Origin of the sequence: Allobosea sp., from assembly GCF_017308015.1 — a bacterium.
Lineage (GTDB): Bacteria > Pseudomonadota > Alphaproteobacteria > Rhizobiales > Beijerinckiaceae > Allobosea.
In genome coordinates this window covers 112,200-169,870 of the sequence record NZ_JAFKFW010000004.1, presented here as the reverse complement: position 1 = coordinate 169,870, position 57,671 = coordinate 112,200, and the positions used below count along the sequence as shown (strand labels likewise).

Below are 57,671 nucleotides of genomic sequence, written 5' to 3'. Positions count from 1 at the left end.
TCGACGGTGAAGCCCTCGGCCCGCAGACGTTCGACATACCAGGCTGCGGACTTGTACTCGCGCCAGGACGGCTCGTGCAGATTCCAGATGGTCATATGATTGGCGGACAACTGATCGGCGTTCTGTTCGAGCCAGCCGAGCGCAGTGGTTTTCTGGGCGCCGTGAGCGCGTTCGTCAGACATTGGATTTACCTCACAAGTTCCGATTAGGCTCGTCGCGAGCGTGTATAGGCGTCGGTACAGAGAAGACTGACAGTGATCGCGATCAGAACCGCCGCAACGGCAGCCATGGTCGGATCCAGCGATTCGTTGATGCCGTCCCACATGCGTCGCGGCAGGGTGAAGACAGCGCGGCCGGCGATGAAGAGAGCCAGGACGAGTTCATCCCAGCTGTGAATGAAGGCGAAGATCGCCCCCGAGATCACCCCCGGCTTGATGTTGGGAATGATCACCAGTCTCAGCGTCTGGCCAATGCTGGCGCCGAGGCTGAGCGAAGCCTGCTCCAGGCGCGGGTCAAACCCCGCAAGCGCCGTGGAGACGGTGATCACCACATAGGGCAGCCCCGTCACGATGTGCGCGATGATCAGCCCGGTATAGCTGTCGAGCAGACGCAGATCGATCCAGAACTGATAGATTCCAAGCGCATAGACGATGGTGGGAACCATGATCGGCACCAGCATCAGCATCCGGACGAAATCGCTTGCACGGTTGCCCAGGCGCCAGCAGCCGATGGCGCACAACGTGCCGAGCAGGACCGCCGCGACCGTGGATGCGCATGCAATGACAAAGCTCTGCAGAATGCTCGTCATCCAGGGGCCGGAAGTGAACAGCTTCTCGTAATACTGGAACGAAATTCCCTGCTCGGGCAGCGACAGATAGTGCTTGTCCGTCACCGACACTGCGAAGACGATGGTGATGGGCAGCACGAGGAAGCAGACGATCAACCACGCCATCGACCGCGTCATGATCGAGATATTGCCAAAGCCGTTCGTGCTCATCAGCCAGCTCCGAAGAGTTTACGCAGGTTCACCAGCCTGCTCAGCGCCGCCAGCAACCCGCCGATCAGCAGAAGCAGGGTTGCGGCGAGCATCGTGCCCAGTCCCCAACGGACGACTTCGAGAATCTGAACCTTGATGTACTCGGCGATCATCAGCGTCTTGCCGCCACCCAGCAGCGCCGGAGTCACGAAGAAACCAAGCGAGAAGATGAAGACGAGGATGCCTGCGCCCACCACGCCCGGAAGGGACAACGGCAGGAAGACCCTCCGGAAAGCCTCAAACCGCTTCGCGCCCAGTCCACGAGCCGCGGCGATGCAGCGTTGATCGATATCGCGCATGTTGGCGTAGATCGGCAGCACGCCCAGCGGCAGCATGTAGTGAATCATGCCGATCATCACGCCCGTCTCGTTCCAGATCAGGCTCAGCGGCGTATCGATGATGCCGCTCGACATCAGAACGGAATTGATCAGCCCATCCCGACGCAGCAGGACGAACCAGGCGAATGCCCGCACGAGGACCGAGATCCACAATGGGATCAGGATGCCGAGAAACATCCATCGCTGCGTTCGCGGCGACGAATGCACCAGTGTATAAGCCAGAATATAGGCCAAGATCAGCGTAACGACGGTGGTCACCATGGTGATCCGCGCCGTCGTCAGCAGCATCTTGTGGATCGATGCGCTGGTCGCAAGGAGTTCGTAATTCCCCAAGCCGGGCGCCGGGACGGTTACACTCATCCAGAGCACGCGGCCGATCGGGTATATGTAGAACACGCACAGCATGAACAAGGCCGGCGCGATCAGGAGCCAATACCGCGTATGGGTACCGGCGAGCAGGCTTAATCCTGCTCGCCGCTCTCTGGCCGAGGCATGAACACTCATCTATTCAATCCTGTTTGAAGCCCTGCAGCTCTCGGCCGCATCATCATCGATGATGCTAAGTCTTCCTACCGACTGGCACCAAGATCACGACGAGATAAGATCAAGAAATTCTTGATATGTTTTGGTGTGGTTCGCCGTATACCATTCGGCGTTTACTTTTACCTGAACGGCTGCGTTCTGTGGCGAAGACGGATTCCGCGCGGCCAGCTCAGCGGGAACCTGGGCGTTTGCAAGCGGATTGGCCGGGCCGTTCCCCATTGCCGCCAGCAAACGGATCTGACCTTCCGGCTTCTGCATGGACGCGATGGCGCGCATGGCCTCCTTGCCGGCCGGGTTGCCCTTGGGCACGACCCAGATGCCGGGCTGCAGCAATCCGTCCTTGAACGTATACTGGATGCGGCCGCCGGTCTCCTCGATCAGGACGTTGGCCCGCGTGTGCCAAAGCATGCCCATGACGCACTCGCCATCACGCAGCAGGCTCTGGCTGTCCGACCCGCTCGACCAGAACAGGAGGTCCTTTTTGATCGTCGCGATCTTCGCGAAAGCCCGCTTCACGTCCAGCGGATAGAGCTTGTCCTTCGGCACACCGTCCGCCAGGAGCGCCATCTCGAGCATGGCCTGCGAATTCTTCCGCATCATGCGGCGGCCGGGATATTTCTTGGTATCGAAGAAATCCGCGAGTGTCGGCTCGGTTTTGATCTTGCTGGTATCCCAGGCCATGACCGTGCTGAACATGTAGTTCACCACGCCCTTTTCATAGGCGAATTCAGGGAAAACCTTGCTCTTGTCGACGATGGAGTAATCGATGTCCTCAAGAACGTCATGGGGGCCCAGTTCGCCGAGCGACGTCACGCCGGAATCGCAGATGTCCCAGGTGACGTTCTTGGACCGCACCATGGTCAGGATCTTGCCGCTTAACGCGCCGCTTCCGTCCAGCACGATCTTACCGCCCTCGGCCGCGAACGGCTTGACGAACGCTTCTTCGAACGCAGGCATGGCCACACCGCCGAAATTGACGAGAACGACCTCCTTGCGGGCCTGCGCGAGAGCCGCGCCGTTGCCGGCGAGCGTCAGCGCCGCAGGGGCGATGCCCATGGCGAGCGCATTGCGGATCAGATCGCGGCGAGAGGGATCGGCCCCTCGCTCGATTGCCAGATTGACGCAATCTTCTGCGAAATCATGCTTATCCATGTTTCATCCCTCTTTTTGTTGGAATTCAGAGATCGGGTGGTCGCGTGATCAGTCTTGAGCGACGACCATGCCGGCTGCGGCACTCCAGCCCAGCTTCATCGCCGCGCCGATCTCCGGCGCGAGGTCGGATTGCCAGGTCGGCACGGAAACGCTGAACGATCCGAAGGGGCCGGCATCGACGACGAGGCGGAACTCCGAACCGAGATAGTTCCATTCCGTAAGGGTCCCAGCCAGTTCGTTCTCGGCTGTCTCGCCCGAGCGAAGAACTCCGATCTTCTCCGGGCGAAGAGCGATGCTGACGCCCGCCCCGATCGCAGGAGCAGGCCCTTTCGTCCGCTGGACGAAGCGGACCCCTCCACCGGAAAACACGAATCCCCCGTCGCGATGCTCGACGACCGACCCGCTCACGAAATTGCTTTTCCCGATGAAGTCCGCGACGAAGGCGGTATTGGGACGCTCATAGAGATCTGTCGGCGTACCATGCTCGACGATCTTGCCGCTGCGCATAACCGCGATGCGGTCTGACATGGAAAGCGCTTCTTCCTGGTCGTGCGTCACATAAATGAAGCCCAGGCCGACTTTCCGGTGCAACCGCTTGAGTTCGTCCTGAAGCTCGGCCCGCAGCTTTTTATCGAGCGCGCTGAGCGGCTCGTCGAGAAGGAGAAGATGGGGCTGGAACACAAGGGCCCTGGCAAGAGCCACGCGCTGCTGCTGCCCACCCGAAAGCTGGCGCGGCAAACGATCAGCCAGCGCGGTCAATTGCACGAGATCGAGCGCCGCCCTGACTTTCGTTGCAATTTCCTCTCGCGATTGCTTTCGCACCTTGAGAGGAAAGGCGACGTTGTCGAAGACCGAGAGATGCGGAAAGAGCGCATAACCTTGAAAAACCATCCCAAGGTTGCGGGCCTCCGGCGGTAAATGAGTAATGGTCTGACCGTTGAGTGTCAGGTCTCCCCGATCGGCCTGAACAAAACCCGCGATCATCATCAGCAGAGTTGTTTTGCCGGAACCGGACGGCCCGAGCAATGTCAGAAACTCACCCCGCTTGATGCTGATTGAAACATCGTCAACAGCGCGAAAATTCGCGTACTTCTTCGTTACGTTAGAGATTTCCAGACCGGCCATTTTTCTGCCTTGTTTCCCTTTTGTGGGCGATTTCCGCCCCCGAACACGGGTTCAACCTACCCGGCCTGCAGCCCTGCCATCCGCACACTTGCCGCCCAGTCCCGGCGACTGGCGCGATGAGCAAGACCCGGCGGCCCGGAGCCTCAGCCGGCAGTTGAGCGCCGGCCCTGAGCCATCCTCGCCGCCAGATCGCCGCGCTCCGCATCGCGGCACCGAAATGACAGGAGCGCCGATTGCGCCACGCCGACCATCCAGGCGCCGCCACGAGGCCAGCGGGCCCGCACGCTTGCTGACACCCCTTGGAGCGCTATGGTCATCATTATCTCCTGAATACCGAAATGCATTCTTGTATTTTTTCGGTAGCAAATCAAGATGGTTTATCTTGAATGCGCATCTTATTTTCGGCCGCGCCGCTTGGCGGCAGCGCCCGACATGGACATGAATGTGAAGTCAAACCATTTTCGGATTGCGGAAGCCGCTCGGATTGCCGGAGTATCGACTTCGACATTGCGTCTCTGGGAGGCGCACGGACTGATCACCCCCGTGCGAACGCAGGCTGGCCAGCGGTTGTTCACCGTCGAGCAACTGGCCCGGCTTAAGGAAATTGCCCGGCTCAGGAGCGATAAAGGCCTGAATCCGGCGGCGATCGCGACGCGCATGGGGCAGGACAAAGCCGGCAATCCGTCTCCCGGGAAAAGCGGAGCTGCGCCGGTCGACGGAGCGGGGCTGCCAGTCGGGTTGCGAATTCGTCGGCTCCGGCAAGCCTCTCATCAGACCCTTGAAGCGATTTCCCAGGCAACCGGGATTCCGGTCTCCACGCTATCGACATTCGAACGAACGTCGGTCGGCGTCTCATTCAAGTCGCTTCATGAATTGGCCCAACACTTCAACACAACAGTCGCAGCCTTGAACGGGCAGGCCGATCATCACGACAACGAATATCTGGTGAGGGCCGGAGAGTGGGCGACCTGGCCCCCTACGTCACCGGGTGTTACGGTGCAGGCCCTGTCGCGCGGGCCGAGCTTGATGGAATGCCATCGCTTTGAGCTGGCGCCGGGAGCTTCGAGCGAAGGCACCTACTCCCATGCCGGCGAGGAATTTTTGCACATACTCGCCGGAAGTATCGAAATCTCGCTCGACAGCTCCCGGTTTTTCTTACTGGCCGCCGGGGATTCGTTCTATTTCGAAAGCGTGCGGCCGCATGCCTGGCGCAATACGGCCGATGTCCCGGCAGTCGTCATCTGGATCAACACACCGGCGACGTTCTGAGAGAGGCCTCGGCGCCCCCCCCGCCGCTCTTCGCCAAAAGACCCGGGAGAAAGCGGAAATACCGCAAACCGCGCGGGCCGCAATTGCCGATGGAGCAGCATGCGACGAGGTGGCGCCGAGCCTCGGGGCGCCCGTCGAGAAGAGATCTGCACGCCAGCGTACCGGGAATGACGGCGATGGCGCCCTTCTCGCAACCATCTGGCGGAGGAGATCGGCGTTGTAAGCGGCGGCGGCCGTGTGGGGCGTCAGCACTCGAGCCGCGACGGCGGCGGCCAAAGGCACAACCTTCTGGCACCTTTCCGGGTACCCGCTGCATAGCAGTGAGCGCGGATGACCCTGGAAACGACGATCAGATAGCCGAAGCTGGATAGTTCGGCACCGTTGCGACGATGTGCAACAGATATGCCTCCGGCTTCAGCGGCTGAAACTACGAAAGGCGCAGCTCTCCTGACAAAGGCGCCAGGCAGATTGCACCGGGCGAGCCGGTCCGCACAAACCATAAAAAGGGCCGTCGAACGACGCGTCCGCCTATCATCGACGAGGCTGGCCGAAACCCGCTCACACTGATCGTCCTGAAAATGCCGGTGGCTCAGAACGCTCCTCGCTGCGCTCCAAAGACAGCAATCGGTCAGGCAGCGGCCAGCTCGGAACCCCCGGGTGTCGACGACGTCTCAGCATGTCCGAGCGACAAGGAGAACCAGCCTAAATTCCCCGAAGCTTCATGTTTCACGGCGCATGCGGGCGCTTCGCGAGCATGTAGATTTGGGCATAGCCCTCCTTGATAGCTGCCGTGATCTGATCGAGACGGCGGTCGATATGCTTTTCGAGCAGCTCGATGCAGGTCGCCTCGTCGCGGGCCTTGAGGCTTTGAAGAACCGCGCGATGCTCGGCCTGGGTCTTGGATCGGTTGATGCGATCCATATCGATCCAACGCACGAACCGGATGCGCGCATTGACGTTGCGCAGCACGCGCAGCATCTCGGCATTGCCGGACATCGCCATCAGCCCCTCGTGGAAGACCTCGTCCAGCTCGACGAGTTCGACCGTGCTGCGCTCGCCGGGATCGGGACCTGTCCGGTCGAGGAAAGCGGCCAGCGCATCAATGTCGGCGTCCTTGGCGCGGCCGATGGCGAGCCGCGCCGCCGACACTTCGAGTGTCTTGCGCAACTCGTAGAGGTCGAAGATCTCCTGCGCGTCGAGTTCCCGACAAAAGAAACCCTTTCCCGGAACGAAACGCAGGAAACCCTCGGTATTCAGGCGGTTCAGCGCCTCGCGCAACGGCGTCCGGCTGACGCCGAGGCGCTTGGCGATACCGCCCTCGTTGAGGCGTTCGCCGGGCTTGAGCTCGTAGCTCACGGCCATCGCCTTGAGCTGCTCGTAGACGCGGTCGACAACGCTATCGGAATTGCTTTCCACTACTCCTCCTGCTGTTGCATGCAAGCTGCAACATATCTCCCTATACGGTCAGCGAAACCCGTCTTGCAACGTGCCGATTAGTCGAAACGGTATGGGTGCAGCCGCATGAAACCAAGTGATCGAGGAATGGATGTAGTGCATCGACGTCTCCGCAGCGCCTGCGGCGGGACGATTACTGTGGCGCAATGGCTGTCGGGCGGGACTTCGAGCAAGCAAGCGATGCGAAAAGCGGCGGCGCCGGTGACCGCGACTTGGAGGGCACGCCGGGCAGACCGATCAGCCTGCATAAGCCTCGGCCATCATGGCCGCGGATTCCCCCGTACGCAGATAACGACGTCCACCGCCGCATCATGCAGGAAATCGAGCGCCGCGAGATAGCTTTCGCCGGGTACCCAGGTGATGCGCTCGATCCCCTGGCGCCGGAGGAGGTCGACGAGGCGCCGGCTGCCGCTGCTCGGGAAGGTCATGACAATGCCACGCAAGCGCGGGCGATCCGCGCGCAAGCCTCGCGCAGGCTTTCCTCGGAAGCTGCATAGGAAATCCGGAAATAGGGTGCGAGACCGAAGCAACTGCCCGGAACGACAGCGACGTCGTGCTGTTCCAGCAGATAGCGACAGAAGGTGGCGTCGCTGTCGATCACCGTTCCATCGGGCGCCCTGCGGCCGATGAGCCCTGCGCAACTCGCGAAGGTGTAGAAGGCTCCTTCCGGCTTGCGGCAGGCGATGCCGTCGATCGCGTTCAGAGCATCGACGACGAGATCGCGACGGCGCTGAAAGGCGAGGCGGCGCTCGGTCAGGATTTCCTGAGGCCCGTTGAGGGCTTCGACGGCCGCGGCCTGGCTGACGGAGCAGGCCATGGAAATCTGGCTCTGGACCACAGCCATCGCCGCGATCAGCGGTTTCGGTCCTGCGGCATAGCCGATGCGCCAGCCGGTCATCGCGTAGGCCTTGGAGACGCCGTTGACCGTGAGGGTGCGTGGCTTGAGCGCTGGCTCGATCTGCGCGGCCGTGACGAAATCCAGGCCGTCATAGACGAGGTGTTCGTAGATGTCGTCCGACATCAGCCAGACATGCGGATGACGCAGCAGAACCTCGGTGATCGGTCGCAGGTTTGCCTCCGTATAGGCGGCGCCGGACGGGTTCGACGGCGAATTCAGCAAAAGCCAGCGCGTACGCGGCGTAATGGCACGCTCCAGATCTTCTGCTGTGAGACGGAAACCGTTCTCCTCGCGGCAGACCACGTCCACGGGAGTGCCGCCGGCGATCCGGACGATGTCGGCATAGGTCGTCCAATAGGGCGCGGCGAGGATGACCTCGTCGCCCGGGTCGAGGCTGGCCATGAAGGCGTTGTAGAGAATGGCTTTCGCGCCGGAGCTGACCGTCACCTCGTCCGGCGCGTAGGAGAGCCCGTTTTCGCGGCGGAATTTCTCGACGATCGCCGCCTTCAGCTCCGGCGTGCCCTCGAGCGGCGGATATTTCGTCTTGCCGGTGCGGATCGCATGCTCGCCCGCCTGCTTGACGTTGTCGGGCGTATCGAAGTCCGGTTCACCGGCTCCGAGCACGATGACGGGCCGGCCTTCGCGCTTTAGCCGCGCCGCAGCGGCTCCGATCTTCAGGATCTCGGAAACGCCGATCGAACCAAGCCGCCCGGCGGGACGAAAATCGCTGCACTGCGTGGATTTGTCCATGAAAGCCTCCCCTGCGGCTGCACCGACTCCTAGGCCAGCGCGACCGCGATCACCTCGATGCGGTACGCCGGATCGGCGAGTTCGACCTTGCCGCAGGCGCGGGCCGGCGTCTGGCCCCGGACGACCCAGGCGTCGTAGACGCGGTTCATCGCCTCGAAATCCTCCATGGATCTCAGCCAGATCTGGACACTGACGAGCCGGGATTTGTCGGTCCCGGCCCGCGCCAGCATGTCGTCGACCTTCGCCAGAGTCTCACGGGTCTGCTGGGCGATGTCGCCAGCCTTGTCGTCGGCCACCTGGCCGGCAAGGAAGACCAATCCACCGGCGGCGACGGCGCGGCTGCGGCGGGCGTTCTGATCGATGCGGATAATGTCGGCCATGGCAGTCTCGTCTCCAGGGCGGCTCATCGACCTGTCGCGGCGATGCGGCGGCAATGGTCGAGGGCTGCGCCGATCAGGTTGTCGCTCGCTTCGGGTGTCCGGAACGCGGAGTGGGCGGAAAGCGTGACGTTCTCCATCGTGGTCAGCACATGGCCTTCCGGCATGGGCTCGATCGTATAGACGTCGAGACCGGCGTGCCGGATATGACCCGACCGGAGCGCCTCGACCATGGCATCCTCGTCGACGAGAGCGCCGCGTGCGGTGTTGACGAGGATTGCCCCCGGCTTCATCGCCGCGATCCGTTCGCGAGTGACCAGACCGCGAGTCTCGTCCGTCAGCAGGAGATGCAGCGAGACGACGTCGCTCTCTGCCAGCACGGTGTCGAGCGACACGAACGAGACGCCGTCATGGCTGCGCGGCGTCCGGTTCCAGGCGATGACCTTCATCCCGGCGCCGCGCGCCAGCCGCGCCATCTCGGCCGCAATGCCGCCGAAACCGATGAGGCCGAGCGTTTTGCCGGTGAGCTGCACGCCGTCGGTGCGCAGCCACTGGCCGGCACGCATGCCCCGGTCCATCCGCGCAAATCCCTTTGCGGCGGCCCACATCAGAGCGAAGGCGCATTCGGCAACAGCCGTGTCGCCATACCCCTTGACGATATGCACGGTGATGCCGTGCTCCGCGAGCTCGTCGGGATTCATGTAGCTGCGCGGGCCCGTGCCCAGGAAGACGACATGCTTGAGCCCGCGGCACTGCTTCGCAATATCCGTCGACAGATGCGTGTGGTCGATGATCGCAACCTCGGCGTCACCCAACAGGCTGGGTAGCTCCTGAGAGGAGACGGAGGGGTTGCGGTTGATCGTGAGGCCGGGGTCACCGGCCCGGCTGAGCTTCTCGGCGACGGCGCTCAGGGTCTCGTTCGCATCGACAAAAACCGCACGCAAAATCGCTCTCCCTTGAAAAAGGCTGCTGCGCGGCCATGTGCGCAGTTCAGAGTTTTAACTTGTATTCAGATTTGAATACGAAAACAAGCAGAAGCGGACGCAGGCCGGCCACGCCTGCGCGCCCGCAGCGCCCGTGCATCGCAATAGCCGTCGCGGACACAGGTCTCGCAGATCGCTTCGATCCAGGCGACGGCGGGGCCGTCGCGGCGTGCCCTGACAACGTGACATGCCGCGCGCAGCCCGGCCGGACCGACATCCGCCACTCACCGCATGCCATGATGACGGATTCGCGCTCGCGGCCGAACCTCAGCGCTTTCGCCGGGTCACAACCGGCAGAAGCCCCTTCCATTCCCCCAATTGAAGAGATCGCCTGGCCGGCCCAGACCCGAAGGCAGATCGCCGCCACCTGAACCCCGACCGCACCTTGTTTCAGGACCACCGCAGCAACATCTCGCGGGCCAGCCCCATGCCTCGCCAAGTTTGATTTCGGCCATCAGGGTCTTTGAAGCTGCAGCTCGTTCCGCAGATCATTCGCCCGAAAGCTGCGATCTTCGTTCCCGCATCGGGCGCCAGGACTGCATCGGCGGAGAGCGACGACGCCAGCAAAGGACTGTATTCATCGACAAGGGCGGTCCATGAACCCCACGAATTCGCGAACTGCCCCCGCCGCCAGATCACCGCAATGGCAGCTTGCTCTTCGTGTGCGTACCGGCGGCTCGGGCGGCCCGCACGATAGTTTCCACGCGCGCCGTCACATCCGTGACCGAGGCGCAAAACGGCGCTCAGTTGCCGGAATTTCTCGTCTATCGCAGCAAAACGGGCCGAAGGCAGCGCATCAGCGCCGCCTCAGATATCAGATCCGGCACCGATCCGCGGTGGAGCCGGCTCTCGGCAACCTCAAGAACGAGCACGGCATGGTCGGCCGTCGCTCCAACGGCTCCGGAGGCGGCGCCGCAAACGCCGCCCCCGTCTCGATATCCGGTGCCCATCCGCTCGAAACGAGTCTCTTCGCGACCTGAATCTAACGAGGTTTCTTGGAACGGATTTCCCGGTCAGATTCCATCATGACGCCTGATCACCGCTGTTCGCGGACGACTACAGAACATAGTTCTTGAAGCGCGTGATATAGTCTCGAGCGCTTCGGTTCAGTTCGCGCACGCGACGCTCGGCCTCCTCGCCATCCCCTCGTACGATCGCCTCGAGAACGGATCGGTACTGTTTCATACCGAGCTCGGCCCGACCAGGCAGAAGGGCCACCCGACGCATGGTCACGCGAGACCGATCGTAAACCCGGTCGAGCATGTCACTGAGAACGTTGCTGTCAGCGACGATGCGTATCCGGTTCCGGAATTTTTCGATGATCCCGATATGCGTATCGAGATCTCCCGCGCGCAGGCTGCTCTCGAAGAGGTCACCGAATAGCTCCTGGATATCAGCCCAGTCTTCCGGGCGCGAGCGTTCAGCCGCCAGGCGAACCGTAAGACCGTCCAGGACTTCGCGAACCTCATAGAGCCGATAGGTCGTCTCCATATCGACGGGAGACACGATGGCGCCCTTGTTGGGCTCGCGCTCGATCAACCCTCGATCTTCCAATGCCGCAAGGACTTCCCGAGCCTTGGCGCGGGGAATCTTGTAGCTCTTCGCGACCTCCTGCTCCAGGACTCGGCTACCCGGAATGAGCTGTTGCGTGGAGATTTTTTCGCGAAGGTCGCGGATCGCCTCCGTGATGCTTGCGGGCTTTCTCGGCTTTGGCGCCTTCTTATCAGTCAAGCGTGTCCTCGGTTCAGCTCGGGGGTCCATCAAAACTCCAAAATATCGGGTCCGCCCATTGAAGGCAATCGCGGATGCGACGCTGTCTCTCAAAGTGTGTACAATCCATTGTACGATTGAGTTGACAACAGAATGCACACTTGCCATCCTTCGACCCCAAGGAAGGCGCTCCAGCCTTCTTGACGACGCGCCGCGGCCTGGCCTACCCGGAGTTAAATTGTTGAATACGCTGTTGAAATTAGCGAATGCGCGCAAGGTCGTGAGGAAGCTCGGCGCCGCCGACGCATCGACCAAGGTTCTCGTCATCTACGACCTCTACACCCAGCACAATGTCGAGCCGCTGGCGATCGCACTGAACGAAATTGGCGCGCCGTTGCATCTGCTTCAGGTGACGGGTTCCGCGGTGCATGGAGTGCAGCTTTCCGACATCACCGCGGCCGCGATGAAGGAGGCCGACCTGATCGTTGGCATGACCCGTGCGAACATCGCCCATACTGCCGCCCGGCAGGAAGCGACGCGTGCCGGGGCGCGCGTGATCGTCCTGCCCGAATCTGACGGCGCAGGCTTTTTCGGAGCGTCCGGCTGGGATGCCGATTTCGACGCGCTGCGGCCCGAGATTGACGGGCTGGCGGAGGCATTCACGAACGCCAGTGTGGCGCGCGTGACCAGTGCACTCGGCACGGATGTGACCCTCAGCATCGCTGGCCGGCGTGGGCGCTCGCTGAACGGCTTCGCCAACACGATCGACATTTCGGCTGGCTACGGCCTGGAGTCGAGCGTGGCCCCCGTGGAGGGCACGGCTAACGGCATGATCGTGGTCAACGGCAGCATCCCGGGCGTCGCCGTGATCCAGGACGAGCCCGTGCGGATCGAGATGCGCGACGGGATGGCCGTTTCGATCGAGGGCGGCCGCGAAGCCGATGCATTCCGCACACTGCTCGAGAGCTTCAATGATCCTCTGGTCTACAATCTCGGCGAGCTCGGCGTCGGCATGAACCCGAAATGCACGCTCGACGGCACGATGCTGTCGGACGAGAGCGTCTACGGGTCGATCCAGCTCGCGCTCGGGACGAGTGCTTATATCGGCGGCCTCACCAAGGCAGCGGCGCATTACGACACCGTGCTCATCGACAGCACGCTCGAGCTCGACGGCAAGGTCGTGCTGCGCAACGGCCAGGTCTTCCCGGAGGGGCGGGCATGACCATCCGGCTGAATCGGGACGAGCGCGGGCTTGCCACGGTCACGCTGGACCGGCCGGAAAAGCGTAATGCGCTCACGCTGGAGATGTTCCGGCGGTTCGGCGAGATCATGGTCGATCTCGATGCCGACGATGACGTGAGATGCGTGCTCGTGCGCGGCGCAGGCGGGCATTTCTGTGCCGGCAGCGACATCGGCGACTTCGGCGAGAACCGGGAAGGCAAGGCGAAAGTCCGCGAGTATGCGGAATTCACGGTCCGCATGACCGATACGCTGAAGCATTGCCGCCACCCGACGGTTGCGCAGATCGAGGGTGTCTGCGTCGGCGGCGGGTTGGAGATCGCGGCTCTTTGCGATGTACGGATCGCTTCCGCGAGCAGCCGCTACGGAATCCCTGTCAACCGCATCGGCCTCACCGTCGACTACCGCGAGCTCGAGGATCTGATTTCCCTGGTCGGGCATTCGGTCGCGCTCGAGATTCTCATCGAGGGCAACATCTTCGATGCAGGCGAGGCACTCTCCAAGGGCCTGCTGACGCGTGTCGTCAGCGACGACCGGCTCGCCGCGAGCGTCGAGGAGACCGTCGGCCGCATCGTCAACGGCGCTCCACTCGTCAACCGACGGCACAAGGCCTTCGTCCGAAGACTCCGGTCGAGCGAGCCGGTCTCCGCTGTCGAGTTCGACGAGGCCTACGCCTGCTTCGATAGCGAAGATTATCGCATCGGCAGGGCGGCGTTCGCGAACAAATCCAAACCCGTATTCGTCGGAAGATGAGAAACAGCTCAGTCATGAACAAGGTTGCGACATTGCCGCTTCAAGGCCTCAAGATTCTGGATCTTTCCCAGATCATGGCCGGCCCGTTCTGCACGATGGTGCTGGCGGATTACGGCGCCGAGGTCATCAAGATCGAAAAGCCCGGCACGGGCGACGATTCCCGGGAAATGGGCCCGTTCGTCGATGGGGAATCGCTCTGCTTCGCGCATATCAACCGCAATAAGAAGGGTATCGTCCTCAACCTGAAAGATGCGCGTTGCCGCGATATCTTCGACAAGCTCGTCAAATGGGCCGATGTCGTCGTCGAGAATTATCGCGTCGGGGTGACCAAGAAACTGGGCGTCGACTTCGAATCGCTCAAGAAGATCAATCCTCGCCTGATCTATTGCTCGATCTCCGGCTATGGCCAGACGGGGCCTTACGCGACGCGCGGCGGCTTCGACCTCGTGGCGCAGGGGATGACCGGCATCATGAGCATGACCGGCGAGCCCGGCGGGCGGCCACTCAAGTCCGGCATCGCGATCTACGACATCGGTGCCGGCCTGACCGCGACCTACTCGATCCTCGCCGCCTACGTCCATCAACTGAAGACGGGCGAAGGACAGCACATCGACGTCTCGCTGGCCGAGTGCGGTTTGCCATGGTTCACATGGGAGGCTGCAGCCTACTTCACCGACGGCACCATCCCGGAAGCGACGGGAAGCCGGCATCGGGTCTCTGCCCCCTATCAGGCCCTGCGAACCGGAAACGGCTACATCATCATCGGCGCCGCCAATCAGCGGACCTGGGAGAAGATGTGCGCGGCGGTCATCGACCGGCCGGATCTTCTCGAAGACCCGCGCTTTGCCACCAACATGGACCGCATGCGCAACGTCGATGCTCTGGAGGCAATTCTGGAGCGAGAGCTGGCGTCGGCGGACGCGCAGACCTGGATCGAGCGCTGCGACAAGGCCGGCGTCCCCTGCGGTCCGATCAACGATTTCGGCGCCGCCATGAAGGACAGGCACTACATCGAACGCGGGATGATCGAGGAGGTTGACCACCCGACCATCGGCCGCATGAAGATGATCGGCATCCCCGGAAAGCTTTCGCTTACGCCGGGTAGCGTGCGGACCTCGGCCCCCACGATGGGGCGCGATACCGACGATGTCCTGCGCCTCTTCGGTGTTCCTCAGGCCGAGATTGAAACTCTCAGGAGCGAGAGGGTGATTCAATAACTCCCGGCAACAGGAGAACATAAAGCAATCAAGGAACAAATCTTGCAGTAATTTTACGTCCTGCCGATCAATAAACAAAATCTAGGGAGAAAATAATGGTACATTTCCGCAAGCTATCGCGTCGCGATTTCGGGCTGTCTTCATTGGCTCTTGCCTCCGGGGCAGCGCTGCCGCTCGCGGCCGGTGCTCAGGCGCTGCAGCCGTTCAGAATCGGCTCCTTGAACTCGATGACGGGGGTCGGCGGCCCCTACGGCCCATACATGCTCGAAGCTGCACGGATCGCGGTCGACGAGGTAAACGCGCTGGGCGGGGCGGCTGGCCGGCAGTTGGTCATGTTCAGCGAGGACGATCAGACCAGAACGGACGCCGGCCTTCTGGCAACCAAGAAAATGATCGAAATCAACAAGGTCGAGGCGATCATCAGCGTCTGGTCCTCTGCGGTTTGCCTCGCGATCATGCCGACAACGGACGAATCCAATGTCATCATGATGAATACCTGCGGATCGCCGGATATTCCCAAGGAAAATCACAAAGGGCTTTCCTGGATTTACTTCGCCTCCAACGCCGTCTTCGCCAGGGCCTATGCGGAGATCGCCAGGCGCAGGGGCTTCAAGCGCCCCGCCGTGATGGCCTTCAACAATTCCACCTTCGTCGGCCAGGCCCACAACTTCCGGGATGCATGGGAGCAGGGCGGAGGGAAGCTCAGCTCCCTGGTCATCTACGAACCCAACCAAAGCTCCTATCGGACCGAGCTCAACAGCGTTCTCGCGACGAAGCCGGATGTCATCGTGCTCGGCAGCTATCGGCCGGACGCCTCCATCCTGCTCAAGGAATGGTATCAGTCCGGATATGACTGCAAGTTCATCATGCCCGGCTGGACCGCGAACGAGGGTTTGATCAAGGCGCTCGGGAAAGAGGTGCTCGAGGGCGTGCTCTCCGTGCACCATGTGCCCAAGGAGAAGCATCCGGCGTTTCAGCATCTCGCCTCCGAATTCCGCAGGAAAACCGGGAAGGAGGCCGATATGTATGCTTCGCAGGCATACGATATGGTCATCACCCTCGCGCTCGCGGTCGAGGCCGCCGGGCCGAGCGCGACGACGCTGGATGTCAATCGCAAGATCCGGGAAGTGACCACCCCGCCGGGGCAGAAGGTCACGTCGTTCGCCGAAGGGCGGGACGCCCTGCGTGCGGGAAAGAAAATCGACTACGACGGCGCCTCGTCCGACGTCAATTTCGGCGAACGCGGTGATGCAATTCCGGATTTCGGCGTGTTCGAGATCGTGAACGGAAACCTTGAGCTGAGAGAAACCATTCTCGGAAGCTCCATTTCGCAAAAGATCTGAATATGACTTGGCTATCAATAGCTGACGCGACTATTAACGGTACTGTTCTCGGGCTGTTGATAGCGCTTCCAGCCTTGGCGATTACGCTGGTATTCGGCGTCGCTCGATTCCCGAACGCTGCCGTGGGTGATTATATGACCCTCGGCGCGTACACGGCGGTGGCATCCCAGGCATTCTTTAGCGGTTCGGTGCTGATCGCGGCACTCAACGCCATGGTCGTCACGGTCGCCGTATCGCTGTTCTTCTACTTCTGGGTGTTCCGACGGCTGACCGGGCGTTCGCATATCTCCCTGCTCATCTCGTCGATCGGCATCGCATTCGTCGTCCGGTGCACGATCACGTTCTTCGCGGGCTACGATCAATACATGATCCAGACCCCGATCACGCGGGCATGGAATTTCGGCGGCGTGCGCATCCTGCCCACGGATCTCTATGTGGTTGCGGCGGCTCTTGTCGCACTGATCGGGGCGTTCTCGCTTCTTCACCTCACGCCGACCGGCCGGAAGATGCGGGCGCTAGCCGACAATGGGGATCTCGCGGCAACCAGCGGCATCCGCGAGAAATCGGTCATGCTGGTACTGTGGATGCTGACTGGTGCCTTCTGCGGTCTGGCCGGCGTCCTGCTGGGTCTGAAGGCGGTGGTGGTTCCTGAACTCGGCTTCGAGTTGCTGATCCTGATGTTCGCCGCGGTCATTCTCGGCGGGATCGGAAGCCCGGTTGGCGCAGTGATCGGGGCGCTCATCTTCGGCATCGCCCAGGAATGGGCCAGCCTCCTGGTCGGCCCGCCCTACAAGATCGTCCTGGCGTTCATTGTCTTGCTCACGGTGCTGTTGCTTAGGCCACAGGGCATTCTGGGCCGCATCGTAGCTGTGAGGTGAAATCATGGAAGGCTATGTCATCACGATCGGTATCACGATACTGATCTACATGCTCATGGCTGGCGGGCTTGCCCTTCAGTACGGCTTCACCGGGCTCAGCAATTTCGGCCTCGTCGGTTTCGTCGCCATCGGCGCCTACACGTCTTCGATTCTGGCTATCAAGGGAGTTCCGATACCGCTCTCCCTGATCGCAGCGACCGGGCTGGCGACCTTGTGCGCCTACCCGATCGGCATCATCGCGCTGCGCCTCGGCGGCAACTACCTGGCCATCGTCACGCTCGGCTTTTCCGAAGCGGTCCGCATGACCCTGCAAACCGAGGAGTGGCTGACGCGCGGCATGCATGGGCTCACGAAGATTCCTCGCCTGTTCTCGGGCTGGGTCGAGCCGAGCCGGATCGACCTGTGCATCCTGCTCCTCCTTCTGGCGATCAACATCATCGCGTTCCTGGCATTCCGAAAGCTCGTCAAGAGCCCCTTCGGCCGCGCGATCGAGGCGATCAGGGACAACGAGACGGCCGCCCGCGCGCTGGGCAAGGATACGGCCCAGTTCAAGACACGGTCGCTGATGCTGGGGGCCGCCTGCGCCGGCCTGGCCGGAGGCCTTCAGGCACATTACCTGACCTTCATCAGCCCCGAGCAATACGTGCCGCTGGTCACCTTCTACGTCTGGATTGCCCTGGTTCTCGGCGGTGCGGACACGATGAAGGGCGTCATCGTCGGCACCTGCATCCTCGTCGGGTTCCTGGAAGGCTCGCGCTTCATCGGCGACTTCGTCGGCGGCATCAGCGAGGTGAAGCTGGCCAGCGTTCGTATCTGGATGATCGGCATGGCGCTGATCTGCGTCGTCCTCTACCGGCCGCAAGGTCTGTTCGGTCGCTCGATCGTGAGGAACTGAGATGGAGCTCCTGTCGATCAAGAACATCACGGCCGGCTTCGGCTCCTTCAAGGCGCTGGACGATGTCAGCCTCACCGTGAACAAGGGCGAACTCGTCGGGATCATCGGCACCAACGGCGCAGGAAAGAGCACGCTGTTTTCGGTGATCACCGGCTATGTCTCGCGACTTTCCGGGCATATCACGTTCGCCGGCGAGACCTTTGATCATCTGCCGATCCATCAGCGCGTCCGCCGTGGCCTCGGGCGCACCTTCCAGGTACCGCGCGAATTCGGCAACCTCACGGTCCGGGAAAACCTGCTGGCCGCAGCGCCGAACCAGCTCGGGGAAAAGCTCCTCCCGCTCATGTTCATGGGGCGACGGATCGCGGCGGAAGAAGAGAGGCTCGAGGCCCGTGCACGGGAGATCATCTCCTTTCTCAACCTGAGCCGGGTCGAGAACGAAATGGCGAGCAAGCTCTCCGGAGGCCAGAAGAAACTGCTCGAGCTCGGCCGGCTTCTGATGCTCGGACCGCAATGCATTCTCCTCGACGAGCCCTTTGCCGGCGTCAATCCGGTCCTGATCGGGGAGTTATCGGAGCGTATCGCCGAGCTGAACAAGCGCGGACTGACGGTGGTGATCATCGAGCACAACCTCGCGGAACTGTCGCGGCTTGTACCCAGAATGTACGCGATGGACCGTGGAAAGATCATCACAGAAGGAACGGCTCAAGAAGTTCTGGCGAATGAACAGGTGCGCGAAGCGTATATGGGTGGTGTCATATGAGCATCCTGACAATCAAGAACCTGTCTGCCGGGTATAGCGAAACGTATATCGTCTCGAACATCGACATGGTCGTGCACGAGAACGAGATCGTCACGATCGCAGGAACCAACGGAGCCGGAAAGTCGACCGTGCTCAAGGCCGTCATGGGGTTGCTCCCGCGTGTCGAAGGGTCGGCGGTCTTCCTCGGGACGGAGCTCCTGCGGCAACCCACCGAAGATCGTATCCGGTCGGGGATTACATATGTTCCGCAGGTAGCAAACGTCTTCGGTTCAATGACGGTTTATGAGAACCTGCAACTCACCGGCGAAATCTGCGGCCGCCCGCAGGGCGTCCGGGAAATGTTCGAGCTCTTCCCGGTGCTGGCCGAACGGCGCGGGACTTATGCGGAGAGCCTGTCGGGCGGTGAACGTCAGCAGCTCGCCTTTGCACGGGCGCTGCTGCCGCGCCCCAAACTCATCCTGCTGGACGAGCCATCCGCCGCGCTGTCGCCGGCGCTGACGGGACAGGTCTTCGAGGAGGTCAAGCGCCTCAAGACGATGGGTGTCGCCGTATTGATGGTCGAGCAAAGGGCGCGGCAGGCGCTCGCCTTCAGTGATCGTGGCTACATCCTCGATGCAGGAAAAATCGTCCTCAGTGGAACCGGGGCCGATCTTCTGGGCAACGAGGAAATGGCCGAACTCTATCTCGGACGTCATCCGCAGCCGCAGACAGCGGATGCTTAGCATCCATCGATCGAGACTGAATATCGGAAGGTATAGCATGACGGGTACGAACAGTCACAGCGCTTCACCGAAGAAGCGCCCGCCTGCATCGGAGATCGCCGGGCTGACGATGAGCGCCGGCCTTGCCGCGCTGGCCGAGGGAAGCCTGACCTGCGAGCGCTGGACGGAAGCCTGTCTGGAGCGGATCGAGCAGCGCAATGCCGACGTGAAGGCATGGATCCATGTCGCCGCCGACGCCGCGTTGGCACGCGCCAGGAATTTCGACAAGCACGGCCGGGCGCGTGAGCTGGACGGTGTCCCGCTCGGGATCAAGGACACGATCGACACCGCGGACATGCCGACGGAACGGGGCGATCCGGAGATCTTCCCGAACCGTCGCCCGGGTGTGGATGCTCCTGTCGTCGCGCAGTGTCGCGATCTGGGAATGAACATTCTCGGCAAGAACACCGTGTCGCTGCACGCAACCGTTCTCCCCGGTCCGTGTCGAAACCCTCACGACATCGAGCGCACGCCATCTGCGTCGTCGGCCGGCTCGGGGGCATCGGTCGCCGATTTTCAGGTGCCGATCTCACTGGGAACGCAGACGGCCGGATCGATCATCCGTCCCTCGGCCTATAACGGCGCCGTCGGCTTCAAGCCGACGCTCGACGTCATTCCCTATGTCGGTATCCGCACCTATGGCCGGCCGCTGGACGTGGTCGGCCCGATTTGCCGGTCGGTCGAAGACGTGACCAGGTTCATGAACGTCTATACCGGCGACCCGCGCTTCGGTACGGACATCCCCGACATCGCTTCGTTGCGCGTCAGCGTCTGGCGCACGAAGGATGTCGCCAGCATGGAGCCGGAGAGCCGGGCGATCTTCGAGGAGAATCTCGAGAAGCTGCGCTCGGCGGGGGCGAAGGTTTCGGACATCACGATGCCGGAGATCTTCGACGATATCGGCGACGTCCAGGACCTGGTCGGGGACTACGATATTGCGCGGCACTACGCCGACATCAAAAAATACCACAGCCACCGGATCGACCAGCGATTGATCGATCAGATCAACACCGGCGAGGGCTATACCAGCGCCCAATATGCGGAAGCTCTCGACACCGCCGATCGCTGCCGCAGAGAATTCGTACGGCTGGCGGATGATTTCGATGTGCTCGTGATGCCCTCGACGCTGGGCGAGGCACCATTGGCGACGAGCACCGGAAGCAATGCGTTCATCCGGATCTGGTCGCTGCTGCACAACCCTGCGATCAATCTGCCGGTATCGCGCAGCCGTAGCGGCTTGCCGATCGGCCTGCAGGTCATCGGCGTCGTCAAGGAAGATCCCAAACTGCTCTACTGGGCCCGCGCGATCGAACAGGCCCTCGGGAACACCGCGCACGACCTCTAGTCCACAGGTCCGGAGAGCGATCCGCTTCTCCGGCCTGCCCGACGCCGAAGCAGAGAGCCGGATCGACACGGCGCGCCCTCACGGCGCGCATCGGTTCGGCACGCCCGACATCCCAGACAAGCGCGACCTGGACCGATGAAGCCATGACTGAGAAAATTGGTCTGCGGACCAAAGTGAAGTCCGAGTGGACAGATTATAACGGCCACATGAACGTCGCGTACTACCCGCTCGTCTTCGACGGCGCGACCGACGCCCTGCTCGACGCGCTCGACCTCGGCGAGAGCTATGCGAAGCGCTCCGGGCACGGAACGTTCGCCGCCGAGGCGCATATCATCTTCAAGAGCGAAGCGCGTGACGGCGACGAGCTGACCGTCGAGAGCCAGGTCATCGCTTCCAGCGACAAGGCCATCCACTACTTCCATCAGATGTATCGCGGCGAGGAGCGTGAGCTTCTGGCGAGCTATGAGCAGCTCTCGCTGCATGTCTCTCACGCCACACGCAAGGTGGTGGCGATGCCCGAGCACGCCCAGGAGCGGCTTCGGCTGCTCGCCGGCCAAGCTGCGGACATGCCGGACGGCCTCGGTTCGGTCATTGCCGTGCGCCGCAAACAGCCGCCGCCAGTTTCCGGATCGCGGCAGAACGATATGCGAGATTCATGATGACGACTGCCGACCTGCTGCAAGATCTGTCCCGGCCGGATGAACAGGTCATCGGCGACGGGCTCGCCGATGACCTGATCCTGAAGCATTATGGAATCGCCGGAGAAAAGCTCAGGCTGCCGAGCGAGCGGGATCAGAACATCCGTGTCAGAACCGGCGACGGCGACGAATATTTGGTCAAGATCGCCAATCCGAACGAGACGCGCGAGATCACGGATTTCCAGACGCAGGCGCTTCTGCATGTCGAAGCGGTCGATGCCGGCGTCCCCGTTCCGCGTGTCATCCGCACGCTTTCGGGCGGGACCGAGATCGAGTTCGTCGGCCCCGATACCCGGCGGCGAACCATGCGTGTGCTGTCCTATCTGAAGGGGAAGCCTCTCCACACCGTACGCCGCACCGCGCGTCAGGCACACAGCCTCGGCGCGTGCCTCGGGCGACTGGACAACGCGCTGAAGGGGTTCTTCCATCCGGGCGCCGGGCAGCCCTTGCTCTGGGACATCCGGCAGGCCGCGAAGCTTCGGGGTCTGCTCGTGCATAGTCGGCGCGAATACCGCATGGTTGCCGATCCGGTACTGGAGCGCTTCGAGTACGAGCTGTCGCAAAAGGTCCGGTGCCTGAGAGGGCAGGTCATCCACAACGATGCGAATGCCCATAACGTCCTCGTCCACGGTGACAACGAGTCCGAAATCTCAGGGATCATCGACTTCGGCGATATGATCCACAGCCAGCTCGTGATCAACGTGGCGGTCGCCGCAACCTACCAGCTCGACATCGCCGAGGACCCTCTAGAGGGTTCCGCTGCGTTGATCGCGGCCTATCACAAGGCGATGCCGCTCGAGCGCGACGAGTTCGATCTGCTGCCGGACCTGATCAGGACCCGCCTCGCAGTCGTGATCGCGATTACCGGGTGGCGCTCCACGATCCATCCGGAGAACATCGCCTACATCCAGCGCTATACGGATTTGGCTGCGCGCATGCTGGATCACCTGTCGACGCGTCCGCAGCGCGAAATCCTCGAATATTTCCGAGACTACAAGGTGTCAGGCCAATGACGATGTCGGGGACGATGAGAAACCATTCCGCGCAGGGCGCTCATGAAACCGACGAACAGATCATGGCCCGCCGGGCCAGGCTGCTCGGCCCGGCCTACAGGCTGTTCTACGAGAGGCCTGTCCATCTCGTGCGGGGGAAAGGCATCTGGCTGTATGATGCGCAGGGCCGGCAATATCTCGATATGTACAACAATGTCGCCTGTGTGGGACACGCTCACCCTCATGTCGTGAAGGCACTGCACGAGCAGGCCCTGACGCTTAATACCCACACCCGCTATCTCCACAGCGGAATTCTCGACTATGCCGAGAAGCTTCTCGGCTATTTCCCGCCCGAGCTCAGCCAGGTCATGTTCGCCTGCACGGGCAGCGAGGCCAATGATCTGGCGCTCCGCATCGCCCACCTGCACAGCGGCGGCAAAGGGCTGATCATCACCGAGACCGCGTATCACGGGACCACGGTCACGCTGGCACAGGCATCGCCCTCTCTCGGTGCTGCCGTCACCCTGGGGGATTTCGTCAGAACCGTCCCGCCGCCCGATACCTATCGGGGAGACCCGGACCAGGCCCGTGCGCGGTTCGCCGCCGATGTCCGCAGCGCCATCGCCAGCCTCGAAGCCGCGAACATCAAGCCGGCCGCGCTTCTGATCGACGGCATCTTTTCGAGCGACGGCGTGTTCGCCCATCCCATCGGAGTCATCAACGACGCGGTCGATGAGATCCGTAGAGCTGGCGGACTCTATATCGCCGACGAGGTCCAGCCCGGCTTCGGACGGACCGGCGATGGCATGTGGGGGTTCTCGCGCCATGGCGTGGTGCCCGACCTCGTCACGTTGGGGAAACCGATGGGCAACGGTCACCCGGTCGCAGGCGTGGTTGCGCGGCCGGAACTGCTGACCGAATTCGGAGCGAGAAGCCGGTACTTCAACACGTTCGGCGGCAACCCGGTATCGGCCGCCGTCGGCAATGCCGTGCTGGAAGTCATCGAGGACGAGACGCTCATCGCGAACGCACGCAGCCGGGGGCTGGAACTGCGAGCGGGCCTCGAGGAGCTCGCGAAGCGCTGCGAACTCATCGGAGATATCCGCGGCGCCGGCTTGTTCATCGGCCTGGAGCTGGTAAAGGATCGCAAGACCCGCGAGCCCGCGTCAGCGGAAACGGCGAAACTGGTCAACGTATTGCGCGAAAAGCAGATTTTGATCGGCGCGGCCGGTCCGAGAGGCAACTGCCTGAAGATCCGTCCGCCCCTCTGCTTTTCGAAGGAGAACGGCGAGATGTTTCTGGCACGCTTTGAGGAAGCCCTTTCCGAGGTCGCAGCGACCTCCGCCTGAAGGAATGCCGAAATCGGGCCATGCGGAGCGATCGCGTTCCGCATGGTCTGCGTCGAAACGAGGGGCGGCCGGGACTGATTTTCCGCGGAAAATGACGGCCGCCCAGTGCTGCAGCACGATCCCGCGGAGCCGTGTTCATGATACCCGCACTGAAACCGATGAAGCCGGCCGACGAGCAGCGGGACGCCTTTCTGTCCGCGCTGAAGGCGGCCGGGTTCGAGGGAGATTGCAGCGGCGACGAGGCGAGCACCACCGTATACGCGACTGATAACTCGATCTACCAGGTCGCTCCGCAGGCGATCCTGTTTCCCCACGGGAAGGCCGATCTGGTGCGGATCGCGCGCCTTGCGGCCGAGCCGCGGTTTTCCTCGGTCAAGCTGGCCGCGCGCGGCGGCGGGACCGGGACCAACGGTCAGTCGCTGTCGGATGGCATCGTCATTGACATGTCGCGCCACATGAACCGAATTCTCTCGATCGACCCGGCAGGGCGGCGGGCGGTCGTCGAAGCAGGCGTCGTCAAGGATCAATTGAACAGGGCCCTGGCTCCCCATGGGCTCTTCTTCGCCCCGGAGCTTTCGACCTCCAATCGTGCCACGATCGGCGGGATGATCAATACGGATGCCTGCGGCCAGGGCTCCTGCCTTTACGGGAAGACGAGCAATCATGTCCTCGCGCTGCACGCGGTGCTGGTGGATGGCACCGAATTGGATGCGCGACTACTCGGCCCGGAAGCCCTCAAAGCCGAGCAGCTCAGGGATGATCGCATCGGGCGGCTCTATCGCCAGGTCGATGCGATCGAGCGTGAGAGCCGTCCCCATGTCGCAGCGCATTTTCCGAAGCTGAATCGCTTCCTGACCGGCTACGACCTCGACCATCTGCGCAGCGAGGATGACGGGCTGAACCTCGCCGCCCTCCTCTGCGGTGCAGAGGGAACGCTGGCGCTGATCGCCGAGGCCGAACTCAACCTGATGCCGATCCCGCGACATACGGCGCTGATCAACCTCCGATATGACGATTTCGGCTCGGCCCTGACCGACGCGCGTCTGCTCGCGGGGCTGGGTGTCGCATCCGTCGAGACCGTCGATGGCCGGGTTCTCGGGCTCGCGCGCGGCGACATGATCTGGCCGCGCGTCTCGGCCTTCTTTCCCGATGATGCCTCAGGGCCGGCACAGGGCATCAATATCGTAGAGGTCCTGGCCGACGAGCCCGAGGCGCTGCGCGGGAAGATCATGCGTATCGAGGCGAGACTGACCGCCGAACCTGGAGTCGGGCGCCGTGCGCATACCATCGCGATGGATCGCGACGCCATCGAAGGCATCTGGGCCATGCGGAAGCGAGCCGTGGGCCTTCTCGGCAATGTGAATGGCGCGAGGCGTCCGCTGCCGTTCGTCGAGGACACCGCCGTACCGCCGGAGCATCTCGCCGACTACATCGCGGAGTTCCGCGCGCTGCTGGATGCGGAGGGTCTCGACTACGGCATGTTTGGCCACGTCGATGCCGGCGTGCTCCATGTCCGGCCGGCGCTCGACCTTTCCGACCCATCGCAGGAGCCGCTGATCCGCAAGATCAGCGACGCGGTCTTCGCTCTCACCCGCAAATATGGCGGCGTGCTCTGGGGCGAACATGGCAAGGGTGTTCGATCCGAATATGTGCCGGAGATGTTCGGACCACTCTATCCGGCCCTGCAGAGCCTCAAGGCGGCGTTCGACCCGAATAACCAGTTGAATCCGGGCAAGATCGCAACGCCCGGCCGTGGTGAGCTTGCGCGGATCGACGAGGTCGCGCTGCGGGGATCGTTCGACCGCCAGATCGATCGACCGACGCGGGAAGCCTTCGACAATGCGACTCACTGCAACGGCAACGGCGCCTGTTTCGATTTCGACGCGGACTCGGCGATGTGCCCCTCGTTCAAGGCCACGGGCGACCGGCGCTTCTCGCCGAAGGGACGTGCCTCGCTCATCCGCGAATGGTTGCGCCGATTGGCCGAGCTCGGCGTCGATCCTCGCAAGGAGGCCTTGAACCTTCGCAGCGCATCGAAACTGCGAACGCTGCCCGCTCGCCTGCGCAACAGCCTGCGTTCGGCAAGCGACGGCGATTTCTCCCACCGGGTCCGGGAGGCGCTGGACACCTGCCTGGCGTGCAAGGCCTGCGCCGGACAGTGTCCGATCAAGGTCAACGTTCCGGCCTTCCGGGCAAAGTTTCTCGAACTCTACTACGGCCGTTATCTGAGGCCGTTGAAAGATCCGCTGGTCGCCTCCATCGAGCATCTCCTGCCGTTGCTCCGGCCGGTCGGTGCAATCTACAATCTGCTCGTCGGCAGCAGTCTCGGTCGTTCGGCGCTCTCACGCCTCGGCCTGACAGCCCTGCCTGTCCTTCCCGGATTGTCACTGGAACGGGAGCTGCACCGACGTGGAATGAAGATCGCCCGGGCGGAGCACCTTGCCGCGTTGTCCGCGGCTGACAAGGCTCGCAGCGTCGTGATTGTTCAGGACGCGTTTACGAGCTCCTTCGAACCGCAACTCGTTCTCGATCTCGTCGATCTGCTTCTCGCTTTTGGGTTCCGACCCTACGTCGCTCCGCTGAGGCCGAACGGCAAAGCGCTCCACGTTCATGGCTATCTCGGCGCCTTCGAGCGGAATGCGACAAGGCGGGCCCGGGAGCTGAGGGCTTTGGCGGCGAGCGGCGTGGCCCTCGTCGGCATCGATCCGTCGATGACGCTTTGCTACCGCCAGGAGTACGCGGCATCGCTGGAGCCCGGTGCGGTGCCGCAAGTTTCACTGCTGCAAGAGTGGCTTGCAGGCCAGACCCCACACCTCGATGGCCACAAACTGGCGTCGGACCGGCGTTATTGCTTGCTGCCTCATTGCACGGAACGGACCAATGCAGCGGCCTCGATAAGCGACTGGGGCACGATTTTCCGTAAGCTCGGTCTTTCGTTTTCCGTCGCGGAGGCCGGTTGCTGCGGAATGGCGGGAACCTTCGGCCACGAAACGCGGAACCGAGGCCTTTCGGAGCGGATATTTGAGTTGAGCTGGGCGAAGAAGTTGAAGGAGCTCTCTCTCGACGAGGTGCCGATGGCGACCGGCTATTCGTGTCGATCGCAGGCAAAATTGAAGGGGGAAAATGTTCCCCGTCATCCAATCCAGATCCTGAAAGAACTCTTGTCCCGTTGAGGATACGAAACAGTATCCCCAGAACGGCGATCGGCAAGCCCCGACTCTCGACCGGCCAAGCACGTATGCCGGCGAGAGAGCCGTGACACGCGCATCGGCCATCGTGGCTCGGCAGCGCCCAGATTGAGAGGCGCCCTGTCGTATCCTCCGGGTGGAATGCGCCCCTTCTTCCGCCCACGACGAAGAGCAGCGTATAGGCGCTTTCGAAGCTGCAGGCAGCCCCGGGCGGCGCCTACAGCAATCTACCCGCTCGCGTGGCCAGGCCGATCACATCGACGCGATTCACAGTAACGCCCCAGGTCTCGGCGAGTATCCGGGCATGACGTACCGTTCGGCCACGATAGTGGCTGGTGCCGCTGCAGCGGCGTGCGGCCCGACGCATGCCGGCCCTCGCCCACAGCCCAAAAGTCCGAAGCCGGTTCCTGCACGCACCTTCCGGGGACCAGCGCGCAACGTCCCATGTATATCATTTCTGCATGGAAGTGTTTCCGAAAAGAATTTTTCGTATCCCTCTCAGGCTCTATCCTTTGCCTTGTTCGGCGCTCTGGCTCCGGGCGGTGCTCCGCCCCGGAATCAGAATCGTTCGAAGTACGCCATGGGGAACGCCACCAACAGGCGGCCCTGGTCGATATTGGCCGACGGAGACGCCGCTATCGCAGCCGCTGCGATGGCGCGCTGCTGGTCTGGAGCCTTCGGGAGAGCAGAATGAAACAGAGCCGTTTTTCGCCCAGCCTCACGGCAATGCATGCTGCGATCGCCGTCGCAGGCTTGATGGCCTACAACTCCCCCGGACACGCGCAGACGCCGCAGCCGGGCTGGGTTTCCGTATCCGCCTGCACGCCTGCAGGCCCGCTGATCCCGACCAATACGACCGAGAGCTGTGGTTCCGACGTCCTGCAGCCGATCCTGGCCGGCCTCGTGACGACGGATGCGAAAACCGGCGCGATCATCGAGGATGTCGCCGAGTCGATCACGACCACCGACAACAAGATCTGGACGATCAAATTGCGGAAGGGACGCAAGTTCCACGACGGCACCGAGGTCCTGGCGAAGAACTTCGTCGATGCCTGGAATTGGGCAGCCTATGGCCCCAATGGCCAGTCGAACAACGATTGGTTCTCGGTCGTCATCGGCTATGGCGACCTCAATCCCAAGGCCCCGAAAGGCGAGAAGCCACCGGTTCCCGCGACCAACCGGATGAGCGGGCTCAAGGTCATCGGCGATCATGAATTCCAGGTCGAGCTGAAGAATCCGGTGCCGGTCTTCAAGGCCCAGCTCAGCTACAAGGCCTTCTATCCGATGCCGGACTCCTTCTTTGCGGACCCCGCTGCCTTCGGCCGCAAGCCGATCGGCGCCGGACCGTTCCAGTTCATCTCCGGCACGCCGGATTCCGGCTACAAGCTCGCGGCTTTCGCCGACTATACCGGACCGGCCAAGCCTTCGATCAAGGGGGTCGATCTCAGGATCTATACCAGCCGCGAGGCGGCCTATAACGATCTGGTCGCCGGCAATCTCGATCTGCTGCGCGAAATCCCAGCCTCGAAGCTCGTCGCCGATCTCTGGAAGCGCGACCTGCGCGGCCGCACCGTTGTCCAGCCGCGCGCGAACATCCAGGCGCTCGGCATGCCCTATACCGACGCCAACCCGCAATTGCTCAAGCCGGCGGTCCGGCAGGCGTTGTCGATGGCCATCGACCGCAAGGCGATCGTCGATATTCTCTTCAATGGCATCGGCCAGCCCGCCACCGGCTGGGTGCCGCCCGGCGTCGAGGGCTACGAGCCCGGCGCCTGCGGCGAATACTGCAGCTTCAATCCGGCCAAGGCCAAGGAATTGCTGGCCAAGGCAGGCGGCTATAAGGGCGAGATCAAGCTCTATTACGCGGGCGACAGCGAAGTGAAGTCCGCGATGGATGCGGTCTGCAACAGCATCCAGAACACGCTTTCCATCACCTGTGTGACCTCAGCGCTCTCCGACAACGCGACCTTCCGCTCGTTCACACGTTCCGGCAAGGCAGATGGACCGTTCCCGTCGAACTGGACGATGGACTACCCGTCGATCGACAACGCCCTGATCCCGCTCTATTCGAAGGACGGCACGTCCAACCGGGGCGCCTACGAGAACGCGGCTTTCGACGCGTTGATGGACAAGGCCGCGAAGGAAGATTCGGCAACCGCGATCAAAACCTACCAGGAGGCCGAGCGGCTCCTGACCGCAGAGATGCCGCGCGTGCCGCTCTGGAATCCGGCCATGACTGTCGGTCATTCCCCGAAGGTGCGCACCGTCACCCTCTACGCCAACGGCCGCATCGACTATTCGGCGCTGTCGCTGAAGGACTGATCCGGGGCTTCCGCCCCGGCCGGGAAACAAGAGCGACGACATGACAGGCTACATCCTGCGCCGGCTTCTGCAGTTCATACCGGTGTTCCTGGGGACGACCTTCATCGTCTTCTTCCTGGCCTGGGGCATGCCCGGGGACCCGCTTGCGGGCAAATGCGGCGACCGGGAATGCCCGGACGCCTTCGTGGCAGCCGCGACCGAGGAATTCAAACTCGATCGCCCGCTGATCGTCCGCTACGGCTACTATCTCGCCGATCTCGGCCGCGGCGATCTCGGCCGCTCCTTCACTGGCCGCGACGTCTCGGAACAGCTCGTCGCGGCCTTCCCCGCGACGGTCCGGCTGGCGCTGCTGGCCGTGCTGGTCGAGGTGCTGCTCGGCATCACGATCGGCGTCTTCGCAGCGCTACGGCCCGGCAAGACCTTCGACACGACGACCATGATGGTAGGGCTCGGGATCATCGCCTTTCCCAGCTTCGTCATCGCCAATCTGGCGCAGCTCGTCTTCGGGGTCCGGCTCGGCTGGTTCCCGGTGACAGTGAGCGATCCGACGAGCTTCGCCGAGCTCCTGCTGCCGGCGATCGTCCTTGCGCTGGCGCATCAGGTCACGCTCTCCCGCCTGACGCGGTCGGCGATGATCGAGACCATGCAGAGCGACTATATCCGCACGGCGCGGGCCAAGGGCCTCGGTGAGGCGCGCATCGTCGTCGTACACGCGCTGCGCAACAGCCTGATCCCGGCCGTGACCTATGTTGGCAAGGATATCGGCGGGCTGCTCGCCGGGGCCGTCGTGGTCGAAGGCGTGTTCAACATCAGCGGCGTCGGCGGGCTGATCGTCCAGTCGATCCGGAGCCATGACGGCATCACCATCGTCGGCGCCGTCACCGTGGTCGTCGTCGCCTACCTGTTCATCAATCTCCTTGTCGACCTCTCCTATGCCGTCCTGGACCCCCGGATCCGCTATGACTGATCTCCTTCAGGCCACCCCGCGCGCCGGAACGGAGCCACGCCGGCGCAGCCGCTCGCTCACCGGTGAGGCACTGGCGCAGCTCGGCCGGTCTCCGCTTGTCTGGATCGGGCTCGTCATCCTCGCGATCCTCGCCGTGATGGCGATCGCGCCGAGCCTGTTCACCAGTGTCGATCCACAGCGCTGCATCCTGCTGAACTCGCGCAAGCCGCCCGCTTACGGAAGCTGGTTCGGCTTCGACATCCAGGGCTGCGACGTCTTCGCACGGACGGTCCATGGCGCGCGCGCCTCCTTGTCCGTGGCGCTGCTGGCGACGATCGGAAGCACGCTCATCGGCGGAACGCTCGGTCTGGTCGCCGGCTTGAAGGGCGGCGTGGTCGATGCCGTCATCTCCCGCATCACCGATGTCGTTCTCGGGCTGCCGACCCTGCTCGGAGCGATCGTCATCCTCGCCACGCTGGGCAGTTCCGGCAGCGGCGTGCTGCGCCTGGCGCTGGTGCTGTCGCTGCTCGGCTGGGCGACAGAGGCACGTTTGATGCGCGCCAGCGTGCTGCAGACCCGCAGTGCCGACTATGTCGACGCCGCGCGCGCCGCGGGCGCCGGTAGCTTCCGGGTCGCGCTTCGTCACATCCTGCCGAATGCCGTCGCCCCCTTGCTCGTCCTGGCGACGCTCTCGCTCGGAGGCTATGTCGGTACGGAAGCGACCTTGTCCTATCTCGGTCTGGGCCTGCAGCCCCCGGTGATCTCATGGGGCACGGCCATCAGCGATGCGCAACCCTACCTCGCAAGCGCACCGCATATGCTGCTCTTTCCCAGCCTGATCCTGACCATCACCGTGCTGTCCCTCGTGCTGCTCGGTGAAGCCGTCCGCCGCGCCTTCGATCCGCGCGCGCGGTAACGACGCCCGGCTGAACAGCGATACCGATCCTCGAGGCAATTGGTTGTCATGAGCTCCTTCGAATCATTCCTGAACAACCAGCTCTTCGCCGGCGGCTCCGGCGATAAGGTCATCGCGCGCCAGGAGGCGCGGGCGGACCTGGAAACGCTGCGCGACGTCATCCGGGACCGCCACTCCTACGTGGCTGCCGTAGCCTATCCCTATGATCACGCCATCGCAGCGATGAGCGCGCGACTGCCGGAGCAGGTCTCGGTCCGCAATCTCGCGCTCCAGATCCAGAAGCTCGTCCAGCATCTCGGCGATTCCCACGCCCAGGTCGTCGACTGGATGCAGGAGCTGCCCGGCGGCCATAGTCCCTTCGCAATCGGCGTCGAGAACAACCAGGCCTTCGCCTATCACCCCCAGACGCGGCGCCTGCTCGATGCGGAACACCCGTTCGTCAGGTCCATCGACGGGCTGCCGTTCTTTCAATGGCTGGACAAGGCAGGCGACATCACGAGCGGTCCCTACGCCTCGCGCTCGCAACGTCTCGCGCGCGGCCTGCGGCTTCTGCGCCATGTCGGCTACATGCGCCGGGAGCTCGGACTGGCCGATGCTAAGGACATCGCCGTGGAGCTGTGCGATGCCGCCAACCGCTCGGTCCGAATGGTCAGTGTTCCGCTCCTGGAGACGCAGGACGCGTCCGGCCCGTTGCTCCCTCTGCCGGATGAGAGCGGCGTTCGGACCGGAAATATCGGCTATCTCCGCATCTACTCCCAGAACGACAGCGCCCTCGCCGCGCGCATCGACGCACTGATGGCGCCTCTGCGCGAAACGGATGCGCTCATCATCGACGCACGGCAATGTGGCGGCGGGACGCGCGAATGCCTGTCGGCGCTCTTCCCCTATTTCATGACAACGGAGGACGGCCCGTACATCCATAACGTCGCGCGGCTGAGGGCGCCGGCCGACACGCCGGCCCAGACCCTGATCGACCAGCTCAAGGTCGACGACAAGGCGATGTTCTTCCGCGCCGACCCGAGCGTGCCTGCCGATGAGAAACGGGCCCTGGAGGCCTTTCTGGCCGGTTTTCATCCGCAGTGGCAGGTGCCCGAAGAGGGCTTCACCGACTGGTACTATGGCGTGCTGCGCGCCTTACCCGGCAAGCTGCATTATGACCGGCCGGTCTATCTGTTGATGGACTGGGGCGTCGGCAGTGCGGGTGACATCTTCGTCTCGACCTTCAAGGGTTGGCGGAACGTCACGCTGGTCGGCTCCGCGAGCAATGGGCGCAGCGGCAACAGCATTCCCTTCCTCCTGCCGAACAGCGACATCCGGGTGCGGCTCTCGACGATGGCCTCCTTCCAGAAGACCGGGGAAATGTATGACGGCTTCGGCATCGCGCCCGATCTGTTCATGGAGGCGCGGATGTCAGACTGGCTGGGCGAGACCGATACGATCCTCGACCGCGTCATGGCGATGGCGCTGCGGGCAGCCTGAAGGCCGATGCGAGGGAGCATCGGCCTGAGAAGTGACCTGGGGCCATCGAAAAAGCCGAGGCAAAATCACAGGCCGGTGCTGTCCCCGAGAGCCTAGGAGCAGGCCAGCATCTCGGAGAACGCCTTCGTCAGCATCGACGGTGCCATGGTAATCGACTGGGCGAGCAGCACCTCGACCGGAATCGGAGGATTGAGGTCCTTGATCGCGAACTGCCCCGCGAAGGTGTTGGCGATGAAGGGATTGACGACTCCGATCCCCACGCCAGCCGCAACCAGCGCACAGATGGTGATCGATGAATTGGTCTCCACGGCAACGTCTTCCGGATAGCCGCCCTCGGCCAGGAGCTCGCGCATGCGGATGACGATGTTGTCGGAGTCGTTGAGCAGGATAAGCCTGAAACGGTGGAGCGTTGCTAGATCGACCGTCGGCAGGCGCGCGAGTTCGTGCTCGTGGGGAACGATGCAGACCGCTCTCGCCCGGGTGATCGTCGTGCACTGAAACAGGGCCGTGTCCATCGTCCCTGTCGTGAGCGCGAGGTCGACCAGTTCCTGACGCAGATGCTCCTCGAGCTGCGGGGTCGCCTCCGTCTGCAGATTGATGAAGGTGCCGGGAAAGCGCTGCATGAAGCGATCGATCACCTTCGGCAGCAGGCCCGTGGCCAGCGTCGGTGTACTGCCGATGCGCAGCACGCCGGCCCCGGACTTCCGGAGGATGCCGACCACGGTCTCGATCTTCTCCAGCCCCTCGAAATGCTTGCGGACCGACCGGTAGAGCTGTCGCCCCTCGCGCGTCGGGCGCAGACGCCCGTGATGCAGCTCGAAAAGCTGCAGGCCGGCCGCCTGCTGCAGATCGGCCAGCTTCCGGCTGATCGAGGGTTGGGTCGTGTTGAGCGCGATCGCAGCCTTGGTCGTCGTTCCGGTCTCCATGACTGTCTTGAAAACCTGGATCTGCTGGAAATTCAGCGGCCTGCCCATGAACCTGTCTCCCGGACGTCTGCATCGCGTCGACACATATCATTTTCGTATACAGATGTTTCGAGAAAGAATTTTTTCGTATTTTCTGGCGGTCCTAGTCTTCCCGCATGTTCCCCGCCGTTTTCAGGCGACGGACACGCTGCGGGCAGTTCCGCCCGGATATCGAAAGTACAGTGGCGGCGATGCACAGCCTGGTTCAACCGATCAAGAGAACCTGCCCGGTCACGCGGGTCGGAAGCGGCGCAGGCCATCACTTCTTCGGCTACTACGACAAGACGAACTGGGGCGCGGGCAGCCGCCTCCTGCTCGCCCAGCGCGTGGCCGCGCGCGATTTCGTGCTGGAATCAGACAGCGCCGCCGAGGTTGGCTTCTTCGATCTGGCAGGCGATGGCGCCTTCCACCCTTGCGGCCGGACGACGGCGTGGAACTGGCAGATGGGCAGCCAGTTGCAATGGCTCGATGCAACGCGCAGCGAACGCTTGATCTACAACGTCCGGACCGGCGGGCGCCGGGGCCCCTATCCCGGTTTCGGCTCCGTGATCTTCGATCTGGCCAGCGGCGCTTCGCGTGAGCTCGACACGCCGATCTATGTCGCCGCGCCCAACGGCCGCTACGCCCTGACGATCGACTACGAGCGGCTCTACGTCACCCACAGGACCATCGGCTATGTCGGCCTCGCCGGCCAGCGCACCGACCTGCCGCTCTGCCCGGCCGATGACGGCATCCGCCGCCTCGACTTCGAGACCGGCCAGACGCGGCTCCTCGTCAGCTATGCAGATCTCAAGGCGCTCGATCACCGCCCGTCCATGGACAAGGCGATCCATTGGATCAGCCATATCGAGATCAACCCGTCCTCAAGCCGCGTCCTCTTCCTGCATCGCTGGACGGAGCGGGTCGAGGACGAGACCTGCTTCCTGCACCGACTGATCACGATGGACCCCGACGGCGGCAATATCCGGCTGCTGGAGTGCTCGGACCATCCGCTGCCGCAATTGCAGGATGATTTCGATCCGAGCGCGGTCGGCACCTTCGATTACGAAAAATCGGAGTATCAGATTTCCCACCCGCTCTGGCGCGACGACGATCACATCATCGTCTGGGGGCCGCATGCCGGCTCGATCCACTACCATCTCTATGCCGATGCCGACCCGGTTCGGGTATCGGTGATCGGCCGGGAGGCGCTGACCGAGAACGGCCACATGACCTATTCGCCGGTCGATCAGCGCTGGCTCCTGACCGACACCTACCCCGACCCCGTCAGCAACGAGCGGATCCTGATCCTCTACGACATCGCCAGGGGCGTCCGCTACGACATCGGCAGCTTCTACACCGATCCCGCGCTCACCAAGGAGAACCGCTGCGATCTCCACCCGCGCTGGAGCCAGGACGGCCGCCGCGTCTGCATCGACTCGATGCACGAGCACGAGCGGCAGATGTATGTGATCGACGTCTCATCGATCGTCGGAGCATAACGAGGGAGGATCATCGACATGAAGACGATTCTATCGACTTGCCTTGGCGCCGCAGCGAGCGCAGTCATGCTGTTGCTGATGCCGGTCGCCGCTTCCGGCCAGAATGCACCGCTCGACGGGACACTGAAGAAGATCGCCGATGACGGCGTGGTGGTGATCGGTTACCGCGAGGCTTCGATCCCGTTCTCCTATTATGATGACGCCAAGAACCCGGTCGGGTACTCGATGGACCTGACTGCGATCATCCTGGACCGGATCAAGGCGAAGCTCGGCAAGCCGGATCTCCAGGTCCGCAAGTTGCCGATCACCTCGCAGAACCGGATCTCGTTGCTGCAGAACGGCACCATCGACTTCGAATGCACGACGACCACGCACAACGCCTCCCGCGAGCAGCAGGTCGATTTCTCCAACACCTTCTTCGCCATCGGCACCCGCCTGCTCACGCGCAAAAGCACCGGCATCACCGACTTCCCCGACCTCAAGGGCCAGAATGTCGTGGTCGGCGCCGGCACGACCTCCGAGATCCTGCTGCGCAAGATGAATGCGGATCAGGGCATGGGCATGAACATCATCAGCGCCAAGGACCATGCCGAGTCCTTCCTGATGCTGTCGACCGGTCGCGCCAAGGCGATGATGATGGACGACGCTCTCCTCGCCGGCGAACGCGCCAAGACGAAGGATGCCTCCGAATTCATCATCACCGGAACACCGCAATCGCGCGAAGCCTATGGCTGCATGGTGCGCAAGGGCGATGCGCAACTCAAGAAGCTGCTCGACGAGACCCTCGCGGAGCTGCAGACATCCGGCAAGGCGGTCGCGATCTACGACAAGTGGTTCCGCTCGCCGATTCCGCCGCGCGGACTCAATCTCGATTTCGCCCTGTCGGATGACATGAAGGCACTCTTCGCCGCTCCGAACGACAAGATCCTCAACTAGAGGCTTTCGGGCGAAATGGTCCCCGGATCGCTCGAATACCTCTAGACAACAAAGGTTGGAGCGTTTCGGCGATGCAATCGCGGGAGTGCTCCGGCCCGGCCGTCACGCCTCGACTGGGTGGATCATGGGCTACAATTGGAACTGGGGCGTCCTGTTGCAGCCGGTCGCCACCGGTGAAGGGGCGACCTATCTCGGCTGGATCCTGCACGGCCTGCTGCTGACGGCAGCCCTCACGCTGGCCGCATGGTTGCTCGCCCTCCTTGTCGGCACCGCTTTCGGCATCCTTCGCGCCTGGCCGAGCCGCCTCTGCGACGCGATCGGCGCGACCTATGTCTCGCTCTTCCGCAATGTGCCGCTGATCGTGCAGTTCTTTATCTGGTTCTTCGTCGTGCCGGAGGTGCTGCCCACGGCAATCGGCGACTGGATCAAGAGCATCACCCCAAGCACCCAGGTCTTTGTCGTGTCCGTGCTGGCGCTCGGCTTCTTCACCGGCGCGCGCATCTGCGAACAGGTCCGCGCAGGCATCGCCGCCTTGCCGCCGGGCCAGTTGCAGGCCGCGCAGGCGCTCGGCTTCAGGCTGCCGCAAACGTTCCGTCATATCCTGCTGCCGCAATGCTTTCGCCGCATCCTGCCGCCCCTGACCTCCGAATTCCTGATCATCTCGAAGAACTCGGCCGTCGCATCGACCATCGGGCTGCTCGAGCTGAGCGGCCAGGCCCGGCAACTCGTCGACTTCACTGCGCAGCCCTACGAATCCTTTATCGTGGTGACGCTCGCCTATATCGGGCTGAACATCGTCATCCTGCGCCTGATGGAATGGATTCAGCGACGCATCCGGCTCCCTGGCATGATGGGAGCCTAAGATGTTCGCGCTCGAATGGGACACCATCCTCGCGGCCAGGAGCATCATCGGCGCCGGCATCGCGGTCACCCTGCAGGTCACTCTGGTCGCGATCGTCGGCGGTATCGCAGGCGGCACGGTCCTGGCGATGCTCGCCGTCTCCGGCAGTCGGCCCCTGCAACTCTTCTCCAAATACTATGTCGCACTGTTCCGAGCCGTGCCGCTGGTCATGCTGCTGCTCTGGTTCTTCCTGATCGTGCCGCAGATCCTGCGGGCGGTCTTCGGTCTCTCGCCCAGCGTCGACATCCGCCTCGTCTCGGCCATGGTCGCCTTCGTCCTGCTCGAATCGGCGTTCTTCGCGGAAATCATCCGCGCCGGCATCATCGGGCTCTCGAAGGGGCAATTCCACGCCGCCGCTGCACTCGGCATGACCCGCTATCAGTCGATGCGCTACATCATCCTGCCGCAGGCGTTTCGCGCCATGCTTCCGATCATGATGACGCAATGCATCGTGATCTTCCAGGACACCTCGCTGGTCTACGTCATCTCGCTCGGCGATTTCTTCCGCAACACCGTGAGCATTGGCGAGCGCGACGGCACCCTGGTTCCGATGCTGCTCCTGGCAGGCGCCGTCTACTGGGCGATCTGCTCCGGCCTGAGTGGGCTGGTCAGGTTTCTTCAGAACAGGACGGCGTCATGATCGCGCTGAAGAACGTCTCGAAATGGTATGAGGATTTCCAGGCGCTGCACGATTGCAGCGTCGCGGTCGAGAAGGGGGAAGTGGTGATCTTCTGCGGCCCGTCGGGCTCGGGCAAATCCACCCTCATCAAGCTGATCAACGGGCTCGAGGATTTCCAGAAAGGCGACATTCTCTTCAAGGGAAAGTCGATCCGGGATCGCGATGTCAGACTCCCCGAATGGCGCCGCCGCATCGGCATGGTCTTCCAGCATTTCGAGCTGTTCCCGCATCTCTCGGTGCTCGGCAACCTGACGATCGCCCAGCAGAAGGTGCTGAAGCGCGATGCGGCCGAGGCCGAGCACAAGGCGATGGCCCTGCTCGACCGCGTCGGACTGCGAGCCCATGCCGGCAAGTATCCCAGCCAGCTCTCGGGCGGACAGCAGCAGCGCGTCGCCATCGCCCGCTCGCTGTCGATGGACCCGGAGGTCATGCTCTTCGACGAGCCGACCTCCGCGCTCGACCCCGAGATGATCAGCGAGGTTCTCGCCGTCATGGTTGAACTGGCGCAGGAGGGCATGACCATGCTTTGCGTCACTCACGAGATGGGCTTCGCCCGGCAGGTCGCCGACCGCGTCGTGTTCATGGACGCAGGAACGATCGTTGAAACGGCCGGCGCCGAAGCTTTCTTCTCGGCCCCGCAATCGGACAGGGCGCGGGATTTCCTGGGAAGATTGCTTCTCTAGAACGCGGCGCGGCCCCTCTCCGCCCGGTCTGACCCGCGCGCGCAGATCCGGATGCGGCATCTCGGCGGCCTCCTCGTGCAGCGGCCAAGCCAGCGCCGCTCCGCCATTTGACGATGGCCGGGCCAGCGCTTTTGCGTGTTGGAGCGCGCGCCCGCCTGTGATTACCTCGGCGCAACCGGGGAGGGAACGGATGTCGCGCCGCGTCGCATTTGGTGGATTTCTGCACGAAACCAATACTTTCGCACCCAGCATGGCCGGGATGGAAGCCTTCCTGCAAGGCGGCGGCTGGCCGCCTTTGGCGCGCGGAGAGGCGATCTTCGCAGCGGTGAAGAACATCAATGTCGGCGCCGCCGGCTTCGTCGACAGCGCCCGCAGCCGCGATTGGAAGCTCGTGCCGACGCTCTGGTGCGCGGCCAGCCCCTCGGCCCATGTAACGAGCGAAGCCTTCGAAGCCCTCGCGGGCGAACTGATCGAGCGCATCACCGCCGCACTGCCGCTGGACGGCGTCTATCTCGACCTGCACGGCGCGATGGTGGCGCAGAATCACGACGACGGCGAGGGCGAATTGCTGCGGCGCGTGCGCGCTGCGATCGGGCCGGACGTCCCGCTCGTCGTCAGCCTCGACCTGCACGGCAATGTCACGCCGTTGATGATGGCGATGGCCGACGCGCTCGTCGCCTACCGCACCTATCCGCATATCGACATGGCGCTGACAGGCAGCCGCTCGACCGAGGTGCTGGCGCAATTGATCGAGACCGGCGCCCGCCCGGCCAAGGCCTTCCGGCAAGTGCCCTACCTGATCCCGATCGCCTGGCAGGCCACCGCGATGGAGCCGTGCCGCACGATCTATGCGGAGCTCGCCGCGCTCGAAGGCCCGGTCGTACCGACACTCTCCTTCCTGCCGGGCTTCCCGGCTGCAGATTTCCCCGATTGCGGCGCGACCGTCCTCGCCTATGGCGCAACGCAGGCCGATGCCAACCGGGCGGCCGATGCCATCCTCGCCCGCGTGATGGCCAGCGAAGCCGCGTTCAAGGGGCGGGTCTTCTCTCCCGAGGATGGCGTGGCGGAGGCGATGCGGCTGTCCCAGACCGCAACCAGGCCCGTCGTCATTTCCGACACACAGGACAATCCCGGAGCAGGCGGCGATTCCGACACGATGGGCATGGCACATGCTCTGGTAGAGAGCGGCGCCAGACGCGCCGCCATCGGCGTCATCGTTGATGCGGCGGCGGCCGCCGCCGCCCATGCCGCCGGCGAAGGCAAGACGATCGCGCTGTCGCTGGGCGCAAACTCCGGGATTCCCGGAGATCGCCCGCTCACCGGCGAATTCGTGGTCGAGAAGCTGTCGGACGGGCGCTTCGTCGCACCGGGTCCGTTCTACGGGGGATCGCGCATGAATCTGGGGCCGAGCGCCTGTCTGCGCATCGGCGATGTCCGCATCGTCGTCGGCTCGCGCAAGGCGCAGATGGCCGATCAGGCGATGTACCGTCAGGTCGGCATTGAGCCGACAGAGCAGGCCATCCTCGTCAACAAGAGCTCGGTGCATTTCCGCGCCGATTTCGAACCGATCGCGGAGACGATCCTCGTCTGCGCCGCGCCGGGGCCAATGCCGGTCGACCCGTCCGCCCTGCCCTGGCGTAGGCTGCGGCCCGGCCTGCGCACTTCGCCCCTCGGCCAGCCCTTCGCCTGAACCAACCGGCCTTTGGAGTTGTCATGCCCGTTCTGCCTGAGATCCTGTCCTTCACGGACGAGCTCATCGCCATCCGCCGCGATCTCCACGCCCATCCCGAGATCGGCTTCGAGGAGGTCAGGACCTCGAACATCGTCGCGGAGAAGCTCGCCGGCTGGGGCATCGAGGTTCACCGCGGCATCGGCAAGACCGGCCTGGTCGGCATCCTCCACGGCACCGGCGGGCCCGGCCGCCGCATCGGCCTGCGTGCCGACATGGACGCATTGCCGATCCAGGAGATCACCAACCTGCCCTGGCGCTCGACTGTCGCCGGCAAGATGCATGCCTGCGGCCATGACGGGCATACCACGATGCTGCTCGGTGCTGCCCGCTATCTCGCCGAGAACCGCGGCTTCAAGGGCACGGCGGTCTTCGTCTTCCAGCCGGCCGAGGAAGGGCTCGGCGGCGCGCGCAGCATGATCGCGGAGAATCTGTTCGAGCGCTTCCCCTGCGACGAGATCTACGGGCTGCACAATTCGCCCGATCTCGACCCCGGCCAGATCTCGATCTTCCCGGGACCTGCCATGGCCGGCGCCGATTTCTTCGACATCAAGATCACCGGCCGCGGCAGCCATGGTGCCATGCCCCATATGGGGCGCGACCCCATCGTCGTGGCAATGAGCCTCGCCAATGCGCTGCAGACCATCGTCAGCCGCAATGCCGACCCGCGCGAGGCCGCCGTGCTCTCGATCACGCAGATCCATGCCGGCTCAGCCTATAACGTGATCCCCGAGGAGGCGATGCTGGCCGGCACGATCCGCACCTTCTCGCCGGAAATCGGCGCGCTCGTTCGCGACCGGATGCGCGAGATCGCGGCCGGCACGGCGGCGAGTTTCGGCGTCACGATCGATGTCGACATCCGCAATATCTTCAACGTGCTGGTCAATCACGAGGCCCAGACCGAAGCCGTTGTCGCTGTCGCCGCCGAGATCGTCGGACCCGAGGGTGTGTTGACTGACGGCAAGCCGCTGATGGGAAGCGAGGATTTTGCTGACATGCTGCGGGTCGTGCCCGGTGCCTATGCCTGGGTCGGCCATGCCGGCACCGTGCCGGTGCACAACCCGGCTTATGTTCTCGATGACGGCATCCTGCCGGTCGGTGCCAGCCTGCTGGCAAGGCTCGTCGAAACCCGCGCCGCCGCCTGAAGGTCGACACGATGGATATCGCCAGCCTGCCGCTCGACACCGAAACTCTCCTCGCGGGCCTGCGCCCCTGGATCGAGTGCGAGAGCCCCACCTTCGATCCCGCCGCCGTCAACCGGATGATGGATCTCGCCGCGGCCGACACCGCGGCGGCCGGCGCCGTCATCAGCCGCATCCCCGGACCGAAGGGGCTGGGCGACTGCGTCCGCGCGACCTTCCCGCATCCGCGACAGGGCGAGCCCGGCATCCTCGTGATGTCGCATCTCGACACGGTGCATCCGGTCGGGACGCTGGCCAAGCTGCCCTTCCGCCGCGACGGCTCGCGCTGCTACGGTCCGGGCATTCTCGACATGAAGGGCGGCGCCTATGCGGGCCTCCAGGCCATCGTGGCCTTGGCGAAGGCAGGCGTCGCGACGCCGCTGCCGGTCACGGTGCTCTACACATCCGACGAGGAGATCGGCAGCCCGGGCACGCGCGACCTGATCATGCAGGAGGCTCGCCGCCACCGCTATGTGCTGGTGCCGGAACCCGGCCAGCCGGTCGACGGTGTCGTCACCGGGCGCTATGCCATCGCCCGGTTCAATCTCGCGGCCGAGGGCCGGCCGAGTCATGCCGGCTCGCGCCTGAAGGACGGGCGCTCCGCCATCAGCATGATGGCGCGGCAGCTCCTCGCCATCGAGGCGATGACGGGTGAGGACTGCACCTTCTCGGTCGGCGTGATCCAGGGCGGACAATGGGTCAATTGCGTGCCGACATCCTGCCGGGCCGAGGCGCTCAGCATGGCGAAGCGGCAGGACGATCTGGATCGTGGCGTCGAGCGCATGCTCGCCCTGTCGCAACGCGAGGCGGACGGCACCGGCTTCACGGTCGAGCGCGCCGTCACCCGCCCGGTCTGGGAGCCGGACGAAGGCACGATGGCGCTTTACCGGGAGGCACGCGGCATCGCGGCCGAGCTTGGCTGGGATCTCGGCCATGCCTCGGCCGGCGGCGGCTCGGATGCGAACTTTACCGGCGCGGCCGGCATCCCCTCGCTCGACGGCCTCGGCCTGCTCGGCGCCGGCTATCACACGCTGGAAGAGCATATCGAGGTGGACAGCCTGGCGCGGCGCACCCGGCTGATCGCCGGGCTTCTCGCGCGATTGTCGGACTGAGACGCCAGGCCGCGACACAGCATCAGCGTGCCGGACGCGAGACCGCGGCCGCGGTCAAGAGCGATATGGTCGCGCGGCCATCCGAACCCCGCGAACGGAATCGACTGGTCACTTCATCCAGAGCCGCTGGTGCCGTATCGACGGCCGCAGCCGCCAAGCTGCCTGCAAGCGCAGGCGATGCCAAGAGACAGGGAATGCCACTGATGGTGACGATGAAGAATGCGATGATTGTCGCGCCGCAGCCGGAAGCGGCGGAGGCCGGGGCCGAGGTGCTCGAGCGCGGAGGCAACGCCATCGACGCGGCCATCGCCTGCGCCTTCATGCAGGGTGTGGTCGACCCGCTGATGTGCGGCATCGGCGGCTTCGGCTCGATGCAGGTCTATATGCCCGGCCGCGGCGTGCATGAGATCGTCGAATTCTACGCCAAGGCCCCGCTCGCCGCGACGCCGGATATGTGGCTGCCCCATCTGCTCGGCCAGACGCGGGACGGCTTCGCTTTCCTGCTCAAGGGCGGCATCAACGAGTTCGGCCATCTCGCCGTCTGCACGCCCGGCAGCGTCAAGGGCTATGCCTATGCGCTTTCGCAATTCGGCACGATGGACTGGCGCGACGTGATGGCTCCTGCGATCCGGCAGGCGCATGAAGGCGTGCTCGTGCGTCCGCACATGCACTGGTTCTGGAGCCAGGACCAGAGCGCCGGCGGCGAGGTCAATACCGGCGACAAGCTGCGCTACAGCAAGACCGGTCGCGAGGTCTACTTCCGGCCGGACGGCAGTCCGAAGCGCGTCGGCGACACGCTGGTCAATCCAGATCTCGCCGTGACGCTCGAGCATCTCGCCAGGAGCGGACCGGACGACTTCTACCATGGCGCCTTGGCCGCCCGCATGGCGGCAGATTTCGCGGCCCAGGGCGGGCTGATCAGCGAGCGCGACTTCGCGGCTTATGAACTCTCTGTCGCGAAGCCGATCTGGGGTTCCTATCGCGGCCACCGAATCTCCACCAGCCCGCCGCCGGCCAGCGGCATGTCGATGCTGCAGATGCTGCACATCCTCGAGAATTTCGACATCGGCGCACTCGGGCACGGCAGCACCGAACACATCACCCTGCTCGCCGAGGCGATGCGGCGCATGACCATCGACAAGGACCGCTTCATGGGCGACCCGGCCTATGTCGACGTCCCCGTCGATCGATTGATCTCGACGGAACATGCGGCCGAACAAGCCGAGGCGATCAGGCGCGGCGAACGCGCTGTCATCAACCGGCTGGACAAGTCGCAGCGCGAGACGACTCATGTCACGGTGGTCGACCGCGAGGGCAACTGCGTAGCGTTGACCCATACGCTCGGCAGCCCGTCCGGCGCGATCTCGGATGGTCTCGGCTTCATCTACAACGGCACGATGAGCCGCTTCGACCCGCGCCCCGGACGGGCAGCGTCGATCGCGCCCGGCAAGCGTCGCGCCTCCTCGGCGGCGCCGACCATCGTCTTCGACGGAGAGACGCCCCGCATCGTCATCGGCGCGCCCGGCGGGAGCTATATCGCTCCGGCCATTGCGCAAGGCATCATGAACATGATCGATTTCGGCATGTCGCCCTTCGAGGCCGTCGCCGCGCCCCGTGTGATGGCTGTGTCGAACACGATCGACATCTCCAACCGCATTCGTCGGAGCGTCAGCGCCGAACTCACGGCTGCTGGATATGACGTCAAGCGCTCCGCCCAGACATTCCCTTTCGCCGCCCTTCATGCCATCGGGATCACCGATGAGCTGTGCTCCGGCGGAGCCGATCCGCAGCGCGACGGCATGGCGATCTCCGTCTGAGATTGCCTCCAAAACGGACAAGAACATGTTCAAGCGAGATGGATACCGGCTCGTTTGAAGAAAATGCCATGAAACAACGGCTTGGAGCGCTCCCGCGCGGTGGGAAACACGGAGGCGTTCCGGGCTGACTCTGCGGGGGTGGATATGTTCCTGAGCGTATTCGACGTCTTCAAGATCGGCATCGGCCCTTCATCCTCGCATACGATGGGCCCGATGACGGCGGCGGGACATTTCCTCGATCTGCTGCGCCGGGCCCCGTCGTGCCACCGGGCAGCGGCCGTGAGGGCGACGCTCTATGGCTCGCTCGCCTTCACCGGGAAGGGCCATGCCACCGACCGGGCCGTTGCGCTCGGCCTGCTCGGCTGGACGCCGGCCGCCTTCGATTTCGATGCGGCCGAGAGACAGCTCGACGCGCTCGGCCGCAGCCATCTGCTGCACCATGACGGCCTGCCGCCGCTGGCCTTCGACCCCGCGACCGATATCGTCTTCGATTACGGCCCCCCCTTGCCCGGACATGCCAACGGTCTCGTCTTCTCCGCGCGCGATTCCGCCGGGGAGGAGCTGCTGTCCGAGACCTATTATTCGATCGGCGGCGGCTTCGTGGTCACCGCACAGGAGCGCGAAGCCCCTGCTGCCGCCACCCAGGCCTCCTCCTGGCCTTACCCGTTCGCCAATGCGGCGGCGATGCTGCGCATGGCCAGGGATAGCGGGCTGTCCATCGCGGAGATGAAGCGCGCCAACGAAATCCACCTCCAGCCGGCGGAAGAGGTCGATCGTGGTCTCGCCCGGCTCTGGTCGGTGATGAACGGCTGCATCGAGCGCGGCCTGAACAAGGAGGGCGAACTGCCCGGCGGCTTGCGCGTCCGCCGCAGGGCAGCGCACATCCATCGGCAACTGGCGGCCGAGAAGCTGGCCAACCGCTCTCAGCCGCATGCGTCCGCCGACTGGCTGAGTGTCTACGCCATGGCCGTCAACGAGGAGAATGCGGCCGGAGGCCGGGTTGTAACCTCTCCGACGAACGGTGCAGCGGGCGTCGTGCCCGCTGTGTTGCGCTATTATCTCGATCATTGCATCGGAGCAGAGCCGGAGAAGGTCGCCGATTTCCTGCTGACGGCAGCGGCGATCGGCGGCCTCATCAAGCACAATGCCTCGATCTCCGGGGCCGAGGCCGGCTGCCAGGGCGAGGTCGGATCGGCCGCCGCAATGGCCGCGGCCGGGCTCTGTGCCGTGCTCGGCGGCTCGCCTGCCCAGATCGAGAACGCCGCCGAGATCGCACTGGAACACCATCTCGGCATGACCTGCGATCCCGCCGCGGGCCTCGTTCAGGTGCCCTGCATCGAGCGCAACGGCATCGGCGCGATCAAGGCAGTGGCAGCGGCCTCCCTCGCCCTTCGCGGCGATGGCTCGCATTTCATGCCGCTGGACAATTGCATCGAGGCGATGCGCCAGACCGGCGAGGCCATGAACGAGCGTTTCAAGGAGACGAGCCTCGGCGGGCTCGCGGTGAACCTGCCGGAATGCTGAGCCCTCCCCTGCCATTTTTGCATGATGGCTCGGGCGCGTCCCGGGTAGTGTGAACGCACAGCCTGCAAGGATCGGATCGATGATCGTGGATGATTTCCGCTCGGATACGGTGACGCGCCCCGGCGAGGGGATGCGCGCCGCCATGGCCGCCGCCGAGCTCGGTGACGCCGTCTACGACGACTGCCCGACAACCAAGCGGCTGGAAGCCATGACCGCCGAGCGGCTCGGCAAGGAGGCCGCCCTCTTCTTCCCGACCGGCACGCAAGCCAATCTCGCCGGGCTGATGGCTCATTGCGAGCGCGGCGAGGAATATATCGTCGGCCAGATGGCCCATACCTACCGTCTGGAAGGCGGCGGCGCGGCCGTGCTGGGTTCGATCCAGCCCCAGCCCCTGCCGAATGAGCCGGACGGCACGATCGCACTGGACGCCATCGCCAATGCGATCAAGCCGAACGATTTCCATTTCGCGATGACGCGCCTGCTGGCGCTGGAGAACACCTTCAACGGCCAGGTCCTGCCCGATGCCTATCTGGAGGCCGCGACCGGGCTCGCCCGCTCGCGCGGTCTCGCAACCCACCTTGACGGCGCCCGCCTGATGAACGCCGCAGCGGCAAGCAACCGCGACGCCGCCTGGATCGCCGGGCAGTTCGACACCGTCTCGCTCTGTTTGTCCAAGGGCCTCGGCGCCCCGATCGGATCGATCCTCGTCGGCCCGAGGGATTTCATCGCGAAGGCCCGTCGTATCCGGAAAATGCTGGGCGGCGGCATGCGCCAGACCGGCGTGATAGCGGCGGCTGCCATCTACGCGCTGGAGCACAATGTCGCCCGGCTCGGCGAGGATCATCGGCGCGCCGCAGTCCTCGCCGAAGTTCTGGGGCGCTTCCCGGAGCTCGGCGCCGGGTCGGCCCGCACCAACATGGTGTTCATGTCCCCAAAGAGGCTCGATACCGCCGCTTTCGCCGCCTTCCTGCGCGAACGTGGCATCGCGGTCAGCGGGCGCTACGGCACCCTGCGCTGGGTGACGCATCTCGATGTCGGTGACGCCGCCGTCGCACGCGTGGCGGAGGCCTGCGAGTGCTTCTTCGACGGGCAACAGATGCCCACAGCGTCGAAGGCGCGGGCCTGACACCCAAAAGCGTGGGCTATGCGTCTAGGTTGACGTTTCCGGCACTCTCCGGCTCGCATGCAGGAGTGTGCAGACGAAGACGAGGGACAGCAGCAGCACGATCGTCGGTGCCGGCGCGCTGTCGAGGAAGAACGAAAGATAGACGCCCAGCAATGAGCCGGCCACGGCGATCGCGACCGATGCCAGCAGCATCGTGGCGAAGCGTCGCGTGAGCAGGAAGGCGATGGCCCCGGGTGCAATCAGCATGGCAACGGCGAGGATGATGCCGACGGCCTGCAGAGCGCCGACGATGGTCAGTGAGATCAGGCCGAGCAGGCCATAGTGCAGCAGCCTCACCCGCAGGCCGATCGCCTGTGCCTGCGCCGGATCGAAGGCGTGCAGCAGGAAATCCTTCCACTTGACGGCGATCACCGCCGTGGTGAACGCGGCGATCGCAGCAGCGCCCGCAATGTCGGCGCCCGAAACGCCAAGCATGTCGCCGAACAGGATGTGGTCGAGATGCACGTCGGACTGGATCTTGACGTAGAGCACGAGGCCGAGCCCGAACATGCCGGAGAAGACCACCCCCATCACCGTATCCTGCTTGATCCGGCTGTTGTCCTTCAGGAAGCCGGTGGCAGTGGCGCAGATCATGCCGGCGACGAAAGCGCCGATCGCATAGGGAAAGCCGAGGATATAGGCGAGGACCACGCCGGGAAACACGGCATGGCTGATCGCATCGCCCATCAGAGACCAGCCCTTCAGCACCAGGAAGCAGGACAGCAGCGCCATCGGCACGGCGACGATCGCCGCAATCACCAGCGCGTTGATCATGAAGTCGAAGCGGAAAGGCGACAGCAGCGTCTCGATCAGGGGCATCAGCCGGCCTCCAGCTCGCAGGCGGCGCGGCGGCGGGCGGCCAGCAGGCCGTGCTTGGGCGCAAGGAAGAAGGCGATGAGGAAGATCGCCGTCTGCAGCACGACGATGATGCCCCCAGTCGCACCATCGAGAAAATAACTGACATAGGCACCGGTGAAGCTTGTCAGCGTCCCGATCGTGACAGCGATCATCAGGAGGCGCGGGAAGCGGTCGGTCAGCAGATAAGCGGTGGCGCCGGGCGTCACCACCATGCAGATGACGAGGAAGGCGCCCACCGTCTGCAGCGCCGCCACCGCCGAGGCCGAGAGCAGGGTGAAGAACATCAGCTTCAGCGCCGTCGGATTGAGGCCGATCGAACGCGCATGGCTCTCGTCGAAGAAGGTGACCATAAGATCCTTCCATTTGACGAGCAGGATGGCGAGCGAGACGAAGCCGATCACTGCAAGCTGGATCGTGTCGGTCGGCGTGATGGCGAGCACATTCCCGAGCACGATGGTCTGGATGTTCACTGAGGTCGGCGAGAGCGACACCATGAACAGGCCGAGGCCGAAGAAGCTGGAGAAGATCAGGCCGATGATGGCGTCTTCCTTCAGCCGGGTCCTCTGGTTCAGGAACAACATCGCGCCAGCGGCGAGCCCGCCGGAAAAGAAGGCGCCGAGCGAGAAGGGCAATCCCAGCATGTAGGCGCCGGCCACGCCCGGCACGATCGCATGCGAGAGCGCATCGCCGATCAACGACCAGCCCTTGAGCATGAGATAGCAGGACAGGAAGGCGCAGACGCCGCCGACGAGGGCCGAGACCCACATCGCATTGCGCATATAACCGTAGGCGAACGGCTCCAGCAGGACGGATATCATTCCCGCTCTCCGCCCAGCGTCTCGGCCTCCCGACGGGATGCCTTGCCTTCACGCAGGATCAGCGGCCGCTCGTCATCGGTGAACACGCCGACCGGCGCCTGCCCCCCGCGCCCGGGCTCGCCCAGCACGAAATGGCGGAGTACGCCGCCGAAAGCGCGCTGCAGGTTCTCCTGTGTGAAGGTCTCCGCTGTTGGGCCATGGGCCAGCACCGTGGCCTTGATCAGGATGGTGCGGTCGCAGAATTCCGGCACGGAGCCGAGATTATGCGTCGAGACCAGCATGACGCGGCCCTCGGCCCGGAGCTCCCGCAACAGGGCGATGATCTGGTCCTCGGTCTTGACGTCGACCCCGGTGAAAGGCTCATCGAGCAGAATGACCCGGCTGTCCTGGGCCAGCGCACGCGCCAGAAAGACCCGCTTCTTCTGCCCGCCCGAGAGCTCCCCGATCTGGCGCTGGCGGAAGGCGCTCATGTCGACGCGTTCCAGCGCCTTCGCAACAGCCTCGTAATCGGCCGCCTTGGCGATGCGCATCATGCCCATATGGCCGTAGCGGCCCATCATCACGACGTCCTCGACCAGGACCGGGAAGGTCCAGTCGACCTCCTCGGCCTGCGGCACATAGGCGATAAGGTTGCGGCGCAGCGCCTCGCGCACCGCCATGCCGAGGATGCGGATGTCACCCCTGGCCAAGCGCACGAAGCCCATGATCGCCTTGAACAGCGTCGACTTGCCGGAGCCGTTGACACCGACCAGCGCCGCGATCGTGCCGGTCGGGATGCGGAAGCTCGCATCCCTGAGGGCGGTATGGCCGTTGCGGTAGATGACCGTCGCATCGGTCACCGCAATCCCCGTGCCCTCCTCCGCGGTGGGCGGAAGCGGGCCTCCGGCGACGGGAGCATTCACCGCGTCAATCCCTTGGCGATCGTGTCGGCCGTGACCTTCAGCAGGTCGATATAGGTCGGCACGGGGCCGTCCGCCTCGCTCAGGGAATCCACATAAAGGACGCCGCCATAGCTGGCGCCGGTCTCCCGCGCGACCTGCTGGGCCGGCTTCTCGGAGATCGTACTCTCGGAGAAGACCACGGTGATCCTGTTTTTCCGCACGGCGTCGATGACCTTCCGGACCTGCTGCGGCGTGCCTTGCTGATCGGCATTGATGGGCCAGAGATAGAGTTCCTTCAATCCGAAATCACGCGCCAGATAGGAGAATGCGCCCTCGCTGGAAACGAGCCAGCGCTTCTCCGCCGGAACGGCGGCGAGTTCCGCTTTGATCGGATCGACGGCCGCCTTGATGCGGATCTTGTAGGCCTCGGCATTGGCCTTGTAGGCCTCGGCATTCTTCGGATCGTGCGTGGCGAAGGCGTCGCGGATATTGTCGACATAGACCAACGCCGCCGCCGGCGACATCCAGGCGTGGGGGTTCGGCTTGCCCTTGTAGGGGCCTTCGCTGATCCCCATCGGCTCGACGCCCTGCGAGACGACCACGCTCGGGACATTCCGGAGATTGCGGAAGAATTTCTCGAACCACAATTCGAGATTGAGGCCGTTCCAGAGGATGAGCTGCGCGCCCTGCGCACGCTGGATGTCGCCCGGCGTCGGCTGGTAGTTGTGGATCTCGGCACCCGGTTTCGTGATCGACTCGACCAACGCAACGTCGCCGGCGACGTTGCGCGCGATATCGGCGATCACCGTGAACGTCGTGACAGCCTTGAATTTCTCCTCGGCGGCGGCGGGCGCGCTGCCGAAAGCGGAAGCGGCAATAACGCCTGCCAAACCGATCAGAGCCGATCTACGTGAGCCAAAGGCCATCGCACCATCCTTGTTGACAATGAATCGCAACAACTGATTGGTAGCCGAAAGATAGCACGATTTGCAAGTGCGATTGATTAGCAATTATGAAACCCGCCCGGCATGCCACTCGCCAGCGCGCCCGTTCGAACGCCGAGGGCGCCGCGTATGCTGCAGCGGTGGGCGCGCTTCGCGCCGGCGCGAGCGAGTGCCTCGCAGGCTCGCCGGCCCGGTGACAGCATCTTGCACATGGCCGCCACGCCCCGATGGGGCGTGTGTGACCTTTGCCTCACCGGGCTGTGCTAAATTCCAGATTTCCGCATCGCCGAAGCGGGAAGCAGGTTAGGGCGCGCTGGGCCGATAGGAAGCTGCATCGGTCGTGAAATGAGCGTGCCCCCAGTTGGCAAGCTGCTTGCCGATGATCGCAACGAGACGCCGATCCGCCATAGCTGAAAACATCGGGATGTTGATCGCGAGCTTGTAAGCTAGGAGGCGGCTGCCGGCCACCGCCGCGGCGATCCCGTAGCAAGTCTTGTCCAGGGCATTCGGAACCACGCCCATGCTTGCCGCCTTCGCAACATCCCCGCCCGCGTAGTTCTTGACGAAAAACACTTTCGAGAACCCTTTTTCCACTCGGTCGAAGACGCGGGATATCGGGGAATTGTCCGGCGGGAGATAGGCGCCGAGCGTCGCGCGCAGCAGATTACCGCAGGTTTCGTCATCGAAGCCCGAGCGCAGTGTCGCCAGGCTCGCGGCCATCAGCGTCACGATCTCCTTAGGCGTCGTCGCCAGCAGGGCCTCCGGCAAGCCGAGCAGGTAGCAACGGTAGCGGCTGAGTTCGACACGAGCGCGTTCCTGAGCCGTGAATTCGCTGCGGCCTTCGCGCAGCACGCTGGCAGCCATCATGGTGACCCCGATGAGACCGGCCGGCATCTGATCGACCTGCGGGATCGGGATGCCGTAGACCGGGACGTCCCAGCGGCCCTTGCGCATGGCGTTGAAGCGCACCATCGCATGCATCAGGCGCACCATCGCCGCCGCGCGGAAGCCCTCCCCGTTGCGGGCCAGCGCTCCAGGCAGCACCGAGGTTGCGAAGAAGGTCGCCGTCTCCTTGACGCGCCTTGCTGCGCTCGCGTTCGAAAGCGTCCCGGTGAGCGCCATCGGGAGCGCCGCGTAGCGGTTCATAAAGGTCGCGATGAAGGCGGCGCGGATGGCGATCGGGCTCATGATCGCCATGGCCGCTCGTTCGACGCGTGCACCTTCTTCGACCATCGCCATGTTCAGCCAGTCTGGCACGGTCTCCATCGCCGCGATCAGGTTACGCAGTTCCGGCGGAGCATCTGCAACGGAATCGATGCCGTGCCTGCAGGCCTGGTCGAGCATCTCGATCAGCCGCTTGAAGCCGTATTCCGGCATCAGGGCGGCATAGGGATCAGCCACGCGATCGCCCATGAAGGTATAGGCGCGGATGAGGGTCATCAGGCCGTCATCCGCAAGTAGACCGGCGCGCTCGGCCTCGCTTGCCGATCGCAACTCGCTCAGATCGCCGGCAGAACCGGCAAAACGCTCCGGTACCGCATCGAAGTCTACCGTTCCGTAAATCGAGGGCGTGGCCAAGGCTTGCGACCGCACCTGATCCCAAATCTGCTGCTTATCCATGCTGCTCTTCCCGCTTGGAGCCGTTTTAAAACGGCCCCCCGGAGCCGCGCGGGGACACAGTAGGAAGCGACACTTAACTCCAGCTTACCCACAGGGAGCTCGGGTACGGTGTTGCTTGGAGAAACTCTCGATGAAGCCGGCGATGGCTGAGATCGAAGGTTTTAGTCTTTTTGCATGCAAGCAGAATTTCTGGAGGCGGCTGGTATGGAAAGAGCGGCTGCCTGCCCGCGATCGGAGTGCACGACACGGCATGGACATCGCCGAGCAACCTCTTGCCTCAGCGATCGTGACACCCCACTCCCGTCGTGCCCGGCATGCTTCGAACATGCGATCTTGACGGCCGGGAATTGCGCCTCATCCGAAATCCCGCACGCCCGAAGCCGCCGCAGGAGATGTGGATACGATATCCAGCCTCTATTCCGGAATTTGTTGCCCGATTATCGCAGAGGCTTCGCCCGGCGTTTCATTGTCGACATCGGCTTTCTTGCCGCCGTCGGTCTCACCGATTGATTCCATGACATCGTCGGCCAGTTTTTCCAGAAGCCCCATTTCGCGTTGGTCCATCGTCCGAGGCTCGGCATCGAGGATGGAGAACGCTCCCAGGACAAATCCGTCCGGCGCTCGCAATGGCGCTCCTGCACAGAAGCGCTGGCGCAAGGCTTTCACGACGGGGTTATCTGAAAAGCGTGGATCGCGCTCGGTATCGGACACGAGCAGACTTTCGCCAGCCGCGACGATGTAGCCGCCTATGGCGGCTTCACGCGGCAGAACAGCACGGTCGAGTTCGTCGCGGTCAAGACCCGGAACAACCCTGTTCTGGCCGATGACGATCTCGCGGTCGTGATCGATCACGGTGATGAGCGCGACATCCGCATCGAATGCATCGGCTGCCCTCTTGGCGATCGCGTCGAGATCCTCGCGGAGCGCCTGGTTGAGAATCCGGGTGCCGTGCAGGGCGGCGAGGCGCTCCTTGTCGTTCGACGGAATGGCGGCCCTCTCCGGCTCGTTTCCCAGTTGCGGCAACATACGTCGCGTCCGACCGATGACCTCGGTGATCGAGGCGGCAACTTCGTCGGCACCCAGTTCGCGATAGGTCTCGCTGGCAAGAATCTGCGCGGGCCTGCTCCAGACGACGAGGATGATCCGGATATTGGACCAGCGTCGGCGCAAGCGGCGGCAGAATTGCCGCGCCGCGCTTTCCGGCTCATGGCTGAAATAGCTCAGGCAGACGACTGAAACGTCGTCGAGTTCCAACTTGCCGATCGAACGTGTGGTCGCGTCAACCATTGGAACCGCAGCAGCCGCGATACCGTCGAGTTCCAGCGCATGGGCGAGCATCTCGGCAGCGATGGTATCGATCTCCCATTTCCCGCCGATGCAAACAACTTTGGGATGGTTAGCGGGGGATGCCGGGTGCTCCTCCCGCAATTCGCTCAGCAGTTCGTCCATGCCGGAGGCGACGCGCAGCCGGTGCTCGGCCGTGGCGAGGCGGCCATAGTCGGCTCGCGCCAGCCGCAGGACGTCGATACCAATCGTGTCGTAGAACGCCACGACCGAACTCTTCTCGATCTCGCCATCCGCAATGTCGATCGCCTCCTCGACATCGTTCGCAAGCAGCCGCTGATAGACGCGCGTCGCGGGGCTCAGCGCCGGCATCGACCCCAGGAGCGTGTCCAGAAACTGCAATTGTGGCAGGTTCTTGCCGATCACGAGAAGGCAGACTGTCAGCGGCGTCGACAGGATCAGGCCGACAGGCCCCCACAAGGCGGTCCAGAAGGTTGCCGCCGCGATCAGGGATATCGCTGAAAGTCCGGTGCTCGAGCCATAGAGCAACGGTTCGACGACGTTGTTGCTGATCAGCTCCAGCCCCAGGATGATCGCGAGCGCCCACAGAACCATGTGCCAGCCGGGATCGACCGCAAAGGCCAGGGCGAGCGGGAATACCGCGGAAACCATCGGACCGAGATAGGGGATGAAGCGCATTACGGCGGCGACGACCCCCCAGAGCAGCGCCCCCGGCACGCCGATCAGCCAGAGCCCGAGCGCCAACGGCACGCCGTAGCTGACATTCACGACGAACTGCATCAGCAGGTATTTGCTGATGCGTTTGCCCGCCTCCTCCAGCGCATCGGTCGAACGATGCAGGTTTCCGCCGAGGATCCGCAGCAGCCGGTCACGCAGGTCGGTACGGTCGAGCAAGGCGAGCACGACGAAAATCAAAACGATACCCACCGTCGCCAGGGGCTCGACCGTCCGGCCCAGCCATATCAGGGCGTTCTCGACCTGGCTGCCGGGCGGCGGGACGACCTCGACGCGTTGCGGCGCGGTCGCCGGGTCCTGCGGCGTCTCCACCTCCTTCTGGACGACGTCGACTGTCCTCATGGCGCCGTCGAGGAATCCGGGTGCCTTGAGCTGGGTCCGCAAGTCGCTCAGCTTCGCCCGAATGGTCGTTTGATAGGTCGGCAGTTGTTCACTGAGCGAACGGACCTGCACGCCCAGAACCAGGACGAGCCCGGCCAAGAAGAGCAGGAGGGAGGTCACGACCAACCCGACCGAGACAATCTTGGGCAAACCCAGGCGGCGCAGCCGCGTCACCGCAGGACTGAGAGCAAAGCCGATCAGGAAGGCGAAGGCCAGAGGGATCAGGATATCGCGGCCGAAATAGAGCGCGGCGACAATGACGGCGGCGGAAACGAGCGTCGCAGCCACCTTGACCGTGAAGACGGTCGAGACATCATCCGGCATCTCGCCGATCACCACGGGAGCCGGCGAGACTTCACTGGCGACAACTGGCGTGTTCGTCATGGCTCCCCCCGCGCAATCACGTTGCGTTCCCTGAGAACGACGCCTTGGCGATCTGGTTCCGACCGGTCGCGAGATGCGACCGCACGGTTGATGGCGCCACTCCGGAACTGTGACCGCTGCCGGCAGAACCCGGTATACGACTTGACGTGGACGCCAGACCCGGCTGCCATGAAGCCGATATCCGAAGCTATGCCGACCGACGAGGACCAGGCCGATGCCGTTCGAATGCACCATTCCCGCTGTTGCCACCGTTCTCGCCGACGACGAGCGCGCCAGGATCACGCGCTGGGATTTCGAGCCGGGGGCGACCACGGGCTGGCATGAGCATGGGATGGACTATGCCGTCGTGATCATGAGCGATGCGACGATGGCCTATGAGGTGGACGGCACGGTCTCGCAGATCGACGTCAAGACGGGGCAGAGCTACATCCGCCCGGCCGGGGTGAAGCACGACGTCAAGAATGCGGGGAACACGCATCTGAGCTTCATCGAGATCGAGATAAAGCGCTGAGGTCGAACGAGCGCGACGGCCCGGCACCCGAACGACCTGACCGATATCGGACGAACCGCCCATGACCTTGCGCCTGAACCGGTTTTCCGCGCTCGCCTTCTGCCTTGCAGCCGCGTTGGTGACCGTTCCGTTGGCCTTCAAATATCATTGGCTCTGGCTGCCGGCCCTGATCGCCGTAGCCTTGGCGCTGGTCGGTTTACGGGATCTCGTCCAAAAGGAACATGCAATCCGGCGCAATTATCCGGTGATCGGCCATATCCGCTGGTTTGCGGAGCTGATCCGCCCCGAATTGCGCCAGTATCTGTTCGAGGCCGACGAGGAGGCCGCACCGTTCTCGCGGTCCCAGCGCTCTCTGGTCTACCGTCGAGCCAAGGGGATCGCCGGCGACCAACCCTTCGGCACCCTGCTCGACGTCTATCGCGAGGGTTATGAATTCATCGGGCATTCGACGCGCCCCTCCGCCGCCGCGGACCCCGCCAGCTTCCGCATCACCATTGGTAACGACCAATGTCGACAGCCCTATTCGGCATCGGTGTTCAACATCTCCGCCATGAGCTTCGGCTCGCTTTCCGCCAACGCTATCCGCGCGCTGAATACCGGCGCACGTCTGGGCAATTTCAGCCACGACACCGGCGAGGGCAGCATCAGCCGTTATCACCGCGAAGGGGGCGGCGATATCGTTTGGGAGATTGCCAGCGGCTATTTCGGCTGCCGTGACGAGCATGGCAGTTTCGATCCCGACCGCTTTGCCCGCCAGGCGACCGAGGCCCAGGTAAAGATGATCGAGATCAAGCTGAGCCAGGGAGCAAAACCAGGCCATGGCGGTATTCTGCCCGCGCCAAAGGTTTCCCCCGAGATCGCCGAGACGCGAGGCGTCCCGGTCGGGCTCGACTGCATCTCGCCGCCGAACCACAGCGCCTTCTCGACACCGCTCGAAATGATGAGTTTCATCGCGCAGTTGCGCACCCTTTCGGGCGGAAAACCCGTCGGTTTCAAGCTTTGCCTGGGCCAGCCCTGGGAGTTCATGGGCATTGTCAAGGCGATGCTGGAAAGCGGCGTCGTGCCTGACTTCATCGTTGTCGACGGCGCGGAGGGCGGCACCGGCGCCGCGCCGGTGGAGTTCAGCGACCATATCGGGCTGCCAATGCGCGAGGGCCTGTTGTTCGTTCACAACGTGCTCATCGGCGCGGGCCTGCGCACCAAGGTGAAAATTGGAGTCGCAGGGCGGATCGTCAGCGCCTTTGACATCGCCAGCGCGCTCGCAATCGGCGCAGACTGGACGAACGCGGCACGCGGCTTCATGTTTGCTTTAGGCTGCGTCCAGGCACTGTCCTGCAACACCAATCGTTGCCCGACAGGCGTCGCAACTCAGGATGCTATCCGTCAGCGGGCGCTTGTCGTTCCGGACAAGGCGCAGCGCGTCCACCTGTTCCACGCGAACACCCTCAAGGCTTTATCTGACATGCTGGCGGCAGCTGGCCTGACCCACCCGTCCGATTTGGGCCCTCACCACCTCGTCCGCCGTGTAAGCCCGACTGAAATTCGCCTGTTCTCCGATCTCCATGTCTTTCTCGAGCCAGGCGAACTCGTGTCAGGCAGTTGCGAGCACGCATTCTATCGCCGCAACTGGGATGCCGCTCGCGCCGACAGTTTCGACAGGCTCTCGTGATATCGCCCGAGTGTTGGGAGCGTTCCTCCCATTGAGCCCGGACGGGGCTCAACTCAGACATGCCCGACACGTTTCGAACGTGCGGCCTTCGCCTTCGGAGAACTGCGTCTCATTCAAAATCCCGCATTGCCGAAGCGGCGGGGATCGGCTATCCAGCCTCCACGGTTAGCGCCCGTAGCTCAGCTGGATAGAGCGTTGCCCTCCGAAGGCAAAGGTCACACGTTCGAATCGTGTCGGGCGCGCCACTTCTCTCATGAGGTGGCTTTGAGGATCGAGCGACGGCTCTCCCGATTTATGTTTCTCAGAATCGCCACACGCCATGACGTTGCGGTGGCCCCAACCGTCATATGAACCGCCGACCTCCAACTCTTGATCGAAACATCTCCGATTGACCGCGACGCACCGGCCGCCCGCAAGGCCTGCTACCGATGTGCAGGAAAGATCAAAAAATAATCTGCAAGACGGCCGTTTGCCGGTGTCCGGCTGAGCGCCGGATCAAAGACAAGTCTCCCCAAGCAACTTTTTTGCTTACGTTGGCAGGCTTTCCGAATGAGGAGAGCGCGATGGCCCAACCCTATTCCCCAAGTCCCCTCCTGGCCGGCGCGTTCGAGCCGATCAGGTTCGAATGCGACTATGCCGACCTCATCGTCGAAGGAAAGCTGCCAGAGGCGC

At 63.6% G+C, this 57,671-nt stretch carries 50 protein-coding genes and 1 tRNA gene (2 of these 51 cut by a window edge); 33 read left to right on the top strand and 18 right to left on the bottom strand.

The window, feature by feature from the left end:
* The 5 genes from J0I42_RS05180 to J0I42_RS05160 form a co-directional block, all read right to left on the bottom strand.
* On the bottom strand, positions 1–182 hold the beginning of the coding sequence (locus tag J0I42_RS05180; protein WP_291653431.1) for a zinc-binding metallopeptidase family protein. It extends 1,417 nt beyond the left edge of the window; the window shows 182 of its 1,599 coding nt (coding positions 1–182); it begins with the start codon at positions 180–182; its stop codon lies off the left edge, out of view.
* A 23-nt stretch (positions 183–205) separates the two neighbouring features.
* On the bottom strand, positions 206–997 hold the full coding sequence (locus J0I42_RS05175; RefSeq protein WP_291653429.1) for an ABC transporter permease: 792 nt from the start codon (positions 995–997) through the stop codon (positions 206–208).
* Complete coding sequence (locus J0I42_RS05170) at positions 997–1,878, bottom strand: ABC transporter permease (protein ID WP_291653428.1); 882 nt, start codon at positions 1,876–1,878, stop codon at positions 997–999. The genes J0I42_RS05175 and J0I42_RS05170 overlap by 1 nt, the downstream gene beginning before the upstream one ends.
* A gap of 84 nt (positions 1,879–1,962) precedes the next feature.
* The gene (locus J0I42_RS05165) at positions 1,963–3,069 is read right to left on the bottom strand and encodes an ABC transporter substrate-binding protein (RefSeq protein WP_291653426.1); all 1,107 of its coding nucleotides are present in this window, start codon (positions 3,067–3,069) and stop codon (positions 1,963–1,965) included.
* Between the two features lie 48 nt (positions 3,070–3,117).
* Positions 3,118–4,194 (bottom strand): ABC transporter ATP-binding protein, encoded by a 1,077-nt coding sequence (locus tag J0I42_RS05160; RefSeq protein WP_291653424.1) that lies wholly within the window; start codon positions 4,192–4,194, stop codon positions 3,118–3,120.
* A gap of 432 nt (positions 4,195–4,626) precedes the next feature.
* On the opposite strand from J0I42_RS05160, the gene J0I42_RS05155 reads away from it, so the two are divergent.
* The gene (locus tag J0I42_RS05155; RefSeq protein ID WP_366509797.1) at positions 4,627–5,463 is read left to right on the top strand and encodes a MerR family transcriptional regulator; all 837 of its coding nucleotides are present in this window, start codon (positions 4,627–4,629) and stop codon (positions 5,461–5,463) included.
* 726 nt (positions 5,464–6,189) lie between these two features.
* Here the strand turns inward: J0I42_RS05155 and J0I42_RS05150 are convergent.
* From J0I42_RS05150 to J0I42_RS05125, 6 genes are all read right to left on the bottom strand, one after another.
* Positions 6,190–6,879: a GntR family transcriptional regulator gene (locus tag J0I42_RS05150; protein ID WP_291653423.1), complete on the bottom strand. Its 690-nt coding sequence runs from the start codon at positions 6,877–6,879 to the stop codon at positions 6,190–6,192.
* A gap of 299 nt (positions 6,880–7,178) precedes the next feature.
* Complete coding sequence (locus J0I42_RS05145) at positions 7,179–7,361, bottom strand: hypothetical protein (RefSeq protein ID WP_291653421.1); 183 nt, start codon at positions 7,359–7,361, stop codon at positions 7,179–7,181.
* Positions 7,343–8,566, bottom strand: coding sequence for a pyridoxal phosphate-dependent aminotransferase (locus tag J0I42_RS05140; RefSeq protein ID WP_291653419.1), 1,224 nt, complete (start codon positions 8,564–8,566; stop codon positions 7,343–7,345). The genes J0I42_RS05145 and J0I42_RS05140 overlap by 19 nt, the downstream gene beginning before the upstream one ends.
* A 29-nt stretch (positions 8,567–8,595) precedes the next feature.
* Positions 8,596–8,946 (bottom strand): RidA family protein, encoded by a 351-nt coding sequence (locus J0I42_RS05135; protein WP_291653417.1) that lies wholly within the window; start codon positions 8,944–8,946, stop codon positions 8,596–8,598.
* Between the two features lie 23 nt (positions 8,947–8,969).
* On the bottom strand, positions 8,970–9,887 hold the full coding sequence (locus tag J0I42_RS05130) for an NAD(P)-dependent oxidoreductase (protein WP_291653415.1): 918 nt from the start codon (positions 9,885–9,887) through the stop codon (positions 8,970–8,972).
* A 1,095-nt stretch (positions 9,888–10,982) separates the two neighbouring features.
* On the bottom strand, positions 10,983–11,657 hold the full coding sequence (locus tag J0I42_RS05125; protein WP_291653413.1) for a GntR family transcriptional regulator: 675 nt from the start codon (positions 11,655–11,657) through the stop codon (positions 10,983–10,985).
* 58 nt (positions 11,658–11,715) lie between these two features.
* Here J0I42_RS05125 and J0I42_RS05120 point away from each other — a divergent pair, with 58 nt between their 5' ends.
* The 17 genes from J0I42_RS05120 to J0I42_RS05040 all read left to right on the top strand — a co-directional run bounded on the left by J0I42_RS05120 (position 11,716) and on the right by J0I42_RS05040 (position 32,720).
* Positions 11,716–12,858 (top strand): aminopeptidase, encoded by a 1,143-nt coding sequence (locus J0I42_RS05120; RefSeq protein ID WP_291653411.1) that lies wholly within the window; start codon positions 11,716–11,718, stop codon positions 12,856–12,858.
* The gene (locus J0I42_RS05115) at positions 12,855–13,628 is read left to right on the top strand and encodes an enoyl-CoA hydratase/isomerase family protein (protein WP_291653409.1); all 774 of its coding nucleotides are present in this window, start codon (positions 12,855–12,857) and stop codon (positions 13,626–13,628) included. Before J0I42_RS05120 ends, J0I42_RS05115 begins: the two co-directional genes overlap by 4 nt.
* Before the next feature lie 14 nt (positions 13,629–13,642).
* Positions 13,643–14,845 carry a CaiB/BaiF CoA transferase family protein gene (locus J0I42_RS05110; protein WP_291653407.1) on the top strand — a complete coding sequence of 401 codons (1,203 nt, stop codon included), beginning with the start codon at positions 13,643–13,645 and terminating at the stop codon, positions 14,843–14,845.
* 95 nt (positions 14,846–14,940) lie between these two features.
* On the top strand, positions 14,941–16,188 hold the full coding sequence (locus J0I42_RS05105) for an ABC transporter substrate-binding protein (RefSeq protein WP_291653405.1): 1,248 nt from the start codon (positions 14,941–14,943) through the stop codon (positions 16,186–16,188).
* A gap of 2 nt (positions 16,189–16,190) precedes the next feature.
* A complete protein-coding gene (locus J0I42_RS05100; protein WP_291653403.1) occupies positions 16,191–17,066 on the top strand; it encodes a branched-chain amino acid ABC transporter permease in 876 nt (291 codons plus the stop codon).
* Between the two features lie 4 nt (positions 17,067–17,070).
* Positions 17,071–17,961, top strand: a complete 891-nt coding sequence (locus J0I42_RS05095; protein ID WP_291653400.1) for a branched-chain amino acid ABC transporter permease — start codon at positions 17,071–17,073, stop codon at positions 17,959–17,961.
* Position 17,962: 1 nt separating this feature from the next.
* The gene (locus tag J0I42_RS05090) at positions 17,963–18,724 is read left to right on the top strand and encodes an ABC transporter ATP-binding protein (RefSeq protein ID WP_291653397.1); all 762 of its coding nucleotides are present in this window, start codon (positions 17,963–17,965) and stop codon (positions 18,722–18,724) included.
* The gene (locus J0I42_RS05085) at positions 18,721–19,446 is read left to right on the top strand and encodes an ABC transporter ATP-binding protein (RefSeq protein ID WP_291653395.1); all 726 of its coding nucleotides are present in this window, start codon (positions 18,721–18,723) and stop codon (positions 19,444–19,446) included. The genes J0I42_RS05090 and J0I42_RS05085 overlap by 4 nt, the downstream gene beginning before the upstream one ends.
* Positions 19,337–20,830, top strand: a complete 1,494-nt coding sequence (locus tag J0I42_RS05080; RefSeq protein ID WP_291653393.1) for an amidase — start codon at positions 19,337–19,339, stop codon at positions 20,828–20,830. The genes J0I42_RS05085 and J0I42_RS05080 overlap by 110 nt, the downstream gene beginning before the upstream one ends.
* 143 nt (positions 20,831–20,973) lie before the next feature.
* On the top strand, positions 20,974–21,489 hold the full coding sequence (locus tag J0I42_RS05075; RefSeq protein WP_291653391.1) for a thioesterase family protein: 516 nt from the start codon (positions 20,974–20,976) through the stop codon (positions 21,487–21,489).
* On the top strand, positions 21,486–22,541 hold the full coding sequence (locus J0I42_RS05070) for a phosphotransferase (protein ID WP_291653389.1): 1,056 nt from the start codon (positions 21,486–21,488) through the stop codon (positions 22,539–22,541). The genes J0I42_RS05075 and J0I42_RS05070 overlap by 4 nt, the downstream gene beginning before the upstream one ends.
* Positions 22,538–23,869, top strand: a complete 1,332-nt coding sequence (locus J0I42_RS05065; RefSeq protein WP_366509796.1) for an aspartate aminotransferase family protein — start codon at positions 22,538–22,540, stop codon at positions 23,867–23,869. Before J0I42_RS05070 ends, J0I42_RS05065 begins: the two co-directional genes overlap by 4 nt.
* A 137-nt stretch (positions 23,870–24,006) precedes the next feature.
* Entirely contained in the window at positions 24,007–27,042 is a 3,036-nt protein-coding gene (ydiJ, locus tag J0I42_RS05060) for a D-2-hydroxyglutarate dehydrogenase YdiJ (protein WP_291653387.1), read from the top strand.
* A gap of 705 nt (positions 27,043–27,747) precedes the next feature.
* Positions 27,748–29,379, top strand: a complete 1,632-nt coding sequence (locus J0I42_RS05055) for a peptide ABC transporter substrate-binding protein (protein WP_291653385.1) — start codon at positions 27,748–27,750, stop codon at positions 29,377–29,379.
* Positions 29,380–29,419: 40 nt separating this feature from the next.
* Entirely contained in the window at positions 29,420–30,346 is a 927-nt protein-coding gene (locus J0I42_RS05050; RefSeq protein ID WP_291653383.1) for an ABC transporter permease, read from the top strand.
* Entirely contained in the window at positions 30,339–31,241 is a 903-nt protein-coding gene (locus tag J0I42_RS05045; protein ID WP_291653381.1) for an ABC transporter permease, read from the top strand. The genes J0I42_RS05050 and J0I42_RS05045 overlap by 8 nt, the downstream gene beginning before the upstream one ends.
* A gap of 48 nt (positions 31,242–31,289) precedes the next feature.
* On the top strand, positions 31,290–32,720 hold the full coding sequence (locus J0I42_RS05040) for a S41 family peptidase (protein ID WP_291653379.1): 1,431 nt from the start codon (positions 31,290–31,292) through the stop codon (positions 32,718–32,720).
* A gap of 92 nt (positions 32,721–32,812) precedes the next feature.
* Here the strand turns inward: J0I42_RS05040 and J0I42_RS05035 are convergent, their stop codons facing one another.
* Positions 32,813–33,694 (bottom strand): LysR substrate-binding domain-containing protein, encoded by an 882-nt coding sequence (locus J0I42_RS05035; protein WP_291653377.1) that lies wholly within the window; start codon positions 33,692–33,694, stop codon positions 32,813–32,815.
* A gap of 182 nt (positions 33,695–33,876) precedes the next feature.
* On the opposite strand from J0I42_RS05035, the gene J0I42_RS05030 reads away from it, so the two are divergent.
* The 11 genes from J0I42_RS05030 (at position 33,877) to ltaE (ending at position 46,854) form a co-directional block, all read left to right on the top strand.
* A complete protein-coding gene (locus tag J0I42_RS05030; protein WP_291653375.1) occupies positions 33,877–35,166 on the top strand; it encodes a hypothetical protein in 1,290 nt (429 codons plus the stop codon).
* 18 nt (positions 35,167–35,184) lie between these two features.
* Positions 35,185–36,102: a glutamate/aspartate ABC transporter substrate-binding protein gene (locus tag J0I42_RS05025; RefSeq protein WP_291653373.1), complete on the top strand. Its 918-nt coding sequence runs from the start codon at positions 35,185–35,187 to the stop codon at positions 36,100–36,102.
* Positions 36,103–36,226: 124 nt separating this feature from the next.
* On the top strand, positions 36,227–36,964 hold the full coding sequence (locus J0I42_RS05020) for an amino acid ABC transporter permease (RefSeq protein ID WP_291653371.1): 738 nt from the start codon (positions 36,227–36,229) through the stop codon (positions 36,962–36,964).
* Between the two features lies 1 nt (position 36,965).
* Positions 36,966–37,643 (top strand): ABC transporter permease subunit, encoded by a 678-nt coding sequence (locus tag J0I42_RS05015; RefSeq protein ID WP_291653370.1) that lies wholly within the window; start codon positions 36,966–36,968, stop codon positions 37,641–37,643.
* Positions 37,640–38,365 carry an amino acid ABC transporter ATP-binding protein gene (locus J0I42_RS05010; RefSeq protein WP_291653368.1) on the top strand — a complete coding sequence of 242 codons (726 nt, stop codon included), beginning with the start codon at positions 37,640–37,642 and terminating at the stop codon, positions 38,363–38,365. The genes J0I42_RS05015 and J0I42_RS05010 overlap by 4 nt, the downstream gene beginning before the upstream one ends.
* Before the next feature lie 190 nt (positions 38,366–38,555).
* Complete coding sequence (locus J0I42_RS05005; RefSeq protein WP_291653367.1) at positions 38,556–40,055, top strand: M81 family metallopeptidase; 1,500 nt, start codon at positions 38,556–38,558, stop codon at positions 40,053–40,055.
* Positions 40,056–40,078: 23 nt separating this feature from the next.
* Complete coding sequence (locus tag J0I42_RS05000; protein WP_291653366.1) at positions 40,079–41,239, top strand: M20 aminoacylase family protein; 1,161 nt, start codon at positions 40,079–40,081, stop codon at positions 41,237–41,239.
* A gap of 11 nt (positions 41,240–41,250) precedes the next feature.
* Complete coding sequence (locus J0I42_RS04995) at positions 41,251–42,387, top strand: M20/M25/M40 family metallo-hydrolase (RefSeq protein ID WP_291653364.1); 1,137 nt, start codon at positions 41,251–41,253, stop codon at positions 42,385–42,387.
* A 212-nt stretch (positions 42,388–42,599) separates the two neighbouring features.
* A complete protein-coding gene (gene ggt / locus J0I42_RS04990) occupies positions 42,600–44,204 on the top strand; it encodes a gamma-glutamyltransferase (RefSeq protein ID WP_291653585.1) in 1,605 nt (534 codons plus the stop codon).
* Between the two features lie 144 nt (positions 44,205–44,348).
* Positions 44,349–45,728 (top strand): L-serine ammonia-lyase, encoded by a 1,380-nt coding sequence (locus J0I42_RS04985; RefSeq protein ID WP_291653362.1) that lies wholly within the window; start codon positions 44,349–44,351, stop codon positions 45,726–45,728.
* A gap of 79 nt (positions 45,729–45,807) precedes the next feature.
* Complete coding sequence (gene ltaE, locus J0I42_RS04980) at positions 45,808–46,854, top strand: low-specificity L-threonine aldolase (RefSeq protein ID WP_291653360.1); 1,047 nt, start codon at positions 45,808–45,810, stop codon at positions 46,852–46,854.
* A gap of 24 nt (positions 46,855–46,878) precedes the next feature.
* Here the strand turns inward: ltaE and J0I42_RS04975 are convergent, their stop codons facing one another.
* The 6 genes from J0I42_RS04975 to J0I42_RS04950 all read right to left on the bottom strand — a co-directional run bounded on the left by J0I42_RS04975 (position 46,879) and on the right by J0I42_RS04950 (position 55,053).
* Positions 46,879–47,712: a metal ABC transporter permease gene (locus J0I42_RS04975; protein ID WP_291653358.1), complete on the bottom strand. Its 834-nt coding sequence runs from the start codon at positions 47,710–47,712 to the stop codon at positions 46,879–46,881.
* The gene (gene sitC, locus J0I42_RS04970; protein WP_291653356.1) at positions 47,712–48,569 is read right to left on the bottom strand and encodes an iron/manganese ABC transporter permease subunit SitC; all 858 of its coding nucleotides are present in this window, start codon (positions 48,567–48,569) and stop codon (positions 47,712–47,714) included. Before sitC ends, J0I42_RS04975 begins: the two co-directional genes overlap by 1 nt.
* On the bottom strand, positions 48,566–49,471 hold the full coding sequence (locus tag J0I42_RS04965; protein ID WP_291653354.1) for a manganese/iron ABC transporter ATP-binding protein: 906 nt from the start codon (positions 49,469–49,471) through the stop codon (positions 48,566–48,568). Before J0I42_RS04965 ends, sitC begins: the two co-directional genes overlap by 4 nt.
* A complete protein-coding gene (locus J0I42_RS04960) occupies positions 49,468–50,376 on the bottom strand; it encodes a metal ABC transporter substrate-binding protein (protein WP_291653352.1) in 909 nt (302 codons plus the stop codon). The genes J0I42_RS04965 and J0I42_RS04960 overlap by 4 nt, the downstream gene beginning before the upstream one ends.
* A 321-nt stretch (positions 50,377–50,697) precedes the next feature.
* Positions 50,698–52,014: an oxygenase MpaB family protein gene (locus J0I42_RS04955; RefSeq protein WP_291653350.1), complete on the bottom strand. Its 1,317-nt coding sequence runs from the start codon at positions 52,012–52,014 to the stop codon at positions 50,698–50,700.
* A gap of 414 nt (positions 52,015–52,428) precedes the next feature.
* The gene (locus J0I42_RS04950) at positions 52,429–55,053 is read right to left on the bottom strand and encodes an AI-2E family transporter (protein ID WP_291653348.1); all 2,625 of its coding nucleotides are present in this window, start codon (positions 55,051–55,053) and stop codon (positions 52,429–52,431) included.
* On the opposite strand from J0I42_RS04950, the gene J0I42_RS04945 reads away from it, so the two are divergent.
* From J0I42_RS04945 to J0I42_RS04930, 4 genes are all read left to right on the top strand, one after another.
* Positions 55,034–55,330 carry a cupin domain-containing protein gene (locus tag J0I42_RS04945; protein WP_291653346.1) on the top strand — a complete coding sequence of 99 codons (297 nt, stop codon included), beginning with the start codon at positions 55,034–55,036 and terminating at the stop codon, positions 55,328–55,330. The two genes, J0I42_RS04950 and J0I42_RS04945, sit on opposite strands and share 20 nt — an antisense overlap.
* 61 nt (positions 55,331–55,391) lie before the next feature.
* Positions 55,392–56,999 carry an FMN-binding glutamate synthase family protein gene (locus tag J0I42_RS04940; RefSeq protein WP_291653343.1) on the top strand — a complete coding sequence of 536 codons (1,608 nt, stop codon included), beginning with the start codon at positions 55,392–55,394 and terminating at the stop codon, positions 56,997–56,999.
* 168 nt (positions 57,000–57,167) lie between these two features.
* Positions 57,168–57,244, top strand: a tRNA-Arg gene (locus J0I42_RS04935).
* Between the two features lie 318 nt (positions 57,245–57,562).
* A protein-coding gene (locus J0I42_RS04930) for a carotenoid oxygenase family protein (protein ID WP_291653341.1) crosses the window boundary here: on the top strand, positions 57,563–57,671 show its 5' end (the start). The gene runs 389 nt beyond the window's last position; only the first 109 of its 498 coding nucleotides appear in the window; it begins with the start codon at positions 57,563–57,565; the stop codon falls past the right edge of the window.

Coding starts and splice junctions, on each gene's coding strand:
- J0I42_RS04955 (WP_291653350.1), bottom strand. CDS start 52,014: ATGGATAAGCAGCAGATTTGGGATCAGGTGCGGTCGCAAGCCTTGGCC.
- J0I42_RS05095 (WP_291653400.1), top strand. CDS start 17,071: ATGGAAGGCTATGTCATCACGATCGGTATCACGATACTGATCTACATG.
- J0I42_RS05105 (WP_291653405.1), top strand. CDS start 14,941: ATGGTACATTTCCGCAAGCTATCGCGTCGCGATTTCGGGCTGTCTTCA.
- J0I42_RS05010 (WP_291653368.1), top strand. CDS start 37,640: ATGATCGCGCTGAAGAACGTCTCGAAATGGTATGAGGATTTCCAGGCG.
- J0I42_RS04960 (WP_291653352.1), bottom strand. CDS start 50,376: ATGGCCTTTGGCTCACGTAGATCGGCTCTGATCGGTTTGGCAGGCGTT.
- J0I42_RS05175 (WP_291653429.1), bottom strand. CDS start 997: ATGAGCACGAACGGCTTTGGCAATATCTCGATCATGACGCGGTCGATG.
- J0I42_RS05050 (WP_291653383.1), top strand. CDS start 29,420: ATGACAGGCTACATCCTGCGCCGGCTTCTGCAGTTCATACCGGTGTTC.
- J0I42_RS05020 (WP_291653371.1), top strand. CDS start 36,227: ATGGGCTACAATTGGAACTGGGGCGTCCTGTTGCAGCCGGTCGCCACC.
- J0I42_RS05110 (WP_291653407.1), top strand. CDS start 13,643: ATGAACAAGGTTGCGACATTGCCGCTTCAAGGCCTCAAGATTCTGGAT.
- J0I42_RS05165 (WP_291653426.1), bottom strand. CDS start 3,069: ATGGATAAGCATGATTTCGCAGAAGATTGCGTCAATCTGGCAATCGAG.
- J0I42_RS05075 (WP_291653391.1), top strand. CDS start 20,974: ATGACTGAGAAAATTGGTCTGCGGACCAAAGTGAAGTCCGAGTGGACA.
- J0I42_RS04995 (WP_291653364.1), top strand. CDS start 41,251: ATGGATATCGCCAGCCTGCCGCTCGACACCGAAACTCTCCTCGCGGGC.
- J0I42_RS05155 (WP_366509797.1), top strand. CDS start 4,627: ATGGACATGAATGTGAAGTCAAACCATTTTCGGATTGCGGAAGCCGCT.
- ydiJ (WP_291653387.1), top strand. CDS start 24,007: ATGATACCCGCACTGAAACCGATGAAGCCGGCCGACGAGCAGCGGGAC.
- J0I42_RS05135 (WP_291653417.1), bottom strand. CDS start 8,946: ATGGCCGACATTATCCGCATCGATCAGAACGCCCGCCGCAGCCGCGCC.
- J0I42_RS05080 (WP_291653393.1), top strand. CDS start 19,337: ATGCAGGAAAAATCGTCCTCAGTGGAACCGGGGCCGATCTTCTGGGCA.
- J0I42_RS05100 (WP_291653403.1), top strand. CDS start 16,191: ATGACTTGGCTATCAATAGCTGACGCGACTATTAACGGTACTGTTCTC.
- J0I42_RS04940 (WP_291653343.1), top strand. CDS start 55,392: ATGACCTTGCGCCTGAACCGGTTTTCCGCGCTCGCCTTCTGCCTTGCA.
- J0I42_RS04985 (WP_291653362.1), top strand. CDS start 44,349: ATGTTCCTGAGCGTATTCGACGTCTTCAAGATCGGCATCGGCCCTTCA.
- J0I42_RS05040 (WP_291653379.1), top strand. CDS start 31,290: ATGAGCTCCTTCGAATCATTCCTGAACAACCAGCTCTTCGCCGGCGGC.
- J0I42_RS05030 (WP_291653375.1), top strand. CDS start 33,877: ATGCACAGCCTGGTTCAACCGATCAAGAGAACCTGCCCGGTCACGCGG.
- J0I42_RS05160 (WP_291653424.1), bottom strand. CDS start 4,194: ATGGCCGGTCTGGAAATCTCTAACGTAACGAAGAAGTACGCGAATTTT.
- J0I42_RS05000 (WP_291653366.1), top strand. CDS start 40,079: ATGCCCGTTCTGCCTGAGATCCTGTCCTTCACGGACGAGCTCATCGCC.
- J0I42_RS05015 (WP_291653370.1), top strand. CDS start 36,966: ATGTTCGCGCTCGAATGGGACACCATCCTCGCGGCCAGGAGCATCATC.
- J0I42_RS04975 (WP_291653358.1), bottom strand. CDS start 47,712: ATGCCCCTGATCGAGACGCTGCTGTCGCCTTTCCGCTTCGACTTCATG.
- J0I42_RS05115 (WP_291653409.1), top strand. CDS start 12,855: ATGACCATCCGGCTGAATCGGGACGAGCGCGGGCTTGCCACGGTCACG.
- J0I42_RS04945 (WP_291653346.1), top strand. CDS start 55,034: ATGCCGTTCGAATGCACCATTCCCGCTGTTGCCACCGTTCTCGCCGAC.
- J0I42_RS05170 (WP_291653428.1), bottom strand. CDS start 1,878: ATGAGTGTTCATGCCTCGGCCAGAGAGCGGCGAGCAGGATTAAGCCTG.
- J0I42_RS05090 (WP_291653397.1), top strand. CDS start 17,963: ATGGAGCTCCTGTCGATCAAGAACATCACGGCCGGCTTCGGCTCCTTC.
- J0I42_RS05035 (WP_291653377.1), bottom strand. CDS start 33,694: ATGGGCAGGCCGCTGAATTTCCAGCAGATCCAGGTTTTCAAGACAGTC.
- sitC (WP_291653356.1), bottom strand. CDS start 48,569: ATGATATCCGTCCTGCTGGAGCCGTTCGCCTACGGTTATATGCGCAAT.
- J0I42_RS05025 (WP_291653373.1), top strand. CDS start 35,185: ATGAAGACGATTCTATCGACTTGCCTTGGCGCCGCAGCGAGCGCAGTC.
- J0I42_RS05045 (WP_291653381.1), top strand. CDS start 30,339: ATGACTGATCTCCTTCAGGCCACCCCGCGCGCCGGAACGGAGCCACGC.
- J0I42_RS05140 (WP_291653419.1), bottom strand. CDS start 8,566: ATGGACAAATCCACGCAGTGCAGCGATTTTCGTCCCGCCGGGCGGCTT.
- ggt (WP_291653585.1), top strand. CDS start 42,600: ATGAAGAATGCGATGATTGTCGCGCCGCAGCCGGAAGCGGCGGAGGCC.
- J0I42_RS04950 (WP_291653348.1), bottom strand. CDS start 55,053: ATGGTGCATTCGAACGGCATCGGCCTGGTCCTCGTCGGTCGGCATAGC.
- J0I42_RS05055 (WP_291653385.1), top strand. CDS start 27,748: ATGAAACAGAGCCGTTTTTCGCCCAGCCTCACGGCAATGCATGCTGCG.
- J0I42_RS05065 (WP_366509796.1), top strand. CDS start 22,538: ATGACGATGTCGGGGACGATGAGAAACCATTCCGCGCAGGGCGCTCAT.
- J0I42_RS05070 (WP_291653389.1), top strand. CDS start 21,486: ATGATGACGACTGCCGACCTGCTGCAAGATCTGTCCCGGCCGGATGAA.
- J0I42_RS05085 (WP_291653395.1), top strand. CDS start 18,721: ATGAGCATCCTGACAATCAAGAACCTGTCTGCCGGGTATAGCGAAACG.
- ltaE (WP_291653360.1), top strand. CDS start 45,808: ATGATCGTGGATGATTTCCGCTCGGATACGGTGACGCGCCCCGGCGAG.
- J0I42_RS05005 (WP_291653367.1), top strand. CDS start 38,556: ATGTCGCGCCGCGTCGCATTTGGTGGATTTCTGCACGAAACCAATACT.